The sequence below is a fragment of the Pseudomonas sp. H2_A10 genome (assembly GCF_054680085.1).
Genome location: NZ_CP162821.1, coordinates 4627793 through 4685291 on the forward strand (window position 1 = coordinate 4627793; position 57499 = coordinate 4685291).

The 57499-nt window shown below is 63.0% G+C and carries 51 protein-coding genes and 2 pseudogenes (1 of these 53 only partly in view); 36 read left to right on the top strand and 17 right to left on the bottom strand.

Annotation, left to right across the window (positions count from 1 at the left end; all coding sequences use genetic code 11):
* On the top strand, window positions 1-853 hold the 3' portion of the coding sequence (locus tag AB4O23_RS21435) for a homoserine dehydrogenase (protein ID WP_017528327.1). Its footprint begins 206 nt before the window's first position; the window shows 853 of its 1059 coding nt (coding positions 207-1059); the start codon falls outside the window, past its left edge; its stop codon occupies window positions 851-853.
* Window positions 850-2262 (top strand): aldehyde dehydrogenase family protein, encoded by a 1413-nt coding sequence (locus AB4O23_RS21440; protein ID WP_017528326.1) that lies wholly within the window; start codon window positions 850-852, stop codon window positions 2260-2262. Before AB4O23_RS21435 ends, AB4O23_RS21440 begins: the two co-directional genes overlap by 4 nt.
* A gap of 109 nt (window positions 2263-2371) precedes the next feature.
* On the opposite strand, the gene AB4O23_RS21445 is transcribed toward AB4O23_RS21440, so the two are convergent.
* Complete coding sequence (locus AB4O23_RS21445) at window positions 2372-3307, bottom strand: AraC-like ligand-binding domain-containing protein (RefSeq protein ID WP_065877830.1); 936 nt, start codon at window positions 3305-3307, stop codon at window positions 2372-2374.
* A gap of 505 nt (window positions 3308-3812) precedes the next feature.
* Here AB4O23_RS21445 and oxdA point away from each other — a divergent pair.
* From oxdA to AB4O23_RS21525, 16 genes and pseudogenes are all read left to right on the top strand, one after another.
* A pseudogene (oxdA, locus tag AB4O23_RS21450) lies at window positions 3813-4872 on the top strand (aliphatic aldoxime dehydratase).
* Between the two features lie 80 nt (window positions 4873-4952).
* On the top strand, window positions 4953-5819 hold the full coding sequence (locus AB4O23_RS21455) for a transporter (RefSeq protein WP_068932193.1): 867 nt from the start codon (window positions 4953-4955) through the stop codon (window positions 5817-5819).
* Window positions 5820-5970: 151 nt separating this feature from the next.
* Window positions 5971-7485, top strand: a complete 1515-nt coding sequence (locus tag AB4O23_RS21460) for an amidase (protein WP_460150246.1) — start codon at window positions 5971-5973, stop codon at window positions 7483-7485.
* A 77-nt stretch (window positions 7486-7562) separates the two neighbouring features.
* The gene (nthA, locus tag AB4O23_RS21465; protein WP_065877828.1) at window positions 7563-8153 is read left to right on the top strand and encodes a nitrile hydratase subunit alpha; all 591 of its coding nucleotides are present in this window, start codon (window positions 7563-7565) and stop codon (window positions 8151-8153) included.
* A gap of 40 nt (window positions 8154-8193) precedes the next feature.
* The gene (gene nthB, locus AB4O23_RS21470; protein WP_003173242.1) at window positions 8194-8850 is read left to right on the top strand and encodes a nitrile hydratase subunit beta; all 657 of its coding nucleotides are present in this window, start codon (window positions 8194-8196) and stop codon (window positions 8848-8850) included.
* The gene (locus tag AB4O23_RS21475; RefSeq protein WP_065877826.1) at window positions 8847-10103 is read left to right on the top strand and encodes a GTP-binding protein; all 1257 of its coding nucleotides are present in this window, start codon (window positions 8847-8849) and stop codon (window positions 10101-10103) included. Before nthB ends, AB4O23_RS21475 begins: the two co-directional genes overlap by 4 nt.
* Before the next feature lie 18 nt (window positions 10104-10121).
* Window positions 10122-11414, top strand: coding sequence for a methyl-accepting chemotaxis protein (locus tag AB4O23_RS21480; protein WP_460060475.1), 1293 nt, complete (start codon window positions 10122-10124; stop codon window positions 11412-11414).
* 67 nt (window positions 11415-11481) lie between these two features.
* Complete coding sequence (locus AB4O23_RS21485) at window positions 11482-13122, top strand: AMP-binding protein (RefSeq protein ID WP_217856345.1); 1641 nt, start codon at window positions 11482-11484, stop codon at window positions 13120-13122.
* Window positions 13119-13682: a TetR/AcrR family transcriptional regulator gene (locus AB4O23_RS21490; RefSeq protein WP_017528317.1), complete on the top strand. Its 564-nt coding sequence runs from the start codon at window positions 13119-13121 to the stop codon at window positions 13680-13682. Before AB4O23_RS21485 ends, AB4O23_RS21490 begins: the two co-directional genes overlap by 4 nt.
* Before the next feature lie 454 nt (window positions 13683-14136).
* Entirely contained in the window at window positions 14137-14988 is an 852-nt protein-coding gene (locus AB4O23_RS21495) for a MurR/RpiR family transcriptional regulator (protein WP_017528316.1), read from the top strand.
* 44 nt (window positions 14989-15032) lie between these two features.
* On the top strand, window positions 15033-15590 hold the full coding sequence (ddpX, locus tag AB4O23_RS21500) for a D-alanyl-D-alanine dipeptidase (protein ID WP_460060477.1): 558 nt from the start codon (window positions 15033-15035) through the stop codon (window positions 15588-15590).
* Between the two features lie 153 nt (window positions 15591-15743).
* A complete protein-coding gene (locus AB4O23_RS21505; protein ID WP_017528314.1) occupies window positions 15744-17300 on the top strand; it encodes an ABC transporter substrate-binding protein in 1557 nt (518 codons plus the stop codon).
* Between the two features lie 106 nt (window positions 17301-17406).
* Window positions 17407-18423, top strand: a complete 1017-nt coding sequence (locus AB4O23_RS21510) for an ABC transporter permease (RefSeq protein ID WP_137220197.1) — start codon at window positions 17407-17409, stop codon at window positions 18421-18423.
* 47 nt (window positions 18424-18470) lie between these two features.
* Window positions 18471-19325: a D,D-dipeptide ABC transporter permease gene (gene ddpC, locus AB4O23_RS21515; protein WP_460138700.1), complete on the top strand. Its 855-nt coding sequence runs from the start codon at window positions 18471-18473 to the stop codon at window positions 19323-19325.
* A gap of 2 nt (window positions 19326-19327) precedes the next feature.
* Window positions 19328-20362: an ABC transporter ATP-binding protein gene (locus tag AB4O23_RS21520; RefSeq protein ID WP_065877818.1), complete on the top strand. Its 1035-nt coding sequence runs from the start codon at window positions 19328-19330 to the stop codon at window positions 20360-20362.
* Window positions 20359-21366, top strand: coding sequence for an oligopeptide/dipeptide ABC transporter ATP-binding protein (locus tag AB4O23_RS21525; protein WP_460060481.1), 1008 nt, complete (start codon window positions 20359-20361; stop codon window positions 21364-21366). Before AB4O23_RS21520 ends, AB4O23_RS21525 begins: the two co-directional genes overlap by 4 nt.
* Here AB4O23_RS21525 and AB4O23_RS21530 read toward each other — a convergent pair.
* The 6 genes and pseudogenes from AB4O23_RS21530 to hpaA all read right to left on the bottom strand — a co-directional run bounded on the left by AB4O23_RS21530 (window position 21363) and on the right by hpaA (window position 27731).
* Window positions 21363-22815, bottom strand: a pseudogene (locus tag AB4O23_RS21530) (amidase). The gene AB4O23_RS21525 and the pseudogene AB4O23_RS21530 overlap by 4 nt on opposite strands.
* A gap of 16 nt (window positions 22816-22831) precedes the next feature.
* Window positions 22832-24064, bottom strand: a complete 1233-nt coding sequence (locus tag AB4O23_RS21535) for an MFS transporter (protein ID WP_065877812.1) — start codon at window positions 24062-24064, stop codon at window positions 22832-22834.
* Window positions 24065-24074: 10 nt separating this feature from the next.
* Window positions 24075-25007 carry a SphA family protein gene (locus AB4O23_RS21540; RefSeq protein ID WP_017528307.1) on the bottom strand — a complete coding sequence of 311 codons (933 nt, stop codon included), beginning with the start codon at window positions 25005-25007 and terminating at the stop codon, window positions 24075-24077.
* Window positions 25008-25074: 67 nt separating this feature from the next.
* Window positions 25075-26067 carry a helix-turn-helix domain-containing protein gene (locus AB4O23_RS21545; RefSeq protein WP_026067289.1) on the bottom strand — a complete coding sequence of 331 codons (993 nt, stop codon included), beginning with the start codon at window positions 26065-26067 and terminating at the stop codon, window positions 25075-25077.
* A gap of 164 nt (window positions 26068-26231) precedes the next feature.
* Window positions 26232-26654 (bottom strand): homoprotocatechuate degradation operon regulator HpaR, encoded by a 423-nt coding sequence (gene hpaR, locus AB4O23_RS21550; RefSeq protein WP_017528305.1) that lies wholly within the window; start codon window positions 26652-26654, stop codon window positions 26232-26234.
* A 171-nt stretch (window positions 26655-26825) separates the two neighbouring features.
* On the bottom strand, window positions 26826-27731 hold the full coding sequence (hpaA, locus tag AB4O23_RS21555; RefSeq protein WP_017528304.1) for a 4-hydroxyphenylacetate catabolism regulatory protein HpaA: 906 nt from the start codon (window positions 27729-27731) through the stop codon (window positions 26826-26828).
* Between the two features lie 169 nt (window positions 27732-27900).
* Here hpaA and AB4O23_RS21560 point away from each other — a divergent pair, with 169 nt between their 5' ends.
* Genes AB4O23_RS21560 through hpaI form a run of 8 tightly spaced genes read left to right on the top strand, consistent with a single transcriptional unit; the run spans window position 27901 to window position 35144 of the window.
* The gene (locus AB4O23_RS21560; RefSeq protein WP_065877810.1) at window positions 27901-28560 is read left to right on the top strand and encodes a fumarylacetoacetate hydrolase family protein; all 660 of its coding nucleotides are present in this window, start codon (window positions 27901-27903) and stop codon (window positions 28558-28560) included.
* 11 nt (window positions 28561-28571) lie between these two features.
* On the top strand, window positions 28572-29342 hold the full coding sequence (locus AB4O23_RS21565; RefSeq protein WP_460150249.1) for a fumarylacetoacetate hydrolase family protein: 771 nt from the start codon (window positions 28572-28574) through the stop codon (window positions 29340-29342).
* A 5-nt stretch (window positions 29343-29347) separates the two neighbouring features.
* Window positions 29348-30808 carry a 5-carboxymethyl-2-hydroxymuconate semialdehyde dehydrogenase gene (gene hpaE / locus AB4O23_RS21570; protein ID WP_065877806.1) on the top strand — a complete coding sequence of 487 codons (1461 nt, stop codon included), beginning with the start codon at window positions 29348-29350 and terminating at the stop codon, window positions 30806-30808.
* Between the two features lie 50 nt (window positions 30809-30858).
* Window positions 30859-31716, top strand: coding sequence for a 3,4-dihydroxyphenylacetate 2,3-dioxygenase (gene hpaD / locus AB4O23_RS21575; protein ID WP_017528300.1), 858 nt, complete (start codon window positions 30859-30861; stop codon window positions 31714-31716).
* Between the two features lie 44 nt (window positions 31717-31760).
* Complete coding sequence (locus tag AB4O23_RS21580; protein WP_017528299.1) at window positions 31761-32153, top strand: tautomerase family protein; 393 nt, start codon at window positions 31761-31763, stop codon at window positions 32151-32153.
* 51 nt (window positions 32154-32204) lie between these two features.
* Window positions 32205-33509 carry an MFS transporter gene (locus AB4O23_RS21585; protein WP_460060492.1) on the top strand — a complete coding sequence of 435 codons (1305 nt, stop codon included), beginning with the start codon at window positions 32205-32207 and terminating at the stop codon, window positions 33507-33509.
* 12 nt (window positions 33510-33521) lie between these two features.
* Entirely contained in the window at window positions 33522-34325 is an 804-nt protein-coding gene (gene hpaH, locus AB4O23_RS21590) for a 2-oxo-hept-4-ene-1,7-dioate hydratase (RefSeq protein ID WP_065877802.1), read from the top strand.
* 15 nt (window positions 34326-34340) lie between these two features.
* Window positions 34341-35144, top strand: coding sequence for a 4-hydroxy-2-oxoheptanedioate aldolase (hpaI, locus tag AB4O23_RS21595; RefSeq protein ID WP_017528296.1), 804 nt, complete (start codon window positions 34341-34343; stop codon window positions 35142-35144).
* 136 nt (window positions 35145-35280) lie between these two features.
* Here hpaI and hpaR (AB4O23_RS21600) read toward each other — a convergent pair whose 3' ends face one another.
* Window positions 35281-35703, bottom strand: coding sequence for a homoprotocatechuate degradation operon regulator HpaR (hpaR, locus tag AB4O23_RS21600; RefSeq protein WP_017528295.1), 423 nt, complete (start codon window positions 35701-35703; stop codon window positions 35281-35283).
* A gap of 231 nt (window positions 35704-35934) precedes the next feature.
* Here hpaR (AB4O23_RS21600) and AB4O23_RS21605 point away from each other — a divergent pair, with 231 nt between their 5' ends.
* The 6 genes from AB4O23_RS21605 (at window position 35935) to AB4O23_RS21630 (ending at window position 40810) form a co-directional block, all read left to right on the top strand.
* Entirely contained in the window at window positions 35935-37233 is a 1299-nt protein-coding gene (locus AB4O23_RS21605; protein WP_017528294.1) for an NAD(P)/FAD-dependent oxidoreductase, read from the top strand.
* Window positions 37234-37265: 32 nt separating this feature from the next.
* Window positions 37266-37631 carry a cupin domain-containing protein gene (locus AB4O23_RS21610; protein WP_017528293.1) on the top strand — a complete coding sequence of 122 codons (366 nt, stop codon included), beginning with the start codon at window positions 37266-37268 and terminating at the stop codon, window positions 37629-37631.
* A 56-nt stretch (window positions 37632-37687) separates the two neighbouring features.
* Window positions 37688-38347 carry a response regulator transcription factor gene (locus AB4O23_RS21615; RefSeq protein WP_223497212.1) on the top strand — a complete coding sequence of 220 codons (660 nt, stop codon included), beginning with the start codon at window positions 37688-37690 and terminating at the stop codon, window positions 38345-38347.
* Between the two features lie 85 nt (window positions 38348-38432).
* Window positions 38433-39254, top strand: coding sequence for a molybdenum cofactor biosynthesis F family protein (locus AB4O23_RS21620; protein ID WP_026067288.1), 822 nt, complete (start codon window positions 38433-38435; stop codon window positions 39252-39254).
* Window positions 39247-40047: an SDR family NAD(P)-dependent oxidoreductase gene (locus tag AB4O23_RS21625; protein ID WP_460069197.1), complete on the top strand. Its 801-nt coding sequence runs from the start codon at window positions 39247-39249 to the stop codon at window positions 40045-40047. Before AB4O23_RS21620 ends, AB4O23_RS21625 begins: the two co-directional genes overlap by 8 nt.
* The gene (locus tag AB4O23_RS21630) at window positions 40040-40810 is read left to right on the top strand and encodes an SDR family oxidoreductase (protein WP_135196987.1); all 771 of its coding nucleotides are present in this window, start codon (window positions 40040-40042) and stop codon (window positions 40808-40810) included. Before AB4O23_RS21625 ends, AB4O23_RS21630 begins: the two co-directional genes overlap by 8 nt.
* Window positions 40811-40906: 96 nt before the next feature.
* On the opposite strand, the gene feaR is transcribed toward AB4O23_RS21630, so the two are convergent.
* The 3 genes from feaR to AB4O23_RS21645 all read right to left on the bottom strand — a co-directional run bounded on the left by feaR (window position 40907) and on the right by AB4O23_RS21645 (window position 44045).
* Entirely contained in the window at window positions 40907-41869 is a 963-nt protein-coding gene (gene feaR, locus AB4O23_RS21635; protein ID WP_017528288.1) for a transcriptional regulator FeaR, read from the bottom strand.
* A 111-nt stretch (window positions 41870-41980) separates the two neighbouring features.
* A complete protein-coding gene (locus AB4O23_RS21640; protein ID WP_137220223.1) occupies window positions 41981-42565 on the bottom strand; it encodes a DUF3156 family protein in 585 nt (194 codons plus the stop codon).
* The gene (locus AB4O23_RS21645; RefSeq protein ID WP_065877794.1) at window positions 42546-44045 is read right to left on the bottom strand and encodes an APC family permease; all 1500 of its coding nucleotides are present in this window, start codon (window positions 44043-44045) and stop codon (window positions 42546-42548) included. The genes AB4O23_RS21640 and AB4O23_RS21645 overlap by 20 nt, the downstream gene beginning before the upstream one ends.
* 289 nt (window positions 44046-44334) lie before the next feature.
* Between AB4O23_RS21645 and AB4O23_RS21650 the strand changes: the two genes are divergently transcribed.
* Complete coding sequence (locus AB4O23_RS21650; RefSeq protein ID WP_017528285.1) at window positions 44335-45663, top strand: alginate export family protein; 1329 nt, start codon at window positions 44335-44337, stop codon at window positions 45661-45663.
* A 106-nt stretch (window positions 45664-45769) separates the two neighbouring features.
* Here the strand turns inward: AB4O23_RS21650 and AB4O23_RS21655 are convergent, their stop codons facing one another.
* Window positions 45770-46702 (bottom strand): p-hydroxyphenylacetate 3-hydroxylase reductase component, encoded by a 933-nt coding sequence (locus AB4O23_RS21655; protein WP_017528284.1) that lies wholly within the window; start codon window positions 46700-46702, stop codon window positions 45770-45772.
* A gap of 56 nt (window positions 46703-46758) precedes the next feature.
* Window positions 46759-47928 (bottom strand): p-hydroxyphenylacetate 3-hydroxylase oxygenase component, encoded by a 1170-nt coding sequence (locus tag AB4O23_RS21660; protein WP_017528283.1) that lies wholly within the window; start codon window positions 47926-47928, stop codon window positions 46759-46761.
* 236 nt (window positions 47929-48164) lie between these two features.
* On the opposite strand from AB4O23_RS21660, the gene AB4O23_RS21665 reads away from it, so the two are divergent.
* The 3 genes from AB4O23_RS21665 to AB4O23_RS21675 all read left to right on the top strand — a co-directional run bounded on the left by AB4O23_RS21665 (window position 48165) and on the right by AB4O23_RS21675 (window position 51898).
* On the top strand, window positions 48165-49652 hold the full coding sequence (locus AB4O23_RS21665; RefSeq protein WP_460069192.1) for an aldehyde dehydrogenase family protein: 1488 nt from the start codon (window positions 48165-48167) through the stop codon (window positions 49650-49652).
* Window positions 49653-49910: 258 nt separating this feature from the next.
* The gene (locus tag AB4O23_RS21670) at window positions 49911-50951 is read left to right on the top strand and encodes an aromatic ring-hydroxylating oxygenase subunit alpha (protein WP_137220203.1); all 1041 of its coding nucleotides are present in this window, start codon (window positions 49911-49913) and stop codon (window positions 50949-50951) included.
* Window positions 50948-51898, top strand: a complete 951-nt coding sequence (locus AB4O23_RS21675) for a PDR/VanB family oxidoreductase (protein ID WP_460084490.1) — start codon at window positions 50948-50950, stop codon at window positions 51896-51898. The genes AB4O23_RS21670 and AB4O23_RS21675 overlap by 4 nt, the downstream gene beginning before the upstream one ends.
* Before the next feature lie 6 nt (window positions 51899-51904).
* Here AB4O23_RS21675 and AB4O23_RS21680 read toward each other — a convergent pair whose 3' ends face one another.
* The 4 genes from AB4O23_RS21680 to AB4O23_RS21695 form a co-directional block, all read right to left on the bottom strand.
* Window positions 51905-52618, bottom strand: a complete 714-nt coding sequence (locus tag AB4O23_RS21680) for a GntR family transcriptional regulator (protein ID WP_017528279.1) — start codon at window positions 52616-52618, stop codon at window positions 51905-51907.
* Between the two features lie 247 nt (window positions 52619-52865).
* Complete coding sequence (locus AB4O23_RS21685) at window positions 52866-54107, bottom strand: thiolase family protein (RefSeq protein ID WP_068932199.1); 1242 nt, start codon at window positions 54105-54107, stop codon at window positions 52866-52868.
* On the bottom strand, window positions 54104-55987 hold the full coding sequence (locus tag AB4O23_RS21690; protein WP_065878557.1) for a feruloyl-CoA synthase: 1884 nt from the start codon (window positions 55985-55987) through the stop codon (window positions 54104-54106). The genes AB4O23_RS21685 and AB4O23_RS21690 overlap by 4 nt, the downstream gene beginning before the upstream one ends.
* Before the next feature lie 62 nt (window positions 55988-56049).
* A complete protein-coding gene (locus tag AB4O23_RS21695; protein ID WP_065878558.1) occupies window positions 56050-57498 on the bottom strand; it encodes an aldehyde dehydrogenase in 1449 nt (482 codons plus the stop codon).
* Window position 57499 lies beyond the last annotated feature (1 nt).

Genomic DNA, 57499 nt, shown 5'->3' on the forward strand with positions numbered 1-57499 from the left:
CGCGTTGGCGCAATTGCCGGGCGGCGACGCGACGGCAAGCAATGAAGCCGTGATCAAAGACTGCGGCGCCGACATGATTGCCGAAGCCACGTTCACCAACCCGGTGGATGGTGAGCCGGCAACTTCGTTCTGTCGTTGGGCGCTGGAAAACGGCAAACATGTGGTCACCACCAACAAAGGGCCGATTGCCCTGCACGGTGCCGCGTTGAAGGCTCTGGCCCAGCGCAACCAGGTGGGCTTTGAATACGAAGGGTCGGTGATGAGTGGCACGCCGGTCATCCGCCTGGCCAGGCAGTTGCTGGCCGGCAGCACCATCAGCGGTTTCGAGGGCATTCTCAACGGCACCTCCAACTTCGTGCTCACCCGCATGGAGAGCGGCCTGGGTTTCAGCGAGGCGGTCAAACAGGCGCAGACGTTGGGGTATGCCGAAGCCGACCCGACGGCGGATGTCGAAGGCCATGACGTACGCCTCAAGGTGGTGATCCTGGCCAACGAACTGCTCGATGCAAAAATCAATGTCAACGATGTGCGCTGCAACGGTATCAGCGCCCTCACCCTCGGCGACATCGAGCAGGCTCGCCAGAACAATGCCCGCTGGAAACTGATCGGCGCCGCCACACGCAATGCCGACGGCTCGGTCAGCGCCAGCGTCGAGCCGCGCCTGTTGAGCAACGATCATCCGTTGGCCAGCATCGGCGGCGCCACCAATGCGGTGTCGTTCACCACCGACCTGATCGGCACGGTGACGGTTTCGGGGCCTGGCGCCGGGCGCACGGAAACCGCGTTCGCGCTGCTGTCGGACATCATCAGCCTCCATCAATGCGCCACACAGCACCGGAAAACATGCCCATGAACGTCTCGAATCTGGCCCGCACTGTCGTGGCACCGCAGATCCAGGTCTTCAACCCTTTTGACGGTACGCCGGTCGGTGCCGTCGCGGACGTGTGTGCGTCGCAGGTTGCGCACCTGTTGGAACAGGCTCGCCACGGCGTTCGCGCTTGCGCTGCGTTGCCGCGTTACCGCAGGGCGCAGATCCTCGAACAGACCGCCTTGCACGTTGAACGCGACGCCCGGGCGTTCGCCCGGCTGATCGTCGACGAAGCCGGCAAGACCCTCAAGCAGGCCGAAAAGGAGGTCAAGCGGTGTATCAACACCCTCAAGTTGTCTGCCGAAGAAGCCAAGCGCAATGCCGGAGAAGTGATTCCATTCGATGCGTACGAAGGCTCGGAGTCGCGTCAGGGCTGGTTCACCCGTGAACCCCTGGGGTTGATTGTCGCGATCACGCCCTACAACGACCCATTGAACCTGGTGGCCCATAAACTCGGGCCGGCCATCGCCGGTGGCAACGCGGTGATTCTCAAACCGTCCGAACTGGCGCCGTTGTCGGCGATAAAACTGGTGGCGTACCTGGTCGAGGCCGGGCTGCCCGAATCGGTGGTCACGGTTGCCACCGGCGGTGCCGAGCTGGGCAAGGCCCTGGTGGCGGCGCGGGAAGTTCGCATGATTTCGTTTACCGGCGGCTTTGCCACCGGCGAGCAGATTTCCCGCACCGCGGGCTTGAAGAAACTGGCGATGGACCTGGGCGGCAACGCCCCGGTGATCGTCATGGCGGACTGCGACCTTGAGGCCACCGTGGCGAGTTGCGTATCGGGCGCGTTCTGGGCGGCGGGGCAAAACTGCATCGGCACCCAGCGGCTATTGGTGCATGCGTCGATCTATGCGGCGTTCCGGGCACGATTCGTCAGCCAGACCGAGGCATTGACGGTCGGGAACCCCCTGCTTGCCACCACCGATATCGGCCCGATGATCACCCAACAAGCGGCACAGAATGCCGAGCGCGTGGTGGCCGACGCACTGGCCCAGGGCGCCACGTTGCTTTGCGGGCATCGGCGCCAGGGCGCCTGCTACGCCGCCACGGTGCTGGAAAACGTCGATCACGCCAGCCGCCTCTGGCGCAACGAGGTCTTCGCGCCGGTGGTGGTGTTGCAGCCGTTTGAATCGTTCGAGGAAGCCATCGCACTGGCCAACGAACCCGACTACAGCCTGCACGCCGGGATCTTCACCCGCGATCTGGCCACGGCGATGACCGCTGCGCGCCGGATCGAAGCCGGCGGCGTGATGATCAATGATTCCTCCGACTATCGCTTCGATGCGATGCCGTTTGGCGGTTCCAAATACGGCAGCCTGGGCCGTGAGGGGGTGCGCTTCGCCTATGAGGAAATGACGCAACCCAAGGTGGTGTGTTTGAACACGCTGGGTTGAGCGATGCAAATCAGGTAGTTGTGCATTGGGCCGGTCCAGCCAACCGCCCAATGCGTTTTTCCGCTGATCAAGCCGCTTGCGCAGTCAAAGGCGAAAGCCGATCAGCACCTCAATCGCGGCGCAAAAGCGTATTCGGCGCCACCCCAAAGGCTTTGCGAAACGCATGGCTGAAATGAGAGAAGTCAGAAAACCCGAAGTCCAGCGCCGCCTGGGACACACTGCGCACCTGACCGCGTTCAATCGCTTCGCGGCTGGCGTTCAGGCGCTCTTTCCAGATTTCCGCCACAGGGGTTTTCTGGTACCGGGCAAAGGCGCGCGTGACGGTACGGGTGGACACATTGTGCGCCTGGGCGATGATTTCGATCGACAGGTCCGGCTCGGTCAGATGCCGTTGGATGTACTTCATGATGCGCCCATACAGGTCCAGTTCCTGGTGGGTGGTGTTCAGGTCCTGGAGTTCCAGGCTGAGCACCAGCAGGTCAAGCAAGGCCGTCGAATAACGCTTGGCGATGTGCTCATCCTGCAGCGACGCCGGCGTATTCGCAGCCTGACGCAGCATTTCACGCAAGGGAATGACGCCAGGGCGGCGGTCATCGAGGACCATTGCGGTGTACTCCGCAATGCGCGGCAGACGCTCGGTGAGCAAGGCTCGCGGAATCCGCACCAAGTGGTTTTCGGTACCACCGAAGCTGAATCGAAACGCCTGGGTTGCGTCATAAAGAAACAAATTGCCCGCGGCCAGGTTGGCTTTTCTTGAGCCTTGTTCAATTTGACCATGGCCATTTCGAGCGAAACCCAACCACAGATCCTCCGCCGGACCGCTGCGCAGGTGCCGCTCGGAGCGCTCCCAATAATGCAGTGGCGAGGACAGTGAACACAGGTCCAGATCGCCGACGGTATTGACCGCCAGCGCGCCATCGAAACTGCTCTGGGACAAGGGTTTGCTATCGGCCGCCAGGCAATGGCGACAGACCACTTCTTTCCAGTAATCAAAGCGACGTGGTGCAGGAACGGCAAGGGTCGAATACTGGGTGCTTGGGTTCATGGCACGGACCTCGGTACAGCGATGTCGTAACAGCGCGAGAAGGTGTAACTGACCTGTCACTGTTAGCAATTAATAGGCCAAGCACATTTTCATCGGCCCCAGGCGCCCAACCTGGTTATCCGCGCGCCGGGGCGGCAAAGGTTGCCTTCGCCCTGCTCACTTAAAGGTCGCCGTGCACCAACGCCGATCATCGGCGGGCCGGCAGTTCCAGCGTGTCTTTTCCAACCAAACGGTTGTCTTGACGAACCAAGCGGCCCCTCGCCGTCCCGCCTAATTTCCTCCTCACAGCAGCTCATACCCCCGCTGATGAGGCACGCCATGCATCGACCCTACGCACAACGCCTGTCTGATGCCTCCTGGCTTCTACAGGTGCGCGACCTGGTACCTGAAGAGTCGGCTTGTTGGTTGATCGAATGGGGGGCCATGAAGTTGCTGCATCGAGCGGCTACCGCCGCAGCGCTGACGCCCACCCGTAGGCCTGAACGAAAATAACGAGGAGCTCACCATGGAATCTGCAATCGACACCCATCTCAAATGCCCGCGCACCCTGTCCCGCCGGGTGCCCGACGAGTATCAACCGCCCTTCCCGATGTGGGTCGCCCGCGCTGACGAACAGCTGGAACAGGTGGTGATGGCTTACCTCGGCGTGCAATATCGCGGCGAGGCCCAGCGCGAGGCCGCACTGCAAGCCATGCGTCACATCGTCGGCAGTTTCAGCCTGGCCGATGGCCCGCAGACCCATGATCTGACCCACCACACCGACAGCAGCGGCTTCGACAATCTGATTGTCGTGGGCTACTGGAAAGACCCCGGCGCCCACTGTCGCTGGCTGCGCTCGGCGCCGGTGAACGACTGGTGGGCTTCGCAGGACCGCCTCAGCGACGGCCTGGGTTATTTCCGTGAAATCAGCGCGCCGCGTGCCGAGCAATTCGAGACGCTGTACGCCTTCCAGGACAACCTGCCCGGTGTCGGCGCGGTCATGGACACGACCAGTGGCGAAATCGAGGAACACGGTTACTGGGGCTCGATGCGCGACCGCTTCCCCATCTCCCAGACAGACTGGATGAAGCCTACGACCGAACTGCAAGTGATCGCGGGTGACCAGGCCAAGGGTGGGCGTGTCGTGGTCATGGGGCATGACAACCTAACGCTGATTCGTTCGAGGCCAGGACTGGGCGGATGCCGAGGCGGACGAACGCTCGCTGTACCTCGACGAAATCCTGCCGACCCTGCAGGACGGCATGGACTTCCTGCGTGACAACGGCCAACCCCTGGGCTGCTACAGCAACCGGTTCGTGCGCAATATCGACCTGGACGGCAACTTTCTCGATGTCAGCTACAACATCGGCCACTGGCGTTCGGTGGAGAAACTCGAACGCTGGGCCGAGTCGCACCCTACCCACTTGCGCATTTTCGTGACGTTCTTCCGTGTGGCCGCCGGTTTGAAAAAGCTACGGCTGTACCACGAAGTGTCGGTGTCGGACGCCAAGAGTCAGCTTTTCGAATACATCAACTGCCATCCGCACACCGGGATGCTGCGGGACGCACAAGCGGCAACCGCCTGAGCATTCGCACGCTGAACGCCCATTTTCGCTGGCTTGCCACCTTACCGGGTGGCACGGCATCCCTTTGCGAGGAACACACCATGAACAAGATCCGCTTGCTGACACTTACCACGGTATTGCCGATGCTCCAGGCTCAGGCCGTTGAGGTCGCCCCTGGCGACTATGAGCAATACCCCGTGGGCGCGACCATCGGTGCGATCTATTACCAGCACGCCACCACCGACTCGGCCTACGCCAACGGCCATAAGGCAAGCTCGGATTTCAGGCTGAATTCTGACGTCGGCATCCTGCGTCTGCTGCATGTGTATGCGTTGAGCGACACCGTCACTATCGACCCACAGTTCCTGCTGCCCTTTGGGCACGTCTCCAGCGACGGTGACGCCTCGGCCCTGGGCAGTACGCGCGGGATTGGCGACTTGATCCTGACGGCGCCGCTGAAGTGGCGGTTCAACGCTGCTCGCGACACCCTCAGTATCGCCCCCTATGTATATGTGCCCACGGGCACCTACGACAAAGATGACGCGCTCAACATCGGTGAGAACCGCTGGAAATTCGAACTGCAGAGCGCCTACGTCAAGCACTTCACGGAACACTGGGCGATGGACATGGTGGGCGGCGCGACCTGGTATGGCGATAACACCGACTACGGCGCCAATGCCGACCGGCTAAAGCAGGACGTGTCCTACGCAGCACAGGTGATGGGGCGCTATATGCCCGATGCCACCACCGCGTTCGGGATCGGCTTCGGACGGACCTGGGGCGGTGAGACCAACATCGAGCACGTCAACCAAGATAACGAACTGGGAACCACCAACGTGCGCCTGACGGCCACCAAGTTCGTCACGCCCCAGGACCAGATCCAGCTGCAATTGGGCAAGGACCTGTCGGTGGACAACGGGGCCAGGGAGGACTTCCGGATGAACCTGCGCTACGCGCGCGTGTTTTAAGGCGCTCCCGAAGACAGCGGCCGACCGCCCCTCGCGCTCAGCGCCGGGGGGTGTCCGGCCCAGCCAAGTCGCTGTCCGTTTCAACCAAGCCTCTGCCCGCAGGCGCGGATTATCTTGAGCGCCAGGCCACTTACGATAAGGACTGCCCTCCATGGCAATCGTTCGCCCCACCCTTGAGCAGCTACTGGACATGACGAGCCGCCTGCATATGCGGCTCAGCCCCGAGCAAGCCAGTGAATACCTGACCCTTATGCAGGCGAGTTTCGACGCCTATGACCTGATTGACGCACTGCCCGACTTCGTCCCGCCGACGCGGTATGAACGCACTGCGGGCTATCGCCCCTCGGCGGCGCACAACCCGCTCAACGCCTGGTATTACCGCACCGAAGTCAACGGTGCCCGCGAAGGCAAGCTGGCGGGCAAGACGGTTGCGCTCAAGGACAATATCTCGCTGACCGGCGTTCCGATGATGAACGGCGCCAAGCCGCTGGAGGGCTTTGTGCCCGCGTTCGATGCCACCGTTGTCACCCGCCTGCTGGATGCGGGCGCAACCATCCTCGGCAAAGCCACCTGCGAGCATTACTGCCTGTCCGGCGGCAGTCACACCTCCGACCCGGCGCCGGTGCATAACCCCTACCGTCACGGTTTTGCCTCGGGTGGCTCGTCCTCCGGCAGCGCGGCGCTGGTTGCCGCGGGCGAGGTCGACCTGGCGGTGGGCGGAGATCAAGGCGGCTCTATCCGGATTCCTTCCGCATTCTGCGGCACCTACGGGATGAAACCGACCCACGGCCTGGTGCCTTACACCGGCATCATGGCCATTGAAGCAACCATCGACCATGCCGGCCCCATCACTGCCACCGTGCGCGACAACGCGTTGATGCTGGAGGTCATGGCCGGCGCCGACGGCCTCGACCCGCGCCAGGCCGCGCCGCAGGTCGACACGTACAGCGCTTACCTGGACCGTGGTGTGAAAGGGCTCAGGATCGGCGTTTTGCGCGAAGGCTTTGAACTGGCCAACCAGGACCCGCGCGTCGCCGCCTCGGTGCGCAATGCCATTGCCCAGTTTGAGCGGTTGGGCGCGCAGGTGGAGGACGTGTCGGTTGCCGAACATGCGATTGCCGGCGCCCTGTGGCACCCGATCGGCTGTGAAGGTCTGACCATGCAGATGATGCACGGCAATGGCGCCGGTTTTAACTGGAAAGGGCTGTACGACCTTGCGTTACTGGACAAACAAGCCGGATGGCGCGAACAGGCGGATGACCTGTCCGCGTCCCTGAAGCTGTGCATGTTCGTCGGCCAATACGGGGTCGAGCGCTACAACGGGCGTTACTACGCCAAGGCGCAAAACCTCAGGCGGCTGGCACGGGCCGGTTATGACGCGGCCTTGGCACGCTATGACCTGCTGGTGATGCCGACCGTGCCGATCATTGCCCAGCCCCACCCGGAGCCGGGTTGCTCGATCACCGATTACGTGGCGCGCGCTCTGGAAATGATCGGCAACGCCTCTGCCCAGGACATCACCGGCCATCCGGCCATGTCGATTCCCTGTGGCCTGGTGGAGGGGTTACCGGTCGGGCTCATGCTGGTGGGCAAGCACTATGCCGAAGGCACGATTTACCAGGCTGCCGCCGCGTTCGAAGCGGCTGTCGACTGGAAAAACGCCTGACCGGTTCGTCCCATGCAGCGCAAAAAAAATAAAGCCGCCAGGCGCTGCTTCGAAGTTCAACGATGAGGAATCCACTGATGACCAGCCAACACACCCCCTCTACGCCCGGCGAACGCGCACAGGCGCTATTGCAGGTGCTCAAGCAAAAGGACCTGATCCCCGAGGGCTACATCGAACACATGACGCAACTGATGGCGCACGAATGGAGCCCGCAAAATGGCGCCCGCGTGGTCGCCAAGGCCTGGGTCGACCCGCAGTTTCGTGCACTGTTGCTCAAGGACGGCACCGCCGCGTGCGCCCAGTTCGGCTACACCGGCCCGCAGGGCGAGTACATCGTCGCGCTGGAGGACACGCCCGGGGTCAAGAACGTGATTGTCTGCAGCCTGTGCTCGTGCACCAACTGGCCTGTCCTGGGCCTGCCGCCTGAGTGGTACAAGGGCTTTGAGTTCCGTGCGCGCCTGGTCCGGGAAGGCCGCACCGTGCTGCGCGAACTGGGGACGCAGCTGCCGGGTGACGTGGTGGTCAAGGTCTGGGACACCAGCGCCGAAACCCGTTACCTGGTGCTGCCGGTCAGGCCTGAAGGCTCCGAGCACATGACGCAAGAGCAGCTGCAGAACCTGGTGACCAAAGACGTGCTGATTGGTGTCGCCCTGCCCCGCGTTGGCTGAACAAACCACGCATCACCGTTCAATTCCCGGAGTTTTCATTATGGATGGCTTTCACGATCTCGGCGGTTTCCAAGGCTTTGGCAAAGTCCCCCACACCATCAACAGCCTGAGCTACCAACCGGTATTCAAGCAGGACTGGGAACACCTGGCCTACAGCTTGATGTTCATCGGTGCCGATCACTTGAAGAAGTTCAGCGTGGACGAAGTGCGTCATGCCGTCGAACGCCTGGACGTTCGCCAGCATGTCGGCACCCAGTACTACGAACGCTATGTCATCGCCACCGCCACCTTGCTGGTTGAAACCGGCGTGATCACCCAGGCCGAGCTTGATCAGGCCTTGGGCTCGCACTTCAAGCTGGCAAACCCCGCACACGCCAACGGGCGCCCGGCGATCACCGGCCGCGCGCCCTTCGAGGTGGGCGACCGGGTGGTGGTGCGAGACGAGTACGTGGCCGGGCATGTGCGCATGCCGGCCTACGTGCGCGGCAAGCACGGTGTGGTACTGCACCGCACCTCACAGACGTGGCCGTTCCCGGACGCGATTGGCCATGGCGATACGAGCGCGGCGCATCAGCCGACCTACCATGTCGAGTTTCGCGTGAAAGACCTGTGGGGCGATGCGGCCGATGAGGGGTTCGTGGTGGTCGACCTGTTCGAAAGCTATCTGGACCACGCCGACCGCCCGGTGAGCGCATGATGGACGGCGCCCTGACAGGCCGACTGCCGGTGACGGTGCTTTCCGGCTTCCTCGGCGCCGGCAAGACCACCCTGCTCAACCATATCCTGCGCAACCGTGAAGGCCTGCGCGTGGCGGTCATCGTCAATGACATGAGCGACGTCAACATCGACGCCGCCGAGGTGCAGCGCGACGTGTCGCTGCACCGTGGTCGCGACGAGTTGATCGAGATGAGCAACGGTTGTATCTGCTGCACACTGCGCGCCGATCTGCTGGAGCAGATCAGTGCCCTGTCACGCCAGCAGCGTTTCGATTACCTGCTCATTGAGTCCACCGGTATCTCTGAACCGATGCCGGTCGCGGAAACGTTCGCCTTCCTCGACGCGGAAGGCTTCAGCCTCAGCGAACTGGCGCGGCTCGATACCTTGGTGACGGTGGTCGATGGCAGCCGCTTTCAGGCGTTGCTCGAATCACCACACACGGTTGCCCGCGACGACGCACAGGCGCATACGCCGATGCGCCCTCTGGCGGATCTGCTGATCGAACAGGTGGAATACGCCAACGTCATTCTGGTCAACAAGCTCGACCTGCTCGACGAAGCAGGTTACCAGGCCGTGCATGCGATCCTCGCCGGCCTTAACCCCAGCGCGCGGATCGTGCCCATGGCGCACGGCAATACCGAGTTATCCGGCATCCTCGGTACCCACCTGTTTGATTTACCCAGCCTTGCGGCGGCACCGGGCTGGATGAGGCAGATGGAAGCGAGCGACGCAGCAGCCTCCGAGACGCACACCTATGGCGTGACCTCCTGGGTCTACCGCGAACGCGCGCCTTTTCACCCTCAGCGCTTGCTCGACTTTCTCAATCGCCCCTGGAACAACGGACGGCTGTTGCGCAGCAAAGGTTATTTCTGGCTCGCCAGCCGGCACCTGGAAACCGGCCTGCTGGCGCAAAGCGGCAGGCAGTTCCAATGGGACTATGTCGGGCGCTGGTGGAATTTCATCGAGCCGTCGCAATGGCCGCGTGATGCGTATCGGTTGCAGAGTCTGATGGACAAATGGGACAGCGTTGTCGGCGACTGTCGGCAAGAGTTGGTCTTCATCGGCCAGGACCTGGATACCCACGCATTGCAACGCGAACTCGACGCCTGCCTGCTGAGCGCCGAGGAAATCGCCGCCGGCCCGTCGGCCTGGCAAGCCCTGCCGGGGGCGGCGGCCTTTGACAGCCGGGCCTTGTCGGCGCCGACGCCGTCCTTGCCGGCAGATCCCACTTGACCGAGGTAGAGGTGCTCCATGCTTTTTTTCAGCCGAACCACCCGCTGGGTACTGGCACCGCTCGCCGACAGGCTGGACCAGCCTGATCAGGCGAACACGCCGCTGTCGTCGAACCACCCGCTGTTGCGCCGCATCCTGGCCGGCGTCGAGCGGTTGCTGCAAGAGCGGCGCAGCCTCAACGAGCAGACCCGCGCGTTGACGCTGGAGGTGACGCAACTGGACGAACGCCTGACCCGTAGCGACAGCCAGTTGCGGCAGTTGCAAGCGCGCTGGGCATTGATCACCCGCGGGGCGGATGAACTGTTCTGGGAGCTGGGCCTGGATGACAGCGCTGCACCTGCGCCGGAGTGTGCGCTGGAGTGGACAGGGTCTACGTCGATCCAGACCCAGGGTATCGATCAGTTGGCGTGCTGGAGCGAACAGCTGCACCCGGCTGACCGGCAAGCGCACCTGGAGACGCTCGGCCGGCACCTGGCCGACCGCAGTGGGCGCACGCCCTTTGCGTTGAGGGCGCGGATGAGGTCCGCAAGCGGCGGTGACTATCGCTGGTGCAGCATCAGCGGTGTTTCGCGGCGCGATGCGCAAGGCTTGCCTGTGGCCATCGGTGGGACCCTGCGTGATGTCCACGAGCAACACCTGCACAACGAGACGCTCGAACTGGCGGCCACTCGTTTCGACATCGCCCGGGAAATGCTCCACGACGGGCTCTGGGACATTGAAGTCGTGGCCGGCGACCCGGCGAACCCGAAAAATACGATTTGGTGGTCTTCGCAAATGCGCCGGCTGCTGGGCTGCAACACGGTCGAGGAGTTCCCCAACACCCTGGAAAGCTGGACCTCGCGCCTGCATCCCGACGATAGCGCACGGGCGATTGCAGCGTTTGTCGCGCACGTCGACGACCGCAGCGGCAAGACGCCGTTCGACGTGGACTATCGCCTTAAACACAAAAATGGCAGTTACCGCTGGTTCCGCGGCCGTGGGCAAACGCGCCGCGCCGCGGACGGTTCGCCGCAGAGGGTGGTAGGCGCCATTACCGATATCCATGCCCACCATGAAGAAAGCGCGATGCGCGAGGCGCAGGCACAGCAACATCGGGTGATGCAGGAAACCCTCAGCAAGTTGACGCAAATCGTCGCCACCATCCAGGGCATTGCCAGCCAGACCAACCTGTTGGCGTTGAACGCCGCCATCGAGGCGGCGCGGGCAGGCGACGCCGGGCGCGGGTTTGCGGTGGTCGCCGATGAGGTTCGCAAGCTTGCCACCCGAACCAGCCAGGCGACCCGGCAAGCGGCCGAGATGATGGACAACTAGCCGGATCGACACGCCTTCGCTCGACGCGGGCACACAACACATTCCAACAATAACAATCAGGTACGTTATGCGCGATTACGACTCAGCAGTGACCTCCTTCGACTATCTGCAACTGGCTGCCCAGGACTTGCACGGCAAACTGAATGCCTTGAACGCCTGCATCGAATGCTGCGACCGGCACGCCCACGGCAATGCCGTGGCGTTGTACTGCGAAACGCGCGATGGCCGCGCCACGCGCTACACCTTCAGCGAGTTGCAGGCGTACGCGGCGCGCTTCGGCAATTTCTTGCGCGAGCAAGGGGTCAAGCCGGGCGACCGTGTGGCGGGCCTGATGCCCCGCACGGTTGAACTGTTGATCGCCATTTTGGGCACCTGGCGCATCGGCGCGGTGTACCAGCCCCTGTTTACCGCCTTCGGGCCCAAGGCGATCGAGCAGCGCCTGGGCTGCTCCGGGACACGCTGGATCGTGACCGATGCGCACAACCGTCCCAAGCTGGACGACATTCCCGACTGCCCCCGCATCCTCGTCACCGGCGGCCACGCAAGGCTCTCAAGCGATTACGATTTCTGGAGCATGCTGGAGCGCCAGCCGGCTGAGTGCCCCCCCGAGATGCTGGACGCCGACGCGCCCTTTTTGCTGATGTGCACGTCGGGCACCACGGGGCCGGCCAAGCCGCTGGAAGTACCGCTGAGGGCCATTCTGGCCTTCAAGGGTTATATGCGTGATGCGATTGACCTGCGTGAGGACGATCGCTTCTGGAACCTGGCCGACCCCGGTTGGGCCTATGGTCTTTATTACGCGGTGACCGGCCCTTTGGCGTGCGGCCATGCCACGCTGTTCTATGACGGCCCGTTCACGGTGGACAGCACCTGCCAGATCATCGCCAAGTACGCGATCAGCAACCTGGCGGGTTCGCCCACCGCCTACCGCTTGTTGATCGCGGCAGGGGCCGAGTTCGCCAGCGCCGTGCGTGGCCACTTGCGCGCGGTCAGCAGCGCCGGCGAGCCGCTCAACCCGCAAGTCATCCGTTGGTTCGCCGAACAGCTCGGCGTGGTTATCCACGACCATTATGGCCAGACTGAAATCGGCATGGTGCTGTGCAATCATCACGGCCTGCGCCACCCGATACGTGAGGGCTCGGCCGGTTATGCGGTACCCGGGTACCGGATTGTCGTGCTGGACGAGGCCGCCCGTGAATTGCCGAAGGGCCGGCCAGGCGTGCTGGCGGTGGATCGCGAGCACTCGCCATTGTGCTGGTTCAACGGCTACTTCGAGATGCCCACCAAGGCCTTCGTCGGCCGTTATTACTTGAGCGGCGACATCGTGGAGTTCAATGACGACGGCAGTATCAGCTTCGTCGGCCGTAACGACGACGTGATCACCACGTCCGGCTACCGCGTCGGGCCTTTCGATGTCGAAAGCGCGCTGATCGAACACCCGGCGGTGGTCGAAGCGGCCGTGATCGGCAAGCCCGACCCGCAACGCACCGAGCTGATCAAAGCGTTTGTCGTACTCAATACCCAGTACCCGCCAGGCGCCGAGTTGGCGGAAACCCTGCGCCTGCACGTGCGGGAGCGCCTGGCCGCCCATGCTTATCCGCGCGAAATCGAGTTCGTCGAACAGTTGCCCAAGACGCCTAGTGGCAAGCTGCAGCGGTTCATTCTGCGCAACCAGGAAATCGCCAAACAACAGGCGCTCGACGCATGACACAGGAGGAATTCCAGCACCGAGCGCTGGAGTTGTTCCAGGCCCGCAGCTTCAGCCAGGTCAGCATGCGCGAACTGGCGGCTCACGTGGGCATCAGCCCGGGCGCGATTTATCACCATGTCGAGAGCAAGGAAGCGCTGCTGTTCCAGTGGTTGATGGAGCTGTACCAGGCGTTGCTGTCGCACGTTGAGCAGATCAGGAAACGCCGACTGACGCCCGCGCAACGCCTGACAAAACTGATCGAGTGCCATCTTCAATTGCACGAACACATGCACGCGCACTTCAAGCTGGCCGTCATGGACGCCGGCTGCCTGAGCGCGTCGATGCAAGACAGTGTCCGGCGAGCGAGAGAGGCCTATGAGGCAGAAATACTGAGTTTGGTCGAACAGCTCGGCCAAGGACCTGGCGGCCCTTTGCGCGAGGGTGCGCTCACGGTCATCCTGCCCATGCTCAACAGCCTGCCCGCCTGGTTGAACCCGTTGATGGAGCGCACTCAGCGCCGCGTCATTACCAGGACCCTCGTCAACGCGCTCGTGCAGGCCATCAAGTCGCTGCCTTGAGCCGGGTATTGCGCGCAACGCCACGCCGGCAAGCGGGTCCATTCGGGCCTGGGTGTCTACACGACGTTGGGGTGGGCCTGAACCTGGAATGAGGGAGCTTGCTCCCCCCGTGACGGCTCGGGGACAAACGACGACCTAACTGACACCCCACATTTAGGTCGCGGCGCATCAAGTAGATGTCTACCCGCTGTCCGGCCGTCACGTGAGCAACCTCACGACAACGAAACGCCATCGCGCCCCCGTGCTTCGTTCGATATCCAGTTTCTTTTGCACCTCGCAGGCCCATCCGCCATGCCCACGCACTGCCATGAGGCACGTTGAAACCGCCCGATAAAATCGTTGAAAAAACCTGGGGACAGCGAAATTTCGCCGTGTTATGTTGATAACACAAACGCCACAAATGATCCTTCGATAACATTTTGGCCAGACTTTTTGATACCGCTGCGGGCTTCTCATGGACAAAACAGGTTTCCTGGACATGCTGGACAGCCGGTTCGCCGACCTCACGCCGACCGGTAAACGGATTGCCGGCTACCTGCTGGCCAACCCGCAGAAACTGCCGTTCGAGACCGCGGACAGCATTGCGCAGCAGACGGATACCACCGGCATATCGGTCGGCCGATTCTTGCGCTCGCTGGGTTATCGCAACATTGACGATGTGAAAAAAAGCCTGCGTGACGATGACGACAGCGCCTGGGTCATCACTGACAGGCTGGGGGCGTTTCGTGAGGAAAAGGTCCATGGCGATACGCTTGAGCGGTCAATGAAGCGTGAAGTCGAAGCCATCCAGCGCGTGTATGCGCTGGCGCGTGGGCCCACGTTCGCGCGGATCGTCGACCGGCTGTGCACCGCCGATGCGGTGTTTATCGTCGGCATCCAGTCGACGCGTGGCATTCTGAATGCCTTCTTCAGCCACCTGGAGTACATCAGGCCCAAGGTCTATTACGTGGATGGCCTGTCGGGCACCTATGCGGAGTCGTTGAATTCTCAATTCGAAAACCCCTACGCAGTGATTGCGGATTTTCGTATGTATTCAGCCGTGGCGCGGACCTTCTGCGATGTCGCCCACCAACAGCACCTGCCGCTGGCCTTCATTACCGATTTTCAGTGCCCCTGGGCACGGGATTATCCGCATGACCTGCTTCAACTGGATTCGGACGTGGGGCAATTCTGGGACTCGCTGGCGCCGCTTTCCTGCCTGCTCAACCTGATCGTTTCCGCAGTGGCCGAGCAACTGGGCGACAGCCTGGATGAACGCCTGGCAAGGAACCGCGAGTTGCAACAACTGTTCGGTCAATTTGATTGATCACGTGGCGATGCCCCATTCAACGTCTGTGCTGGAGCCTTGAAGTGAATAACACCCCCCTCATCGAAGTGGATGCCCAGGCGTTGAAAATCGAGGTCGACCTGGTGTACGCCAGGGCCGATAACCTGGCCGGCAAACAGATCTATCAGGACCCGCGCTGCCTGTTACAGCCCGACGCTCACGCCTGCCTGCGCAAGGCCTGCCAACTGGCCCACCAGGCGGGTTTGAGCCTGCGCATTCTCGACGCCTACCGGCCGCCGTACGCTCAATACCTGTTGTGGGCCGCGCTGCCCAATGCCGAATACGTTCGCGACCCCGCCCTGGGCTCGCATCACAGTCGCGGCGTGGCCGTCGATCTCACGCTGATCGATGCCAATGGCAAGGCATTGGATATGGGCACCGGGTTTGACGACATGCGCGAAAAGTCGCACCAGTTCTATGTTGATCTTCCTCCCCAGGTGCAACAGAACCGCTTGATCCTGCTAGGGATCATGCTCGCGTCCGGATTCACCTACATAGACAGCGAGTGGTGGCATTACGAATTACCTGATGCACAGCAGTACCCACTGATTGACGACCCGTCAGTCGCGCCCGCCCCTTGATCCAATGACCGTGACACCCGACCGGGGCCTCTATAAATCCCGGCGTAGAACAACAGCAACACTGGGATGCCCTGACGCAGCCCGTTTACTGCCCGGTAAAGCACCAATAAAAAACCTGAAAAATTCCATACATCGAACGATAAAGGAACCGGCATGAAATCAATCGTTGAACCTCGTCATCTGGCGATGGCTGTTTTCTTCAGCGCAATGGGCCTCGGCTCATTTCAGGCGGCCAGTGCGGCCGTACCCCAGGACACCTTGATGATCGGTAAACCGTCCGATCCTCAAACGCTCGACCCGGCGGTGACCATCGATAACAACGACTGGGCCATTACCTACCCGGCTTATCAGCGCCTGGTGACGTACAAGGTCGAAAACGGCAAAGGCAGCACCGAAGTGCAAGGCGAACTTGCCGCCAGTTGGTCGACCTCACCGGACAACCTCACCTGGGAATTCAAGCTCAAGCCCGGCAACAAGTTCGATGACGGCTCCGAGGTGAATGCCGAGGCGGTCAAGTTTTCCTTTGATCGCGTGATGAAACTCAAACAAGGGCCTTCGGGAGCGTTCCCTGAAGATATGGACGTCAGCACGGTCGACCCAATGACGGTGCGCTTTACCCTCAAAGCGCCCTATGCACCGTTTCTGTCGACGCTGGCGCACAACGGCGCCGCTATCGTGAACCCCGCCGTGGCCAAGAAGCCTGAAGGTGCCGAGACCTATCTGTCGACGCATACCGCCGGCTCCGGGGCGTTCAAACTGATCAACTGGCAGAAAGGCCAGGCCCTGACCATGGAACAGAACAGCTACTACGCCGGCCCCAAGCCGACCCTGAACAAGGTCGTCGTCAAGATCATCGGCGAGGCCTCGGTACGCCGCCTGCAACTGGAACATGGCGACCTGGACATCATCGAAGACATGCCGGAGGACCAGCTCCAGGCCCTGGCGAAAAAACCCGGGATTGTGATCGGTGATTACCCCTCGCTGCGGGTGACGATGCTCTACCTGAACACGCAGAAAGCGCCGCTGAACAACCCGGATGCCCGCCGCGCAATCATTGAGTCGGTCGACTACAACGGGATTATCCAAGGCATCCTGGGCGGCAAGGCAAAACCATTGAACGGCCCGATTCCACAGGGCATGTGGGCGTATGACGAAAAGCTGCCGGCGCTCAAGCAGGACCTGAGCAAAGCCAAGGCGGACCTGGCCAGGGTCTCGCCAAAAGTCAGTAACCTGACCTTCATGTATTCCGACAAAGACCCGAACTGGGAACCCATCGGCTTGACCTTGCAAGCCGGCCTGCAATCGATCGGCGTCAACCTGAAGATGGAAAAACTGGCCAACGCCAGCATGCGTGAACGCTTGGGCACGGGGGATTTCGACGTCGCCATCGGCTCATGGAGCCCGGATTTTGCCGACCCCTACATGTTCATGAATTTCTTTTTCGACTCCAAGCTCAAGGGGCTGGCGGGCAACCGTTCCCTGTACGACAACCCGGCGGTCGACAAACTGATTCGTGAATCGGCCACCACCAACGACATGGCCAAGCGTGTCGAGCTGTATCAGCAGGCGCAGAAGATCGTGCTCAATGACAGCGTCTACGCCTATCTCTACCAAAAGGCCTACACCTTGCCGATGAGCGACAAGGTCAAGGGGTATGTGTTCAACCCGATGCTTGAGCAAGTCTTCAACATCGGCACGATCACCAAGTAAGCCACGGCGGGCGGCAGCGGCCTCGCGGCTCACGCGAGCCCGCTGCCACGCCATGCCCGCGAGCAGCCTGGCCCTGCCCCCCTTTATAGAGTGACCGAGGTGCCCTATGGCCTTCCTGAATACAGTGCGAAAACGTCTCGGCGGCCTCCTTCTGGTGGTGTTCGGGGTTTCGCTGATCACCTTTTCGATTTCCCATCTTATCCCCGGCGATCCGGCGCGCCTGATCGCGGGTGACCGCGCCACGGATGCGATTGTCGAGCATATTCGGCATCAATTGGGCCTGGACCTGCCGCTGTACCAGCAATACGGGCGTTACATGCTTGACCTGTTTCATGGCGACCTGGGCACCTCGATCCGAACCAGCCGCCCGGTGCTTGAAGACTTGCAGGCGTTTTTCCCGGCCACCCTGGAGCTGGCCTTCGCCGCGCTGACATTGTCGATCCTGGTGGGCGTGCCGCTCGGTGTGTTGTCGGCGGTCTACCACAATCGCCTTATCGACCAGATCGCCAGGACCCTGGCGGTAACCGGCATCTCCACCCCCGCCTTCTGGCTGGGCCTGGGGCTGATCGTCGTCTTCTACGGTCATCTGAACTGGCTGCCCGGCAGCGGGCGACTCGATGAAGGCTTGACCCCACCGCCGACGTTTACCGGCTTCTACCTGATCGATTCACTGATTGCCGGCGACATGGCGCTGTTTTGCAACGCACTCAAACACCTGATCCTGCCCGCCGTCACCCTGGGGTTCGTCAACCTGGGGGTTATCGCGCGGCAGATCCGCTCGGCGATGCTGGATCAGCTCGGCGAAGACTACATACGCACGGCACGCGCCTACGGGTTGTCGAAGTGGACCGTGATCCTTCGCCATGCGCTGCCCAATGCACTGATTCCTTCCATCACGGTGCTGGGCTTGACCCTCGGCGACCTGCTGTATGGCGCGGTGCTGACCGAAACGGTGTTCGCCTGGCCGGGCATGGGCGCCTACGTCGTCAAGTCAATCCAATCGCTGGATTTCCCGGCCGTCATGGGCTTCGCCATCCTGGTGTCGTTCATCTACGTACTGCTCAACATGACCATCGATCTGTTGTATCGCGTGATCGACCCGCGCATTGGCGAGGTTAACTGACAATGTCTGATTCCCTGGTTGCACCTGCCGTCAAACCGCTGCCGAAAATGAACCGCTGGCAGGACAAGCTCGCGTACTTGGCCCACCAGCTAAGGCGCAGCCCGCTGACCATGGCCGGGCTGCTGATCACCCTCGCGGTGCTGCTGGTGATGCTGTTCGCACCGTGGCTCGCGCCCCATGACCCCAACGCATTGAACCTGGCGCAGCGGCTGGCGGCGCCTTCGGCGCAGCATTGGTTCGGCACCGATGAAGTCGGGCGTGACCTGTTCAGCCGGGTGCTGTACGGCAGCCGGCAATCGGTGGGCGTCGGCCTGTTCGTGGCCTTCACGTCGTGCCTGACCGGTGGCTTGCTCGGTTGCATGTCCGGGATCATTGGCGGGCGCTTCGACCGCCTGGTGATGCGTGTGATGGACATCATGCTGTCGGTGCCGTCGCTGGTGCTGATCATGGCGCTGGCCGCCGCGTTGGGCCCCAGCCTGTTCAATGCGATGCTGGCGATTACCCTGGTGCGGGTTCCGTTCTATGTGCGCCTGGCGCGTGGCCAGGCCCTGAGCATTCGGCAGATGGGCTACGTGAAAGCCGCCGAAACCTTCGGCGCGGGGCGCTGGCACATGGTGAGCTGGCATGTCGCCCGCAACGCCATGCCGCCCCTGCTGGTGCAACTGAGCCTGGATATCGGCAGCGCGATCCTGATGGCCTCCGCCTTGGGCTTCATCGGCCTGGGTGCGCAGCAACCGACCGCCGAATGGGGCGCCATGGTCGCCACCGGACGCAACTATATTCTTGACCAGTGGTGGTACTCCACCTTTCCAGGGGTCGCAATCTTGATCACCGCGACCGGGTTCAACTTATTGGGCGACGGCGTACGCGACCTGCTCGACCCACGCCAGCAGGGGAAATGAGCATGCCTATCCAGCCACAGGTCACTGCCCATTCACGCGAACCCGTGCTGTCCATCGACAACCTGCGGATTGAATTCCCGGCATACCGCAGCACCGTAAAAGCGCTCAACGGTGTCTCCCTGGAGGTCAAGGCCGGCGAAATTGTCGGCGTGATCGGTGAGTCGGGCTCGGGAAAATCTGTGACCGCCATGCTGAGCATGCGCTTGCTGCCGGAACGCGCCTACGCGGTCAAAAGCGGGGCGCTGCGCATTCTGGGACGAGACATGCTGGGCGCCTTGGAAAAAGATCTGCTCAAGGTGCGTGGCAAAGACGTCGCGATGATTTTTCAAGAGCCGATGACCGCACTCAACCCGACCCGGCGTATCGGCCGGCAGATGCTCGATGTGATCATTCATCACCAAAAGCTGAGCACGTGCGCAGCCCGCGCCAAAGCCATCGCCTTGCTGCGCGACATGCACATCGCCGACCCCGAGCAGGTCATGCACAGTTACCCGTTCGAACTGTCCGGCGGCATGCGCCAGCGGGTCATGATCGCCTTGGCGTTCTCCTGCGATCCGCAATTGTTGATCGCCGACGAGCCGACCACCGCGCTCGACGTCACCGTGCAGCGCCAGGTCTTGTTGCTGCTGCGCGAAAAGGCTCGCCAACGGGGCACGGCGATCCTGCTGATTACCCATGACATGGCTCTGGTCTCGCAGTTTTGCGACCGGGTGTACGTGATGTACACCGGCGCGGTGGTCGAGCAAGGCATGACCGCCCAGGTAATGGCTGATCCCCGTCATCCCTACACGAAGGGGTTGCTCTGCGGCTTGCCGGAACAGGTCGAGCCAGGTCAGGACCTGATGACCATCCCAGGCCAGGTGCCCAACCTGGCCGCCTTGCCCGAAGGCTGCACGTTTCGCGACCGCTGCCCCCATGCCATGGCGCGCTGTGCCGAGCGCCCGCCGATGCAGACCGTCGATGCCGCAACCGGCCACCAAAGCGCGTGTTGGTTGGTCGAGGCGCCCTCCCCCTCATCCCTGGAGTTGCACTCATGAATGACATCGCCACGCTCGCCACCCGCCCGCCCATCCTGGGCTTGCAGGACGTCAGGGTGCACTACCCGATGGGCACTGACTGGTTGGGAAGACCCAAAGCCGTGGCACACGCGCTCAATGGCATTGACCTGCAGGTGCAGGCCGGTGAAACCCTGGGCATCGTCGGCGAATCAGGCTGCGGCAAGAGCACCCTGGCGCAACTGTTGATGGGCTTGATCAAACCCACGTCAGGCCGGCTCGATTGGGTGTACAACACCGACAGCGAGCGCAGCAGCCATGTGCAGATCGTCTTCCAGGACCCGCAGTCCTCGCTGGACCCACGCCTGCCGATCTGGAAAATCATCACTGAACCGCTCTACGTACAACGTAGCGCTCCCCGCCAGAATATGCGCGACATTGCCGCCAAAGTCGCCGCGCAGGTCGGCATCCGGGCTGAGTATCTCGACCGCTACCCTCACCAGTTTTCCGGCGGGCAGCGCCAACGCATCGCGATCGCGCGGGCGCTGTCGTCGGACCCGGACATTATCGTCCTGGACGAGCCCACCTCCGCGCTGGACATTTCGGTACAGGCGCAAATCCTCAATCTGTTGAGTGAGCTGCAGCGCGCTCGGCAACTGACCTATATCCTCATTTCCCACAACGTATCGGTGGTGCGCCATATGGCGGACCGGGTGGCCGTCATGTACCTGGGACAGGTGGTGGAGCTGGGTTCTGCGGCGCAGGTGCTGGAGCATCCGCGCCATCCCTATACGCGCTTGTTGCTCGAAGCCGTTCCCCGCCTGGGGGCCCGCGTGGACGATGCGCATGTCTCGGCACCGACCGAGTTGCCCGGCAATCGCAACTTGCCCAAAGGCTGCTTTTTCCGTGATCGCTGCCCGCAGGCGACGGTTGGCTGTGAACGACCTCAAGCGTTACTGCCGGCCAGCCGCTCCAGTGGCACTGAGCAAGTCAGATGCCACCTGGCGTCAGCCGGGCAAGGGCTGCCAACCCAACCGGCCGGTTAGCGCGCGGCACAGGCATTGATCGGCGGTACCCGCCCCCGCCACGGCTGCGCCCGCTCCAACTGTGCAGCAAGCGCGAACAAGGTACTTTCTTCGCCAAAACGCGCAGCAAAATGCGCCCCCATCGGCAGGCCGGCCGCGCTCCAGTGCAACGGTACCGACATCGCCGGCTGCCCGGTGGCGTTGAACAGCGCGGTGAACGGCGAGTAGCTGTGGAAGCGTTCGATCAACTCTTCCAGGCTCAAGCGGTCGTCCTGCAGGTCCAGCTCACCGATCGGTACCGGCGCACGGGCCAGGGTCGGCGTGAGGATCAAGTCGTAGTTCTGCATGAACACCGCCAGTTGCCGGCCCAACGCATGGATCCACTCCACCGCGCCGGCGTACTGCGCACCACTGACCTCGCCCTTGCTGCGCAAGATGATCCGCGTACGCGCCTCCAGCTCCTCGGGCTGCACCGCAAAGCCGCGCATCTGGCCCAATACGTCGAGGTAATGACGGGTGCTGGCGCCAATGATGGTAAACACCTGATCGAGAAACTCCGGCAGCGCCACCGGCAGAACTCACCGACTCGACACGGTGGCCCAGGGATTCGCACAGCCTGGCCGCCGCGCGCACGGATTCGACCGCTTCGCTGGATGTCGCCCACGGCCCGAGTTGCTCCACCAGTGCAATCCGCAGCGGCCGTGGATCACGTTGCAGCGCCGAGACATAGGGCTGCGCCTGCAAGGGCGCGGCGTATGGCGCCCCAAGGTCGATACCCGCCGTCGCATCCAGCAACGCGGCACTGTCGCGTACCGACAAGGTGATGGCGTGGGGCGTGCCCATCCCCGCCCACCCTTCGCCAATCATCGGCCCCGAAGGTAACAACCCGCGACTCGGCTTGAGGCCAAACACCCCGCAGCAGGAGGCCGGCACGCGCAGCGAACCACCGCCATCGTTGCCATGGGCAAACGGCACCACGCGCGCCGCCACCAGGGCCGCCGCGCCGCCGCTGGAACCGCCCGCGCTGTGGCTGATGTTCCAAGGGTTGCGCGTGGCACCAAAGCGGTTGGACTCGGTGGAGTACGAGGTGCCGAATTCGGGCGAGGTGCTGGTACCGGCAATCACGCAACCGGCTCGGCGCAGACGGGTCACGAGCTCAGCGTCGAAGTCGGCGCGAAACCCTCCCAGCGCCTGGGAACCATTGGTCATGGCCACGCCGTTGACCGGCGAGAACAGGTCCTTGATCAACGTCGGCACGCCGGCAAACACCCCGGCACCGGGCTGCAGGGTGCGAGCGGCTTCACGGGCCGAATCGTACAGGCGCTCGGCCACGGCATTGAGCTGCGGCTCGACCAGCTCGATGCGGTCGATGACCGCCTCCAGCAGCTCGCCGGGTTGCAGCTCGCCGCGCCGCAGCCACTCGGCCAAGCCGGTGGCGTCTTCGGTGTCCAGCAGGTTGTGGATGTCCATGTGCATGTCCTCTTGATTACGAATGACTTGAGCCGAACGTTCGGGTCGCCGCCTTGCGTCGCGCTTGCAGGCCGGCCAGCGCCCAGACCAGGGCGGAGACCACACTGGCGAACGCCAGCCACTGAATGGAAAGGCGCAGGTCGCCAGAGCGGGCACTGAGCAGTGCCACCACCAACGGGCTGACGAACTGGCCGAAATACAGGCAAGAGGTGAACCCGCCCAGGCCGCGCCCACGGGTTCTGGCGCTGAGGGCATTCATCACCGGCGCCATCGCGTTGGGCACCAGCAGCCCGGCGCCCAGGCCGTGAATCAGCACCGCCAGCAGTACTGCGTTGTAGCTTTGCCCGCGCATCAGCAGCCACAGCCCCAACCCCAGCAACGTCAGCAGCAACGCGTTGCAGCCGGCGATACCGATGCGGCGGCGCAGCAACGGCCAGGCCAGCGAACCGCCGAGGGTCGCCAGCAGGCTCAACCCCGCTGACAGCCCGATCATCGTGCTCGACGTTACGCCCAGGCCGACCAGCAGAATCGGCGCCTGGATCGGCACCACAAAACTCAGGATCATGCCGCACAGAATCAGCAGGTAACCGATCACCACGGGCAGGATCGCCACCCGCCCCTCTTCAGGCCTATCGACGGGCTGTCGGCTGGCCGCGGGCTCCCACAGCACTTTCATCATCACCGGCACCAGCAACAATGGCAGCAGGTACAGCAGGAACGGTTGGCGCCAGGAATGCTCGCCCATCGCCCCGCCCACTACGAAGAACAGCGCGCCCACCAGGCCGATGGTCACCACTTGCCGGTTGATGTAGCGCATGCGTTCCTCGCCGTGCCAATAGTCGGCGATCAGCGTGGCGCAACAGGTCATGACCGCCGCTTCGGCGGCACCGAACAACAGGCGTATCCCCACAATGGTCGGCAAATTGTCCAGTACCGCCGGCAACGCGCCGAGCACGGCGTAGAGCAAGGTAGCGAGGATCAGCAAGTTTTTGCGCCCGACCCGGTCGGCCAACCAGCCGGCCAGGGGCGCGCACACTGCAATCGCCAATGCCGGCCCGGTAACCACCAGCGGCACCAGCATGTCGGCATGCGATTGCAGCGGGCCGAACTCGGCGCCGAGCTTGGGCAGCACCGGCGCCACCATGACCGCGCCCATGATGGTCAGGCTACTGCCCAGCATCAGCACCAGCCCTTCGCGGCGCCCGGTGGCTTGACGGGGTGATGCGCTATCAGAACGTAATGGGTTCATGGCCAGCCCCTTAAAAGCTTTGAGAAATACGCAGCGCCACGGTGTAGCCTTCGGCCCGGTTGCGGGCGTCGGTTTCCTTGTAGGCATGCAGCCAGATGGGTGGCAGGCCGGGCTTGAAGTAGCTCACCGCCGGCCCCACCGCCAACACTCGTGCGCGATTGCCCGATTGCAGCCCCGGCGCGTCGTCATCGCTGAACTGGCGGTAGTAGTAACCGCCCAGGCCCAGGGTCCAGGGACCCACATGCTGGCCCACGGCAAATTCGTGGCGGTACTCGACACCGTTTTTGTAGTCGGTCGCGGGGTTGCGCGTGTTGACGTCGACTTCAAAGCTTGAAGACACCTCAAAGCCACTGTCGGTGATGTAGGTGGCGTTGACGATCGGCGAGAACGTCCAGTGGTTGAGCCCCGGGGAAATCAAGCGATTCTTGTCGTAGTCGCCGGTGGGTGCCTGGATCTGCAACTGGGTGTTGATGAACAGGTTCGGCGACAGGTTCCACTGCAGGATCAGCGGCAGAAATTGCATGTCGGCCATTCGGAACGGATCGGCTTCCAGATGCAAGGGCCCGACCGGCGTCGGCACCTTGACGGAAGCGTCCATCTTGAAGAACGGCACCACCACCCCGTAGCCGTAGTTGGCGCCCAGCACGGTGTGATCCGTCATGCGCATGTAGGCGACGCCGATGGACAACACATCCAGTGAGAAGTGGTTGTCGACGGAGCGCCCGTGGCGATCCTTCTGCACGTTGGCCGAATAGAACGCCGTTCGCAGCCCCAGCGTGCCGAACGGCGTGGCCGGCGGCATCATCCCCGCGCCGAAGTCATACACCCCGACCGCCGTGGTCGGCGCACCGTTCTCGGTAGCCTGGGCCGCGGCGCAGCAGCCGAGCAACCCCAGGGTGAACAGCGTCATGCGTGCGGCGCTTGCGTTATTGTTGTTGCTCATCGAATGCCCTCCCATCAAGTGGTGTGGGCCATCGTATTGAGCAGCGCTGGGGGCGGGTTATCCGTTTTCAGCAGAGTTGAGCGCGTCGCAGGGTCTGCGAAGGGCTTTCGCCAAACATGGTGCGGTAATCGCCCGAGAACCGGCTCAGGTGCCAGAAACCCCAGCGCGCCGCCACGGCCTGGACCCCTTGCGGCGGCATGCTCATACGCAGTTCGCGACGCACCGCGTTGAGGCGCAATGCACGCAAATAGGCCACCGGGTTGATCCCCAGGGTTTCCTGGAAGCAGTACTGGAGTTTGCGCCGGCTGGCGCCGATGTGGTTGCACAGGTCGAGGATCGACAGCGGCTCATCGAGATGACTGAGCGCGTACTCGCGGGCGCGGTCGACCATTCGTTTACGCGCCGTGGGGTTCAGGGGTGGCGCCTGGTCCGGCGCAATCAGCTCCAGTACGTGCAGCATCACCGTATCGCGGATGCCGCGACGGATCGCGTCATGCCCGAACAGCGCGTCACGCTTTTGCTCGCACCCTGCCAGTGCGTCGAACAAGGACGAGAGTGCCTGTTGCACCGGTGAGTCGCCCAAACGGTAACACTTGGGAAGATCGGTAATTCGAAAGGGGCTGCCCTGTCGTTCCAGAATGTGTTGCAGCACGTGCTCGTCAATCGCCACGCTGAGCAGGTCAAGGTGCTGGGGCGTATGCAGCTCGGGCAGGTTGCGCCCGTGGGCAACCAGCAGGCTGGGGTCGTGAATCGGGTGCCCGGCACAGTACACCGGCCCATGCGCACTCAGCGGCAAGCTGAAGGTGATCGCACCGTCCCAGGCTTCTCCGCTCTTGATCATGGCTTGATTAGAGCGGTCGCGGGCCAGTTGCATCCAGCCCGAGCGGAACTCAATCAGCTCGCCTTCAAAGGCACCCGGCGATAACTGATCGTAGCGAACTTGCCAGCCCTGCATATTGCGGGCGTGCTCATCGATGTCACTCGTCAGGAAGCGCTGGAGGGGCGGCATAGACCGCACCGTCTTCGAAACCGCGGGCATCCGCTCATTATTGTTGTTCATGGACCCGACCTTTTTCAGTTGCAAGGCTTACGGGTCACCTACAAGGCAAGTTCCATTCCGAACTCAGGACAGGTCGCGCATTTGTGCCGAAAAGGGATAGTGCGCGGGACCAACACAGGTCGCCCGCGGGCCAATACGTTCATCTGTTAACGATTTTTTGCGCATCACGGCTTTATATTTTTCAGCTCGTTGAGCAGGCCCAGCAACTGCTCCATTTTTTCCGCGCCAAACTGTTCTTCGATCTTGCGGTAGTTGCTTTCCATGCCTTCGCTCATCGACACAAAACACTGCTGGCCGCGTTCGGTGAGGCCGACGAATACGCGCCGCTGGTCCTGGCTGGACTTTTGCCGACGCACCAGGCCATCGCGCTCCAGGCGGGTCAATACGCCGGTCATGCTGGGTTTCAGGATGCAGGCCTGCTGGGCAAGTTGATGGCTTTCCAATTCGCCCTGCTGGCGCAGGATGCGAATCACCCGCCACTGCTGTTCGGTCAGTTCATGCTTGTTCAGCGCCGGCCGGAAAAACGCCATGGCGGCTTCACGGGCTTGCAGCAGGGTCAGGGTCAGCGAAGGTCTGGGGTTGGCCATATCGGCACCACGTGGATGATCGAGTCGGCAGCTTAGTGTCGCCGCCCGGCGCACGCAAGCCTGTGAAAAGTGCAATCGGTTCCGTGTAAAAGCCATTCTGTGCGAGCGCCGCGCTGGTCATGCTGACCCGACGAAATCAACAAGACCAAGGCGCAACGGCCCATGCCTGGCTCAACGCAAACCCAATTGCCGCTGGCGATACTCCCCCGGCGTGAGCTGTGCGTAGCGCTGGAAAAAACGACTGAAATAGGCCGGGTCCTTGAACCCGAGCTGGTAGCAGATTTCGTTGGCGGAGCTGCCGGTGAACAACAGCAGGCGCTTGGCCTCCTGCATCAGGCGCTCCAGGATCAGGCGCTTGGACGGCAGGTCGGCGATGCGTCGGCACACATCGTTGAGGCGCGCCTCTGTCACGCCGATGCCTTGCGCATACCGCGACAACGGCCAGTGTTGCAGGTAGTGCGCTTCGATCAGTTCGTTGAAACGGTGGAAGATCTTCAAGTCTTCGTGCCGCGCGGGCGTGGCTTTCAACGAATGGGAGCACAGCCGCAACAGGCTGACCATGATCAAGCGCGTCAAGCTGTCCAGGGCCGCGCCATGCCCTGGGCGACGGGCGTCCACCTCTTCGCTCAACTCATCGAACAAAAAATCCAGCCGGCGTATTTCACTCGCGTAGTGCGGGCCCAGGTGTGCCAGCGCGACGCACGCCGCCGGCAATTGCGCACCGGCCGGCGCCAGGCTGGGGTCGGTCTCGATCAGTTGCCAGACCAACTGCTGGCGCACCGTCAGCACGTGCCCATCGCTGTCGGCCTCGGTGACGAAGGAGTGCGGCACGGTAGGCGGCGTGAGGAAAAACATCGGCCCGGACTCGACGTACTGCTGGTCGTCCAGGTACACGCGCACGGTGCCGCTCTTGACGTAGTGCACCTGGAAGAACCGGTCATGCCGGTGCACCGGCATGTTGCGTCCGAAGAAACCCGCCAGGTTGGCCAGCCGGTCGTAATGCACCTGCGCGTCGCGGTAGCGCTGGTCGTACACCTGGCCAATGTTGATGTTGGGGATGGGTTGGCGGTCAGTCATCGCACGCTACTCGTTTTTATTGTGATTGCCGTGGCGCCCATCCTGCACCGAATCGCGCAGCGCAACCACCGTGAAGAACGTTTGCCACGCTTGACGATAGTTAACATCTTAATTATAACTGTTAACACATTAACAAACGGAGCCACCCATGGCTCTGCCAGGAGAAAGCATGAGCCGTGCCTTGCATGACGTCGCGACCGGCACCCTGTTCGGTGTCGCGCTGAACTACCAGGGGCTGCTCAAACAGCGCCTTGGCGAATTCGAACAGCCGCCGTATCAAACGCCGCCGATCAAACCGGTGCTGTTTATCAAGACGCCCAACACGCGCAATCGGCACGGCGCCGCGGTGGTACATCCAGGCCAGGGCCAACGCTTGCAACCTGGCCCGGCGCTGGGCGTGGTGATGGGCAAAAGCGCCAGCCGTGTAAGCGCCGCCGAAGCCCTCGACTACGTCGCCGGCTACACCATCGTCAATGAGTTCAGCTTGCCCGAAGACAGCTACTACCGCCCTGCCGTCAAAGCCAAATGCCGTGATGGTTTTTGTGCCGTGGGGCCCGAGTTGATCCCCACCGCGCAAGTCACCGACCCCCATAGCCTGGCGATCACGCTGTACGTCAACGGTGAGGTTCGCCAGCAAGACACCACCGCCAACTTCGTGCGCAACATTCCTTTGCTGATCGCCGAAATCAGCGAGTTCATGACCCTGCACGCCGGCGACGTGTTGATCACCGGCACCCCGCAAGGTCGTGTCGATGTGCAGCCGGGCGACACCATCGAAGTTGAAATCAGCGGTTTGGGCCGCCTCGCCAACCACGTCGTGGCCGAGTAACAGGAGCTTGCATGAAACACGCCCGTATCCAATTTGAAGGCGAAGTCCACCTCGCCCATGTCGAAGACAACAACGCCGTGCGCCTGGCCGATGGTCGGCTGCTGGCCGAGGACCAGGTCCAGTGGCTGCCACCGGCCACCGGCAGCATGTTCGCCCTGGGCCTGAACTACGCCGACCACGCCGCCGAACTGGCGTTCAAGCCGCCCACCGAGCCGCTGACCTTCATCAAGTCCCCCGGCACCTACACCGGCCACAACCAGGTGACCTGGCGCCCGGATAACGTCGCCTACATGCACTACGAGTGCGAACTGGTGGCCGTCATCGGTAAACCTGCGCGCAACGTCAAGCGCGAACACGCCCTGGACTACGTGGCCGGCTACACGGTGTGCAACGACTACGCCATTCGTGACTACCTGGAAAACTACTACCGCCCCAACCTGCGCGTGAAAAACCGCGACGCCACCACGCCTGTCGGCCCGTGGCTCATCGACGTGGCCGATGTGCCCGACCCGAGCAACCTGAGGCTGCGCACCTGGATCAACGGTGAGCTGCGCCAGGAAGGCAGCACAAAGGACATGATTTTCGACATCCCCTACCTGATCGAATACCTGTCCAGCTTCATGACCTTGCAGCCCGGCGACATGATCGCCACGGGTACGCCAGAAGGCCTGGCCGACGTCGTGCCCGGCGATGAAGTGGTGGTGGAAGTCGAAGGCGTAGGCCGCCTGGTCAATCGAATTGTCAGCGAAGCGGCGTTCTTCAACGCCCGTAAAGAGGCTTGAACAGCATGATCAACCATTGGATCAACGGCCGTGAGGTCGAAAGCAAAGACGTGTTCGTCAACTACAACCCGGCCACCGGTGACGCCATCGGTGAAGTCGCCAGCGGCGGCGCCGAGGAAGTGGCGCAGGCGGTGGCGGCGGCCAAGGAAGCCTTTCCGAAATGGGCCGGCACCCCCGCCAAAGAACGCGCGCGCCTGATGCGCAGGCTCGGCGAGCTGATCGAACAGAACGTACCGCGCCTGGCCGAGCTGGAAACCCTCGACACCGGCCTGCCGATTCACCAGACCAAGAACGTGTTGATCCCACGCGCCTCGCACAACTTCGACTTCTTCGCCGAAGTCTGCACGCGCATGGACGGGCACAGCTACCCGGTTGATGACCAGATGCTCAACTACACCCTCTACCAGCCGGTGGGTGTGTGTGCACTGGTTTCGCCGTGGAACGTGCCGTTCATGACGGCCACCTGGAAGACCGCGCCGTGCCTGGCGCTGGGCAATACCGCCGTGCTGAAGATGTCCGAGCTGTCGCCACTGACCGCCAACGAACTGGGGCGCCTGGCCGTCGAAGCCGGCATCCCCAATGGCGTGCTGAACGTGATCCAGGGTTACGGCGCCACCGCCGGCGATGCATTGGTGCGCCACCCGGACGTGCGCGCGATTTCGTTCACCGGCGGCACCGCCACCGGCAAGAAGATCATGCAGACCGCCGGGCTGAAAAAGTACTCCATGGAACTGGGCGGCAAATCGCCGGTGCTGATCTTCGAAGACGCCGACCTTGAGCGTGCCCTCGACGCGGCGCTGTTTACGATTTTTTCGCTCAACGGCGAACGCTGCACCGCCGGCAGCCGGATCTTTATCCAGGAAAGCGTTTACCCGCAGTTCGTCGCCGAGTTTGCCGCGCGCGCCAAACGCCTGATTGTCGGCGACCCGCAAGACCCGAAGACCCAGGTCGGCTCGATGATCACCCAGGCCCACTACGACAAGGTCACCGGCTACATCAAGATCGGCCTCGAAGAAGGCGCCACCCTGCTCGCCGGCGGCCTGGAGCGCCCGGCCAACCTGGCGGCGCACTTGAGCAAAGGCCAGTTCATCCAGCCGACGGTGTTTGCCGATGTGAACAACAACATGCGCATTGCCCAGGAAGAAATCTTCGGCCCGGTGGTCTGCCTGATTCCGTTCAAGGACGAAGCCAGCGCCCTGCAACTGGCCAACGATACCGAATACGGCCTGGCGTCTTACATCTGGACCCAGGACATCGGCAAGGCGCATCGTCTGGCCCATGGCATCGAAGCCGGCATGGTATTCATCAACAGCCAGAACGTGCGCGACCTGCGCCAGCCGTTCGGCGGGGTGAAAGGTTCCGGCACCGGCCGTGAAGGCGGCCAGTACAGCTTCGAGGTGTTCGCCGAAATCAAGAACGTGTGCATCTCGATGGGCAGTCATCACATTCCACGCTGGGGCGTCTGAGCAACACCAAAATCCCCTAAGACAACAACAACAATTTCAGGAGAATCATCATGGGCGAAGTCGTCCTGGCCGCGAAAATCTGCCACGTCCCCTCGATGTATTTGTCGGAGCTGCCCGGCAAACACCATGGCTGCCGTGAGGCGGCGATTGCCGGCCACAAGGAAATCGGCCGGCGTGCCCGCGAACTGGGCGCCGATACCGCCGTGGTGTTCGATGTGCACTGGCTGGTCAACAGCGCCTATCACGTCAACAGCGGCGAGCACTTCAAGGGTATCTACACCAGCAACGAACTGCCGCACTTCATCAAGAACATGGAGTACGAGTACCCGGGCTGCCCGGAGCTGGGCGAGCTGATCGCGCTGGAGGCCAACGCCGCCGACGTGCGTACCCTGGCCCACAACATTCCGAGCCTGGAGCTGGAATACGGCACGCTGGTGCCGATGCGCTACATGCACATGGGCGTGCCGGACGATCAGAAACTCAACGTGGTCTCGATTGCCGCCTGGTGCGCCTGGCACCGCCTGCAAGACAGCTTCACCTTCGGCGCCGCCGTACGCCGGGCCATCGAAAAGAGCGATCGCAAAGTCGTGGTGCTGGCCTCGGGGTCGCTGTCGCACCGCTTCAGCGACGACCGCAACGCCGAAGCCAATATCCATAACTGGACGCGCGAGTTCGACAAGCAGGTCGACCTGCATGTGGTGGAGCTGTGGCGCCAGGGTCGCTGGAAAGAATTCTGCGCCATGCTCCCCGACTACGCCGAGCACTGTTTTGGCGAAGGCAAGATGCACGACACCGCGATGCTTCTGGGGTTGCTTGGCGGGCCGGATTACACCCAGCCCGCCGAGATCATCACCGAACCCTTCGGCAGCTCGGGCACCGGGCAGATCAACGCCATTTTCCCTGTTTGACCGCATGGCCGCCCGGCATCCCCGCGCGGCCAGAAGGAGCCACCATGCCCCACTTCATCGCTGAGTACACCGACAACCTCGAACAGCAGGCGGACCTGCCCGGCCTGTTCGAAAAAGTCCACGCCACCCTGGGTGACAGCGGCGTGTTCCCGCTGGGCGGCATCCGCAGCCGTGGCGTGCGCCTGGACACCTGGCGCATGGCTGACGGCAAGCACGACTACGCCTTCGTGCACATGACCCTGAAAGTCGGCCATGGCCGCGACCTGGCAACCCGGCAGAAGGTCGCCGAAAAACTCTTCGAGGTGATCACCGCGCACTTCGCCGCGCTGCAAGCCCAACGCCTGCTGGCCTTGTCGTTTGAAATGGTCGAACTGCACGAACAGCTCAATTTCAAGCAGAACAATGTGCACGCTTTCCTCAAGGCACAGGTGGGCTAACCCGCCCTGCCCGTTCGTTCCATCGGCCTCTCAGACAAAAAGTATAAAACCATGAGCACAGCCAATACCGCCGACACACCGGCCACCATCGCCCGCGACCGCACACACGGCCTCATCACCTGGCGGCTGATGCCGCTGTTGTTGATCTGTTATCTGTTCGCACACCTCGACCGCATCAACATCGGCTTCGCCAAGATGCAGATGAGTACCGACCTGAACTTCAGCGACACCGTCTATGGCTTCGGTGCCGGTCTGTTCTTCATCGCCTATGCGCTGTTCGGCGTGCCGAGCAACATGGCCCTGGACCGTGTCGGCCCGCGCCGCTGGATTGCCACGCTGATGGTGGTGTGGGGCGCGCTGTCGACCTGCATGTTCCTGGTCGACAGCGCGATGGGCTTTTATGTGCTGCGCTTTTTACTCGGGGTGGCCGAGGCGGGTTTCTTTCCGGGCATCCTGGTGTTCCTGAACCGTTGGTACCCGGCAGGCCGGCGTGCGCAAATCACCGCCTTGTTCGCGATTGCGGTGCCGATGGCCGGGGTGATCGGCGGGCCGCTCTCGGGCGGCATCCTCGAACATTTTCATGACCTGGGCGGCCTGCGCGGCTGGCAGTGGATGTTCGTGATCGAGGGCGCGCCGGTCATCCTGCTCGGGCTGGTGGTGCTCAAATGCCTGCCGGACAGTTTCGAGACCGTTACCTGGCTGACGCCTGCGCAAAAACAACAACTGCGCGAGCAACTGCACAGCGAAGAACAACGCAAATCCATCACCTCGTTCGCGGCCATCCTGCACAACCGCCAGGTGTGGTTGCTGGTGGCGGTGTATTTCGCGGTGATGCTGGCGGTCAACACCTTGGCGTTCTGGATGCCGACGCTGATCCACGGCGCCGGGGTCGGCAGCGACGGCAAGGTCGGGTTGCTCAGTGCGGTGCCGTACCTGGCCGGTTGTTTTTTCATGATCGGCTGCGGGCGCTCGTCCGACCGGCACCGTGAACGCCGCTGGCACCTGTGCGTGCCGTTGCTGATGGCGGCGGGCGGCATCGCCATCGCCGGGCTCGCCCCGGCCAACCCGGCCCTGGTGCTGGGCGGCCTGATCATCGCCGGCATGGGCGCCAGCGCGGCGTTGCCGATGTTCTGGCAGCTACCGCCAGCGTTCCTGTCCAACCACACCCAGGCCGCCGGCATTGCCTTGATCAGCTCCTTGGGCAGCATCGCTTCGTTCTTCGCGCCCTACCTGATCGGCTGGATGCGCGACACCACCCACAGCGCCAGCCTGGCCCTGTACGCCCTGGCATTGCTGATTGCACTCGGTGGCGTGCTGGTGCTGCGCACCCAGGCGGCCATCGTCAACCCTCACTAAGAGACCCTTGTCATGCTCGATCAACCGCTTATCCAGCAAGCCGCCGCCCGCCTCGACCAGGCGGAACGCTCCCGCGAGCAGGTGCGCCAGTTTTCCCTGGAGCACCCGGCAATCACCCTTGACGACGCCTACGCCATTCAGCGTGCGTGGGTCGCGCAAAAAATCCGCGACGGGCGCAAGCTGGTCGGCCACAAGATCGGCCTGACCTCACGCGCCATGCAGGTGTCTTCCAACATCAGCGAGCCGGATTACGGTGCGCTGCTCGACGACATGTTCTTCGACGAAGGCAGCGATATTCCCTTCGAGCGCTTTATCGTGCCGCGCGTCGAGGTCGAATTGGCGTTCATCCTGGGCAAGCCGCTCAAAGGCCCGAATGTGACCGTATTCGACGTGCTGGACGCCACCGAATGGGTGATCCCGGCGCTGGAGATCATCGACGCGCGCATCCAGCAGGTCGACCCGCACACCCAGGCGACCCGCAAGGTGTTCGACACCATTTCCGATAACGCGGCCAACGCCGGCGTGGTGATGGGCGGACGCGCCGTGCGCCCCACCGAGATCGACCTGCGCAAGGTGCCCGCCGTGTTGTACCGCAACGGCGTGATCGAAGAGTCCGGCGTATCGGCCGCCGTACTCAACCACCCGGCCAAGGGCGTAGCCTGGCTCGCCAACAAACTGGCCGCCTACGACGTCACCCTGCAACCTGGGCAAATCATCCTGGGCGGCTCCTTCACCCGCCCGGTGGCGGCCAACCCCGGCGATACCTTCCATGTCGACTACGACATGCTCGGCTCGATTGCCTGCCGTTTTGTGTAAGTGGAGGATTGCTCGATGGATATGCCTGTGAACACCTTCAAACAACGCCTGCGCAGCGGCGAAACGCAGATCGGCCTGTGGCTGGGACTGGCCGATGCCTACTGCGCGGAACTGGCCGCCAACGCCGGCTTCGATTGGCTGCTGATCGACGGCGAACACGCGCCCAACGACCTGCGCGGCATGCTCGGCCAGCTCCAGGCCGTAGCGCCTTACCCCAGCCACCCGGTGATCCGGCCGGTGATCGGCGATACCGCCTTGATCAAGCAAGTACTGGACATCGGTGCGCAGACCTTGCTGGTGCCGATGGTCGAAAGTGCAGCGCAGGCGCAAGCACTGGTGAACGCCATCCATTACCCGCCCAACGGGGTGCGCGGCGTCGGCAGTGCGCTGGCACGGGCATCGCGCTGGAACAGCATCGCCGGTTACCTCGACCAGGCCGATGCGCAAATGTGCCTGCTGGTGCAGATCGAAAGCCGCGAAGGCCTGGCCAACCTGGACGCCATCGCGGCCGTGGAAGGCGTCGACGGCGTGTTCATCGGGCCGGCCGACCTGAGCGCCTCAATGGGCCATCGCGGCAACCCCGGGCACCCCGAGGTGCAGGCGGCGATTGAAGACGCCATCGCCCGCATCCGCCAGGCCGGCAAGGCAGCCGGCATTCTCAGTGCCGACCCGGCATTGGCCAGGCGCTACATCGAACTGGGCGCGGCGTTCGTCGCGGTGGGCGTGGACACCACGGTGCTGATGCGTGGGCTGCAAAGCCTGGCGGCAGCGTTCAAGGGTTCAGCGGCGCCCGCCAACGCGGCGGGAGCTATTTACTAGAGCGTGCGATAGCGAGGGGTTGAGGTGTTCGGCCTAAAGCCCCGGCAAGATCTCAAGATAAATGGAGATCCCCTGTGGGAGGGGGCTTGCTCCCGATAGCGGTGTATCAGACTGTCCTAACAGTTGCAGTCTCGGCTCAGCGCTTCAGGGTTTTGAGCTCATTGAGCAAACCCAGAAGCGTCTGCAACTTCTCCTCGCCAAACCCCGCTTGCAAGCGCTGATAATTGGCCTCCATGCACTGGCTCATCGAAGCAAAACAAGCGTGCCCCTTCTCGGCCAGCCGCACCAGCACGCGCCGTTGATCCTGGTGCGCCTTGCGCCGCTCGACCATGCCCGCCGCCTCCATGCGTACCAGCACCCCCGTCATGCTTGGCTTGAGGATGCAGGCCAACTCGGCCAGGCGATTGATCTCCAGCTCTGGATGCTGGCTCAAGATCCGGATGACCCGCCATTGCTGCTCGGTCAACCCGTGCTGGTTCAATGAAGGACGAAAAAACCCCATGGCGGCTTCCCGCGCATGGAGCAAACTGAGGGTCAGGGATTGGCGCAATTGAGGCATATAAAGGTCGACGTCATATTTAGTTAACAGATTAACAAGATTCTAGCATCGGCACCGGTCCCCCGTGTGCAGCTTTACCCTTACGCAGGCTTCAGTGGCAGCCACGGTCAAGCGCGGCGGCACACAGAATCAAGACACCTAACGCGCGGAAGGCACCTAATAGCAGCCAACAAGCATAGAGCTCAAACCCGGCTCTGCAGTGAGTTCCCCTTCACTTTTCCAGGCTGCGCAATGATTAATATCGAAACGCCCACCTACTATTCGGCCACCAAAAAATACAACCTCAGCTTCCCGACCCTCGAACAGGACGTAGACGCCGACGTGGTGGTGATTGGTGGTGGTTTCTCCGGCATCAACACCGCGCTGGAACTCGCCGAAAAAGGCATCACCAACATCGTGGTGCTTGAGGCGCGCTACCTGGGCTTCGGTGGCACGGGCCGCAATGGCGGGCAAATCATGGCGGGGATCGGCCATGACCTGGAAAAGATCAAGCAGCAAGTCGGTGACGAAGGCCTGCGCCAGATCTTTGAAATCAGCGAGCTGGGCGCCGGCATCATCAAGGACCGCATCGCCAAATATTCCATCGACGCCGACTTCTGCCACGGCTACGGCTACATGGGCTTCAATGCCCGCCAGGAAAAAACCCTGCGCGCCTGGGAGAAGGACTTCAAATCCATCAACACCAAGGACGAAATCCGCTTCATGGCGGGGTCCGAGGTCAAGCAGATCATTGGTTCCGACGCCTACAGCAGCGCGTTGCTGCACATGGGCGGCGGGCATGTGCACTCGCTCAACCTGTTGCTGGGCGAAGCCAAGGCGTTGGCCGGGCATGGCGTGCGCATCTTCGAGCACAGCCCGGCCCTGGAAATCAGCTATGGCGAGCGCATCACCGTGCGCACCGGCCGTGGTTCGGTCAGGGCCGCCAAGTTGCTGTGGGCCTGCGACAGTTTCCTCAACAAGCTTGAACCCGAGTTGCACCAGACCACCGTCAACACCTACGCCTTCCAACTGATGACCGAACCGCTGTCGGACGAGATGATCAACCGCATCAGCCCTATACGCGGGGCCTACAGCGACATTCGCCCGGTGATCGACTACTACCGCGTCACCCGCGAAAACCGCCTGCTGTTCGGCGCCGCCACGCCTTTTGTCGAGCACATCCCGCTGGACCTCAAGGCCTGGAACCGCAACCTGATGTTGAAGATTTTCCCGTACCTCAAGGACGTGAAGATCGACCTGGCCTGGGGCGGGCCGATGGCGACCGGGGCCAACCTGTTCCCGCAGATCGGCACGCTCAGCGGTCGCCCCAACGCGTTTTACGTGCAGGGCTACGCCGGCTTCGGGGTCACGCCCAGCCACATTATCTGCAAGGTATTGGCCGAGGGCATGAGCGAAGGCTCTTCGCGCTATGACCTGATCAGCTCGGTCAAACACGCACAGATCCTCGGCAAAGACCATATCCGCCCGCTGCTGCTCACCGCCGGCAAAAGCCTTCACCAACTGTCGGGCTACTTCAACGGTCGCCGTTGAGCCCCCGCTGTTTCATTCACAGGAGAACCGCCATGCCCGTTACCCCCCTGAAGAAAGACATTCAATTATCGGAGCTCGACCCCTGGGGCACGGTTGCCGACCTCGGCTCCGAGATCCTCGAAGGCGAGGTCAAGGCCTTCGGCAAGATGACCTTCGGCGCCCCGACCGACCCGGTCAGCAGTGCCTATTTCGGCACCACCCAAGGCAAGTTCCGCATGGTCTACCCGTTCGCCGAACAGGCCACCGTGGTCACCGGCGAAGTGGTACTGACCGACGAAAGCACCGGCCAGAGCACCCGCTACAAGGCCGGCGACAGCTGGTTCGTGACCAAAGGCACACCGGTGCTGTGGGACGTGGTCAGCGAGAGCTTCGTGAAGCACTATTTTGCGGTAGGCTGATCGCTCCCGCTGCCGGCGTGTGCCGGCAGCGTTTTTTCCGGCGCAGGTAACCGACCATGCACGCCATCCCCGCCCAGGAAGTCGCCGGCCACTGCCTGCAGGCTTTCACCCAACTCGTACCCGCCAGCCAGGCGGCGTTCTATTGCGTCGACCGCCACCTGCAAGCCCGTGATTTCAGGCTGCTGGGCATGAGCGGTGAGATGCACCGCGATTACCTGGACAACTACCGCCAATTCGATCCGTTGCAGCCGCGCAACTGCCTGTCCACCGGGCTCGCCGTGGTGCCGCTGGGGCTGGCCATGGCCCGGCAGCCGCTGCGTGACAGCCGCCGCTACCGCGACTTTCTGGCGCGCTACGGGGTGGTCGATGTGGTGGAGATCGTCGCCCATCGCGCCGACCAGCCCCAGGCCGCCATCTCGCTGCTGCGCACGGCTGAACAAGGGGTGTTCACCCTCGACCAGTTGGCCCAGTTGAATGCCTTGCAGGTGATGCTGCAAATGGCCGTGGCTAACATGCAGCCCACAGACGACGGGTTGGCCGGGCTTACCCCCAAGGAGCGCCAGATCGCCTGGTTGCTTCGCCAAGGCGCGAGCAACAAACAATTGGCCCAGGCGCTGGACGTCGGCCTGCCCACCGTCAAGACCCACCTGATTCACCTGTTTCGCAAAACAGGCGTCAGCAGCCGCACCGAGCTGGTGGCGGCGCTGTTTCTTTAAGCGGGGTCAACCATTCGGTTGATAGGCGCGCGCCCTTCCCCACCGCATGCTCCGGGTTGTCAACTCAACCCCGTGGAGCCATGCAATGACCACCCCATCCGACTGGATCACCGTAGGCGCCCTTGCCGACGGTTTCGCCCCTGAAGCCTTTATCCTGCCCAACCTGGCCGACCTCAACGGCAAGACGTTCACGCTGTACTTCGCCAACGGCTGGCAGATCGAGCACCGCTTTGAAACCGACACGCTGCACTGGAACGCCGCCGATGGTCACTCCAGCGGTGCGGCCGCCTACCGCGCCACCTCGGTGCGTCCGGGCCTGTACCTGGTCGATTTCATCAAGCACGAAGCCGGGCAAGCCTGGTCGATCAGCCTGGTGCTGGATACCGCCACGTCGTCGTTCACCGCCGTGATCGGCAGCATGCCGAGCCGCGAGCAAACCGAACAAGGTCTGTACAGCCGCGCGCTGGCCGGCAAGGCCCTGACCTCGGTGCACGTGGAATTTCTACAGGGCAGCCTGAATCAACCCTGGCAGGCTGGCCAGTGCCCGCACGCACCGACCCAGGAACTGACCGGCTTGCGCAACCTGTACCGCTACAGCCCCAGCGAGGTCTACGAGCACATTTACCTGAACGATCAGTTCTACTCCTGGCAGTGCATCAAGGGTGTCGAACAGGGCCTGTGCGATACCGATCGCTGCCACTACTACAAGATTGCCGACCAGTTGTACCTGTTCGTCTGGCGCGAAAAGATCATCCCGACCCTCGGCCTGGTGTTGATCGATCTGCAACAGCACCGCAGCGACGGCAAGATTTTCGGCTACGCCGGTGCGTCCTTCGATGAGCTGTCGAACTTTCCGGTCAGTTCCTACTGCCAGGTCCTCAACCATACGGAGTATCCCGATGCCTGACGCCCGAACCGTGGTCATCACCGGTGCCGGCACGGGCATCGGTGCCGCCTGCGCGCGGCTGTATGCCGCCGAAGGCGCCAACCTGGTGCTGATCGGCCGGCGTCGCGAGCCATTGGAACAGGTCGCCGCACAAACCGGTGGCCTGGTGCTGGTCGGCGACGCGGCCTGCCCGGATACGTGGGACAGGTTCGTCGCACAGATTCGCGCACACCATGGCCGACTCGATGTGCTGCTGACCTGTGCCGGTGGGCATGGCGTGGGCAGCGCCAGCCAAACCAGCCCGGCCACCTGGGAAGCGGCGCTGCGCAGCAACCTGGACAGCGCGTTCTACAGCGCCCGCGCCTGCCTGCCGCTGCTGATCGAGAGCGCCGGCTGCATCGTGCTGCTGGGCTCCATCGCGTCGTTGGCCGCCGGGCCCGAGGTGTGCGGCTACACCACCGCCAAACATGCACTGCTCGGGCTTAACCGCTCACTGGCGCGGGACTACGGGCCGCGTGGCGTGCGAGTGAACGCCGTGTGCCCTGGCTGGGTCACCACGCCGATGGCCGACGAGGAGATGCAGCCCTTGATGAACTTCCACGGCGATACGCTGCAGCAGGCCTACGCCCGTGTGTGCGCCGACGTACCGTTGCGGCGTCCCGCCAGCGCCGAAGAAATTGCCAGGGTATGCCGCTTCCTGGCCGGCCCCGACGCCTCGATCATCACCGGTGCCAGCGTGGTCGCCGACGGTGGTTCGAGCATCGTCGATGTACCGACCCTGGCCTACGCCCATATGGAGCAGCCCTATGTCTGAAGACCTCGATTTCAGCGGCAAAAGCGTGCTGGTCACCGGCGGCGCGCAAGGCATCGGCCGGGCCGTTGTCGAAGCGTTTGCGCTGCGTGGCGCGCGCGTGATGATCGTTGACCTGCGTCGGGCGCAAGCCCAGGCGTTGGCCGACGAATTGGCTGCGCGGGGGTGCAGGGTCCAAGCCATCGAACTCGATCTGGCCGAGGCGACGGCGGTGTTCGACGGGATCAAAGGCATCGAGCGCGACTGGGGCCGCCTGGACATCCTGGTGCACAACGCTGGCTATTTTCCGTTGACCGCGTTCGAGCAGATCACCCCGGCCGTGCTGGAGCGCACGCTGGCGGTCAACCTCTCGGCGCTGTTCTGGCTGACCCAGGCCGCCTTGCCGATGTTTCAGCGTCAAGGCGGCGGTTGCGTGCTGGTCACCTCATCGGTCACCGGGCCACGGGTCGCCTATCCGGGGCTGAGCCACTACGCCGCGTCAAAGGCCGGGGTCAACGGGTTTATCCGCAGTGCCGCACTGGAACTGGCCGGCAACCGGGTAAGGGTCAACGGCGTGGAACCGGGGATGATCGCCACGCCGGCCATGGACAACCTGGGCGATGCTCAGGTCAACGCCGACATCGCCAGCCGCGTGCCACTCGGCCGCCTCGGCGCGCCGCAGGACATTGCCGGGGCCATGCTGTTTCTGGCCTCGGACCTGGCGAGCTACATCACCGGGCAGACCATCATTGTGGATGGCGGGTCGACGTTGCCCGAAGTGAAGTAAGGCCTGTCAGGCATAACCCACAGTTGGATCGCGGGCATCAGTTGGGTAGTTGCCTGCTCCCGAGCCGTGATGTTGCCTGAGGTGAAACAAGGCCACCTAAACCGCGCCCACCGCCTGTTGCAGATGGGTCGAACGAAAATCCTTGGGCGACAGCTCGAATTGCTTCTTGAACGAGCGACTGAAGTGCGCCGAGTCGGTGAAGCCCCACTTGTAGGCAATCGAGGTGATCGACTCGCTCTTGAGGAACGGGTTGGTCAAGTCATCCGCGCTGCGCTTGAGCCGCGCACGCTGGATGTAGCGGCAGACACTGTCGTCCTGTTCTTCGAACAAACGGTACAAATGCCGCACCGAGATATTCAAGCGACTGGCCAGGCCCACGGGGCTCAGGCCGGGCTGGGTCAGCGACTCGTCGATGACTTTCTGCACATAGCTGCGCAGGTTGTTGCCCTGCAGGCAGGCCATGCCCTCACCGGGCGCGTCATGCGCTTCGAAGGCGGAACCGAGCAAGGATACAAACGCCGCTTGCAGGGCCTGCGCCTCCTCGTTCGGGTCCTGGTCGCCCAACCCTTCCCGGCACAGTTGGTCCATCAGCACATGGAGCATGCGGCCACAGGCCTTGCTCGACGAGATCTTGCCGAAGGTTTTCGCGGCGCCACCCAGTTGCTTGCACACTTCATTGCGCGAGAGTGACAGCGAGGCGTGTTCGATCAGGCCAAACGGGCTGATCTCGATCGAGCCCGTGGAGTCCATCAGCAGCATGTCGCCGGGGGCCAGTTGCACCACCTGGCCGTTCTGGGTGATCTGGCAATAGCCACTGCGTTGGCTGACGAGAAAACAATGCTGGTCCCTATCGTGATCGGCGTTGGGTCGTTCGCGCTTGATCAGCCCGGCATTGGTGCGCAGGTTGGCCAGTGACAGGCCACCGCGCTCGCGCTTGGACACCTCACCGATAAACAGTGAGCGGTTAAACGCCAGTTCCGTGTCGAAATGGCCGCAGGCCGCGCGCAAATCCCGAGTCCAGGTTTCCAATCCATGGTGCGCAGATTGATAGGTGCTCATGGCAACTCCACAGTGGCTTATTGTTTTTGTCGGCCAATAGTTAACATGTTATCTATATAGGCGCAACAAGCACAGCATCCCAACTGTAAAAGCACTAATGATGCCAACTCATCACAACCCGCTCAGCACTCGCTGCAAGCCCGCCAGCACCGTGAACAGACTGGCGCGCTGGGCTGGGCTCAGGGCGATGTAACGACGAAACGCCGGCATGCGGTTGACCACTTCGCTGCCGCCCATGTGCTCCAGCCGGACGCGCCATTGCTGTGCCTGCAACTCGATGCGCAGGTGCTTGAAATCCAGCGCCATCAGGGCTTCGTGCAACGACGCATCACCCGCCAACGCAGCCTCCAGCCGGGCCAGCAAAGTCGCTTCGCCCGCCCGTTGCCGACACGCCAGCCCCGTGCGCCGAATCGACCCGCGGTGGTGCAGGTCCCAGCGTGCGCTGCCCTGCTGTGAAGCGGGCAACTGAATCCTGAACTCGGTCATCACCAGGTGCATCAGCAGTTGCGCTTCGGTGCGCTCGACAATCGTCACCTCAAGGCCACTGGCGTCCAGGCTGAACACCGCACTGGCCTGCCCGGTGGAGGTAAAACTTGCCAGGCCAAGGTTGCGCCGCAGGTATTCAAGCGTGACCCCGGGCCGATAGCCGGCCGGGGCGCGTTGCGCACTGAACAGCTCAGACAGCTTTTGCAGCATGCTCGAAAGGCTCGTTGTAAAGGTTGCCAGGCTCATGGGAAAACTCCTTGGCCAGCACGTCTTCGACCGACGCCGGCTTGAATGGATTGACCTTTTGCACCACCAATGTCCAGAACAGCGCGTAGGCAGCGGTAATCGCCAGCATCACGCCGAACGGCACGTAGATGTCGGCGGGGTTCATGCCCGGCGGGGTGATGAACCACATCCCGAGCAAGATGCCGATGCTGGACAGGATTTGTGGCAACGGGAAGAACGGCGAGCGATAGGCCCGTGGCAGATCAGGACGGCGAATGCGCAGGATCACCACCGACAGCGTCACCAGCAGGTACGAGAAACTCCAGGCACACACCGCCGCCAGCACCAGATGCATGATGTTGTCAGCGTTGCCGCCCAACCACAGGGCGTGCAGGCACGGAATCAGCATCGCCACCAGGATGCACAGCAACGGCGTCTTGAAGCGTGGGTGCAGGTAGGTGAACACCTTGGGCAGCGCGCCGTCCACGGCCATGCCATAGAGGATGCGCGGCACGCCCGCCATCAGCGTGTTGATGGTGGCGGCACCGGCAAACAAAAAACCGATGCCCAGCCACAGCGGGCCGACCTGCCCCATGACCTGCTCGGCAAAGCGCGGAATCGCCATCGGCGTGTCCAGCAGGTGCACGCCGGTGGCGGCATCCAGCAACACGTTTTCGACCTGGCGCTTCATCGCCGCGCCGTAGATAAACATACAGGTGGCCACGCTGAGCAAGCCCAACAGCATGGCCTTGGGCATCACCCTGGCCGAATTGCGCAAGTCCGGAGCCAACGGCGTGACGAACTCGCAACCGACAAACATGAACATCGCCATGCCTACCAATGACAGGACGGTGACCACGTCGGTGCCCACCAGTGACACACCGAACCAGCCCTCCAGTTGCACCGCCGGCGCCGCGATCAGGCCCAGCACGCCGAACACCATCAACGTGGTCCACATGCCGAAGGTCAGGATGATCTCGGCCCTGCCGAAGGCGCTGACGCCAAAGGCATTCAAGATGCCGAACACCACCACGAAGCCGACCCCGAGCAACCACGAGCCCCCGGCGGATTCCGCCAGGGTGTTGAGGTGCTCGAAGTTCACCAGCGCCATGACCCCGGACAGAATGGTTTCAGCGGTACCGGCAAACACATGCACGATCAGGTACGCCGACAAGGTGCCGGTGATCGCAAAAAAACGGCCCATGCCGCAATTGATGTAGTCGTAGACCGAGCCGGTGGTCGGCAGGATCGCGGCGGCTTCGGCGAAGGTGGTCGCCTGCGCCAGCATCATCACCACCGCAATCAGCATGGCCACCGCAAAGGCGCTGCCGCCGATCCCGAAACCCATGGTCGCGGTGAGAATCACCGGGCTGGCCATGATCAGGCCAATGGTGCTGGCCAGCGCGGTCGGAAAGCCGACGCTGCCTCGTTTCAAATGCTGCGTGAGCCGGTCATTGATCGACATGGTGCGGATCCTCGAAAGCGGATTTCTGATTGGATGCATCGAGCCGTACAAGGAGCCGGCGTTGAAGCCCTCCCCAGCCAGTCCCTGATCGAAACGGCCTCGAGCGAAAATCACTGTGCGCCTCCAACGCGCCGAGCGTCTTGCCCATGTGTGCCGTCACTTTTGTTGCTGTCTGCCACGGCACACCGCTTGGCGGGCAGGATCAATTACCTGGCACGCAGATGAAAGACTTCCCCCGCTCCCAGCCACTTAATGCGCCCTCCACCTAACCATGCTGGGGATTATAAAAATGGAGCACACACTCAAAACCCGCACGTTGTCCAAGGCTGTCGGCCTGGGCATCGCGCTCTTGATCACCCATTCGTCGGCCCAGGCCTACGCGCTGTACGCCGACGAAGACACCCACCTCAACGCCGACTTCCTGGCGGTCTACGGGATGTTCAACAGCCGCCACAACTACAATGGCATGCCGGGCGGCTCGACCTGGCGCGAAGGGTTCATCAAGTACGGGGTCAGCGGCGATCAGGGCCTGGCCGGGTACGGTACCGGTTATGGCGCCCTCAATTGGGTCAGCTCCGGCACCTGGGGCGACGGCGATGCGGGGGGCAATACCGTGGGTTCGGAACGCACCACAAAAATCGAAGACGCGTACCTCGGGTGGCGCTCGGCCGAGCTGTTCCCGGCACTGGGCAAGGACGGGGTGGATTTTTCCATCGGCCGCCAGGTGGTCAAGGTTGGCCGTGGTTTTTTGATCAACGACGACGGCCCCAACCTGGGCAAGGGCCCGGCTGACGGTACGTTGAACCGCGGGGGCGGTTTCTACCTCGGCGCCCGCCACGCCTTCGACCGCACGGCGGTCCTGCGCCTGGGCGGGCAGGATGGCCTGCATGGTTCGGTGCTGTGGCTCAAATCCGACAACCGCGCCCAGGCCGAAACCGAGCTGGCGGCGGGCACCCTCGACTACACGGCGGCGGCCGGTACGCTGGGGTTGACCTGGGTTCACGGCATGGGCGTCACCGACCCATGGGCCAGCGACTTCCAGAAACAGCGCGACGGCATGAACACCTACAGCCTGCGCGGCGAAGGCAGCGCGGGCATCGACAACGCCAGTTTCGCCTTCGAATACGCTTGGCAGGACAAGGACGCCGGGCCGGAAAAAGCCTGGTACGGCGAAGCCGGCTACACCTTCGCCGACGTCAGTTGGGCACCGAAACTGACCTATCGCTACACCCGTTATTCGCAAAAATGGGACCCGCTGTTCACCGGACTCAGCACCGGCTACGGCACCTGGATCCAAGGTGAAGTGGCCGGCAATTACGCCGGCCCGTTCAACAGCAACACCGGGGTCCACCATGTCGGCCTCAAAGCCACGCCATTGGAAAACCTGACGATTGCGGCGCTGTACTTCGATTTCAATACCCTGCGCAAGCACGATGCGCTGAACCTGGACGCTCGCGAGCTGGACCTCTACGCCGAATGGGCCGTCAACAGCCACCTGATCATCAGCCCGCTGGTGGGCCTCTACCAACCGAAAAAGGGCGCAGACACCGGCGGCAACCAAGTCGGTGGCAACGGCACCAACCTCTACAGCCAACTGACCGTGGCCGTACCCTTCTGAGCCCTTTCAGGCGCTGCCCCGCGCAGCGCCTGCGGCACGCCGGGGTGTGTGCTGATGCAGCATGCTCCCTTGCCACATGCAGCAATCAGCAATCAGCAATCAGCAATCAGCAATGGCGGATCAGTTGCTTCAATACCGTCTTGAACGTTTCGATCTGCGCCTCAGTGAACTCAGCGAATACCTTGTCCTGCTGTTCGCGCGCAATCGCCCACAGGTCTTCGGTTTGCTCCACGCCCGCAGCGGTCAGGCGCACGCCGCTGTCGTCGTCGCTCACCAGCCCCTTGCGCTTGAGGTTGGCCACGGCTTCGTCGATTTCGCGCACCGGCATGGCCACCTCGCGTAGCAGGTCGCCGGCGCTCAGCCGGGCGTCGTTCTCCAGCACCATCAGCATGCGCGCCTCGTTGGTGCGCAGGCCGGTGGACAGTTGCCGGGGTTGGTAGGCCGATTGGTAGGCGCGCACCGCCTGGGTCATCAGGTAATACAGGTTGTGGCTCAGGCGCCCCTGGAAATGGCTGCTCGGCGGCTGGCTGTCGTCACGCTTGGTCATGCGCGTGTGGGGTAGGACCATCGAGTAGGCGCCCTGGTGATAGAGCAGCGGCGCACGCCCGAAGTCATCGAACGCCACCACCTTGCCGATCATGATCCAGTGATCGCCGCCGTCCACCTGCTGGTAGTTCTCACAGTGAAACCGCGCCGAACAATCGGCGAACACCGGCGCGCCACCCTCGCCTGGCTGGTACTCGATCTCGGCGAAGCGATCGTCCTTGGGCCGGGCAAAATTGTTCGACAGGTCGATCTGGTCCGCCGCCAGCACGTTGACCGCGAAATGACTGGCCTGCTCGAACACTTCATGGCTGTTGGAGCGTTTGTCGATACTCCATAACACCAACGGTGGGTCGAGCGACACGGAGTTGAAGCTGTTGGCGGTGACGCCCACCTTGCGCCCGCTGGCGTCGGCGGCGGTGACCACGGTCACGCCGGTGGCAAAGTTGCCCAAGGCGCGGCGAAAGGCGCGTGGGTCGAAGGTCGATTCAGACATGCAAGACTCCCGGGCTGCGTCAGGCGCAGCCCTGATTGTTGTTATCAAAGACGGGTTCAGATCATGCTCGGGTCGGGCTCCAGGCCCATCAGCTCGCGGCCGAGGATCTGCGCGCACACGTCGTAGTCGGTGTAGGCATGGGCGCCGGTCATGTGCGAGTCACGGAACAGGCGTTGCATCTCGTTGTGTTCGAACCAGGCATTGCCGCCGGCGGCTTCAAACAGGCGATCCACCGCCTGGATGCACATCTTGGTGGCGTACGCCTGGTTGGTGCGCCAGAACGCCAGGGTTTCGCGGCTGGGGTAGCGCTGCTGCTCACTGTGCTCGGCATGATCGGCCCAGGTCTTTTCAAGAAACGCACGCGCGGCGCCCACTTGATGCGTCGACTCGGCCAGCCGCATCAACGCCGGCGTGGCCGCGCCGACCGCCGCCCCGGTGTAGGCGCGCACGCGGGTCTTGGTCTTTTCGCGGAACACAGCGAGCATGCGCTCGGCGACGCCCAGGCTCACGGTGGAAAAGCCGCTGGCAAAATACGGACGGTACGGCGAGTAGAACACCTTGCTGTCGGGGTACAAGCCAAAGCCCGCGGACTTGCCCTCCATCATGTCCTTGGCCTTCTGGATACGGTGCTCCGGCACCCAGGCCTTGTCGATGAGCAGGGTCTTGGTGCCGCTACCTTTCATGCCGGCGGCAAACCAGTCGTCGCGGATCTGATAGTCACTGCGCGGCAGCACGGCGAAGCAATAGTCCTGCGTGCCTTCGGCATTGGGCCGGCGGAAACCGACAATCGCCCACTCGGCATGGTCGCAGCCGCTGCTCCAGCCCATCTCACCGCTGAACAGCACGCCGCCCTCGACCTCTTCGGTACGCCCAAAGGGCGCGATGCTGCTGCTCGCCGTGGCGTTCGGGTCGGTGCCCCAGACTTCCTGTTGCAGGGTGGCCGAGAACAGCGCCAGCTGATGGCTGTGGGTGCACAACAGGCTCATGGCCCAGGCGGTACTGGCACATGCCCCGGCGAGCGCGGCGATGCAGTCGGCAAACTGTGGCAGCGACAACTCCATGCCGCCGAACGCCTTGGGCTGGAACGCACGATGCAGGCCGATGCCCTTGAGCAACGCCATATTCTCGGCGGGCACCTGGCGGTGCTGTTCAGCCTGCGCAGCATTGGCCGCGATGGTCGGCAGGATGGACTTGAGGTCTTCAAGGAGCGGGTTTGGCTTTTTCATGGATGGCCCTGCTTATTATTGGATGTCCGGACAACCACAGGAATCGAGGCGGGGCGCCGGATGCAGGGCCAGTATGGCGGGCGCCCCTGGGGCATAAAATGCACGTTCCACAGCCAAGATTGCACTTTTCATAGGCCTGGCAGCCACAGACATAGCACGCGGCAGGCACAGTCAAGCCTGGCATGAAGCGGTGGCTTAACCTCGGGGTTTTCTTTGTTCACGACCAGGAAAACCCCATGAGCGATATTCCACTGCTGCCTCAGGTCGAAGCGTTTTTGCGTCGACAACACGCGCTGTTTATCGACGGTGGCTACGTACAGAGCCACTGCGGCCAGACGTTGGAGGTGATCAACCCGGCCACCGGCCAAGTCATCGCCCAGGTCGCCGACGCCGACGCGGCCGACATCGACGCAGCCGTGGCCTCCGCGCGCCGTGGTTTCAAACAATGGTCCCAGGTCGCCCCGGCGACACGCGGCACGGTGTTGTTCAAACTGGCCGACCTGCTGGAGCAGCACCGCGAAGAACTGGCGCAGATCGAAACCTGCCAATCGGGCAAGATCATCCAGATTTCCCGCGCCTTCGAAGTCGACCAGGCCGCGCATTTTTTGCGCTACTACGCCGGCTGGGCCAGCAAGATCACCGGGCAGACCATCACCCCCTCACTGCCCTCGTTCGCCGGTGAACGCTACACCGCCTTCACCCTGCGCGAGCCGGTCGGGGTGGTGGTGGGGATCGTGCCGTGGAATTTCTCCACCATGATCGCGCTGTGGAAACTCGCTTCGGCGCTGGTGACCGGTTGCAGCATCATTATCAAGCCCAGTGAGTTCACGCCGCTGACCATCCTGCGCATCGCCGAACTGGCGATGGAGGCCGGGCTGCCGCCGGGTGCGCTCAACGTATTGACCGGCGCCGACCTGGTGGGCAAAGGGCTGGTCGAACACCCCGGCACCAACAAGGTGTCGTTTACCGGCTCGGTGCCCACCGGCATTGCCGTGGGCCAGAGCGCCATGGGCGCCGGGCTGACCCGCGCCACCCTGGAACTGGGCGGGAAAAACTCGGCGGGGTTCCTGCCCGATGTGGACCTGGAAACGGCGGTCAACGGCATCATCGAGGCGGGCTTTTTGCACTCCGGGCAAATCTGCGCCGCGGCCGAACGCTTCTTTGTGCATCGCTCGCAGATCGACGCGGTCATGGACAAACTGGCGCAGCGCTTGAGCGCGCTGAACATCGGTTCGCCGCTGGATGAGCGCACCGAGTTCGGCCCGGTCGCCAACCGTCAGCATCAACTCAAACTGGGCGCGTTCTTTGACAAGGCACGAGCGCAAAACAACCGCATCGTGCACGGCGGCAGGCTGCTTGACCGGCCGGGTTGCTACGTCGAACCGACGATCATCCTGGCCAATGGGGTCAACGACACCTTGCTCAACGAAGAGACCTTTGGCCCGATCGCTACGTTTTTGCCGTATGACACTGAGGAGGAACTGCTGGCGTTGATGAACAACACGCCCTATGGCTTGAGCGCCAGCCTGTGGACTAATGATTTGGGCAAGGCGCTGCGGATGGTGCCGGCCATTGAAGCGGGTACGGTGTGGGTGAATATGCATACGTTGCTGGACCCGGCGGTGCCGTTTGGGGGCAGCAAGTGCTCGGGGGTGGGCCGGGAGTTTGGCGGCGCGTTTATCGAGGAGTACACCGAGTTGAAGTCGGTGATGATTCGTTACTGACGATAATCCGGCTATACCGGGAATCAAATGAAGGAGGGGGCTTGCTCCCGATAGCGGTGTGTCAGTCAATGGATCTGTCACTGACCCACTGCTATCGGGAGCAAGCCCCCTCCCACATGGACCTCACTAATGGATCCACTAATTAATAGGCTGTTCGATAATCGCCCATTAAACCCCCTTTAACAGCTTGACTACCCCCTACCCCTCCAATCTAATGGATCCAACAAATAAAAATAATCCATTGCCTGGAGAGTCACCATGTACCCCAAGAACACGTGGTATGTCGCCTGCACCCCCGATGAAATCGCGCACAAGCCGCTGGGCAGGCAGATCTGCGGTGAAAAAATGGTGTTTTATCGTGGCCTGGAAGGCGCGGTGGTGGCGGTCGAGGACTTCTGCCCCCATCGTGGCGCGCCGTTGTCGTTGGGCTATGTCGAGAACGGCAACCTGGTGTGCGGCTATCACGGCCTGGTGATGGGCTGCGATGGCAAGACGGTTGAGATGCCTGGCCAGCGGGTACGCGGTTTTCCCTGCAACAAGACCTTCGCGGCGGTTGAGCGCTACGGCTTTATCTGGGTATGGCCGGGTGATCAGGCCCAGGCCGACCCTGCGCTGATTCATCACTTGGAATGGGCCGTGAGTGACGAGTGGGCGTATGGCGGCGGGCTGTTCGATATCCAGTGCGATTACCGCCTGATGATCGACAACCTGATGGACCTGACCCACGAAACCTACGTGCATGCCTCCAGCATCGGCCAGAAGGAAATCGACGAGGCGCCGCCCGTGACCACGGTGGAAGGCGACGAAGTGGTCACCGCCCGGCATATGGAAAACATCATGGCGCCGCCGTTCTGGCGCATGGCCCTGCGCGGCAATAACCTGGCCGATGACGTGCCGGTGGATCGCTGGCAGATCTGTCGCTTTACCCCGCCCAGCCATGTGCTGATCGAAGTCGGCGTGGCCCATGCCGGCAAGGGCGGTTACCACGCCGCGCCCGAACACAAGGCGGCGAGCATTGTGGTGGATTTCATCACCCCGCAGACCGACACGTCGATCTGGTACTTCTGGGGCATGGCGCGCAATTTCAACCCTCGTGATGAAGCACTCACCGCCAGCATTCGCGAAGGCCAGGGCAAGATTTTCAGCGAAGACCTGGAGATGCTCGAACGCCAGCAACAGAACCTGCTCGCTCACCCGACGCGCAACCTGCTCAAGCTGAATATCGACGCTGGTGGCGTGCAGTCGCGCAAGGTCCTGGAGCGCCTGATCGGGCGCGAACGCGCCGGAGATCCATCATGATCGAGGTGGTGGTGACGTCGCGGCGCGTCGAGGCGCTGGACATTTGCAGCTATGAACTGGCCCGTGTCGATGGCGCACCCTTGCCGCCGTTCAGTGCCGGGGCGCATATCGATGTGCACCTGCCCGATGGGCTGACCCGTCAGTATTCCCTGTGCAATCACCCTGAGGAACGCCATCGCTACCTGATCGGCGTGCTCAATGACCCTGCCTCGCGGGGCGGCTCGCGCAGCCTGCACGAACAGGTGCATGAAGGCGCCCGCCTGACCATCAGCGAACCGCGCAACCTGTTCCCGTTGGTCCATGAAGCCCGGCGCAGCCTGTTGTTCGCCGGTGGCATCGGCATCACGCCGATATTGTGCATGGCCGAACGCCTGACCCAGGGCGGGGCCGACTTCCAATTGCATTACTGCGCCCGCGCCAGTGAACGCGCGGCGTTTGTGCAGCGCCTCAAGGATTCGTCGTTTGCCGAGCGGGTATTCCTGCATTTCGATGAGCAACCCGACACGGCGCTCAATACCGCCCAGGTACTGGCGGCACCGGCGGACGAAGTGCACCTGTATGTCTGCGGCCCCGGCGGCTTCATGCAGCATGTGCTCGACAGCGCCCGCGCCCAGGGCTGGCAGGAGGACTGCCTGCACCGCGAATACTTCTCGGCGGCGCCGGTGGACAACAGCCTGGACGGCAGCTTTTCGGTACGGATCGCCAGCAGCGGCCAAGTCTATGAGGTACCGGCCGACAAGAGCGTGGTCCAGGTGTTGGAACACCACGGCATCGAGATTGCCGTGTCCTGCGAACAAGGCATCTGCGGCACCTGCCTGACCCGCGTGCTGGAAGGCATACCGGAACACCGCGACCTGTTTCTCACCGAGCAGGAACAAGCCCTGAATGACCAGTTCACGCCGTGCTGCTCACGCGCAAAAACCGCGCTGCTGGTGCTCGATATCTGAACCGCGTCACGACGCGGGCAAGATCACCTTCATGCGTGCATCGGCGGTGGCGCTGCTGAAGATCTCGGCGTAGCGCAAGGTTGCATTGGCGTGTTCGCGCATGATGGCTTCGGCCCGGGCGCCCTGGCGATTGACCAGGGCGTCGAACACCGAATGGTGTTGCATGTGGGCATAGTTGAAGCGCCGGTATTCGCGGGCCATGTCCTCACGGTCCACCGCCAGCGCCGTCACCGAGGCGAACGGCAGGTGATCGTTGCGCGCCAGCGCATCGGCAATCGCCGGGTTGTGGCTGCCTTCGACGATGACCTGGTGAAAACGCATGTTCAGGTCGTGGTAGACCTCCAGGTCGTCCTCGGTGACGTAGCCCTTGTCGAACAGTTGATCGCCTTCGACCAGGCAACGCTCAAGCACCCTGCGCGCCTCGTCGGACAAGCCCCGCTCAGCGGTCTGGCGCGCCGCCAGGCCTTCAAGCACACCGCGCACTTCGACCGCCCCGGCAATATCGTCGGGGCTGACCGAACGCACCTGATACCCGCGCCCGCCAAACGGCACCAGCAACCCTTCCTGCTCCAGGGTACGGAACGCCATGCGTACCGGCATGCGCGACACACCAAAGCGTTGCGCCGTGGGGATCTCCATCAAGCGCTCGCCTGCCGCCAACTCGCCGCTGGCAATCATCTTGCGCAGCGCAACCAGCACCAATTGACCGGGCTTACTCATCCAGGCAACTTCCAGAAAACGTGGGCCGCCATAGTACCGCAAGCCTGCGGTGCCGTCAGACGAACGCCAGAGCCAGAACAGACTGAGGTCTACCTGATGTATGGAGATCAAAATGTGGCAGGGGCTTGCCCCCGATGGCAGTCTGTCAGCCGACCACTGAGTGATTGATGCACCGCTATCGGGAGCAAGCCCCCTCTCACATTTAGATCGCGCGATGTCAGTCAGATAGTTGCCGGCTCCCGAGCCGTCACGGGTGCCAGGCCGGGTTTTCGATCAACAACGCCATCCCCTGCCCGCCCCCCACGCACGCAGCCGCAATCCCATAACGCAAATGGTGCCGACGCAGTTGCCGAGCCAGGCTCATGACCAGCCGCAGCCCGGTGGCGGCCAACGGATGCCCGAGCGCAAGGGAGCCGCCCTCGACGTTAAGCCGTGTGCTGTCCAGTTCCAGCGCCTGGGCCACCGCCAGCACCTGCGCGGCCTGGGCCTCGTTGATCTCGAAGCGGCCGATATCGCCCTGGCTCAGCCCGCTGCGTTGCAACAGCAGGCGAATCGCCGGGGCCGGGCCGATGCCCATGAACTCCGGGGCCACCCCCACCACCGCACTGGCCACCAGCCGGGCCAGCGCCGGGCGCGTACTGTCGCAGGCCCGCCCTACCAGCGCCGCCGCCGCGCCGTCGACCACCGCACAACTGTTGCCGGCGGTTTGCACACCGTCGGCATGAATCGCGCGCAAACGCGCCAGGGCGCCCAGGTCGGTAGGCCGTGGGTGGCTGTCCACGCTGACCGTACCGGCCTGGCGCGCCAGGCTGATCCCCCTCGGCTGGTACCCCTCAAGTTCGAATACCTGGCTCTCCACCGCCACGATCTCTTCCACCCAGGCCCCATCACGTTGCGCCTGCAATGCGCGCTGATGACTGTCGCAGGCATACCGATCCACCGCCTCGCGGTTCAAGCCGTAACGGCGCGCCAGGTTGTCGGCAGTGGCGATCATGTCCACCGCCGGGGCCGGGTCGTACAGCGCCTCCCAGAGGAAATCCTTGAATTGCACCTCGCCCCCCAGGCGAAACCCGCCCCGGTGGGTGTAGGCGGCAATCGGGTTGCGCGACATCGACTCAGCCGCCACGCACAACGCCAGTTGCGTCCCATCGCGCAGTTGCCCGGCGGCCTGGCGCAACAGCTCGAAACCGGTGGCGCAGATGCGCTGCACCCCCAGCGCCGGGACCGCTTGCGCCACACCGCTGTACAACCCGATATGCCGTGGCAGCAAGTAGGCATCGAAACTGGCCTGGGCCATGGAGCCGGCCAGTACGCTGTCCACCGCCTGCGCTTCGATGCCGGCGCGGGCCAGCACCTCGCGGCCGACCTTGATGCCCAGGTCGATCGGCGACACTTGCGACAGCGCCCCGCCAAGGTCGACCCAGGGCGTGCGCACCGCGTCGAAAATCGCTACATCGGCAAACGCCGCGTACTGCCCGGCGCCGCTCACGCCTTGGGCTCGGCGCGCAGGATCGTCGGGTCTTCACCGCGATACAACGCCTCGACCTTGGCCGCGCGCCATTGCAGCACTGCGCGCTGGTTGATAGAGCCTTTGTCGGTGATTTCGCCACGGTCGATGGACGCCGGTTCGTCGAGCACGGCAATCCACTCCAGGCGGCTGGCATTGCCGGTGGCTTCGCGGTTGAGGCGCTGCAACCAGTCGCCGAACCACTGGCGCACCGGCGCGCTGGCCAGTACCTCGGCGTCACTGGCATCAACGCTCAAGCCCGCCAGGCGACGGCATTCGTAGGGCCTGGGAAAAACCAGGGCCCCCAGGCATTCACGGTCCGGCGCGGCGATCACCAGGTCCTGCACGTACGGCGAGCCTTCGAGCACCGCGCGATTGCGCAACGGGCCGACGCTGACAAACACCCCGGAAGACAGCTTGAAGTCCTCGGCCATGCGCCCGTCGAACATCAGCCCCAGTTGCGGCCGCTCAGGGTCGGCGAGCTTGATCGCATCGCCCGAACAGTAAAAACCCTGCTCATCGAATACTTCGGCGGTTTGCTCGGGCGCCCGCCAGTAGCCCGGCATGATGTGCGGCCCGCGAAAGCGCCCTTCGAACTTACCGTCCAGCGGCACCAGGCGCACCTCGCACCCCGGTGCCGGCAAACCGATGTAACCGGCCATCGACAATGGCCCGGTGGTGAAGGTGCAGGACGGCGCGGCTTCGGTCATGCCCAGCCCGGCCATCATGCGGATGCGCTCGCCACAGTGCTGCTCGGCCACTCGGTCGAGGCGGTCCCAGACCCGTTGCGAGAGACCGGCGGCCGCAAAAAAGAACAGCTTCATTCGCGCAAAAAAGCGCTCGCGCAACTCGGCGTCCTGTTCCAGGGCCGTGACCAGCTCTTCCCAGCCCTTGGGCACGGTCAGGTAGGCGGTGGGCGAAATCTCCTTGAGATTGCGCAGGGTCTCGGCAATGCCCTGGGCGGTGGGTTTGCCATTGTCCAGGTAAAACGTGCCGCCGTTGTAGAGCACGATGCCGACGTTGTGGCTGCCGCCAAAGGTGTGATTCCACGGCAGCCAGTCCACCAGCACCGGCGGTTCCTCGCCAAACACCGGAAACGTCTGCAACAGCATCTGCTGGTTGGCGCAGAGCATGCGTTGGGTGGTGACCACCGCCTTGGGCAACTTGGTCGAGCCGGAGGTGAAGAGAAATTTGGCGATGCTGTCCGGCCCGGTGGCGTCAAACGCCGCCTCGGCCTCGGCGCCACCCGGCGTTTGCAGCAGGCTCGCAAAGCTTGCCTGGCTGCGCCCCGACACTTGGCCGCGCACGCAGATCAGCGGGGTGTCGGCCGGCAACACGGCGTCGATCGCGCGCTGGTATGCCAGCGCATCACTGACGAACACCAGCCCCGGCTGCAGCAGGTCGCACACATGCCGCAGCTTGGCGAAATCCTGGGACAACAATGAGTACGCGGGCGACACCGGGCAATAGGGAATACCGGCATACATGGCGCCGAGCGCGAGCTGCAGATGCTCGATATCGTTGCCCGACAGCAGCGCCAACGGCTTGTGCGCCGACAGCCCATAACCGAGTAAACCCTGGGCAATGGCGCGCACGCTGTCGAGCATTTCCCGGTAGCTGACGCGGCGCCACGCGCCGTCGGCCTGGCGTGCGGCGATAAAGGTTTGCTCGGGCCGCACCTGCGCCCAATGCACCAGCCGGTCGAGTAAGCGCGGCGGCAACTCGGCCAGGGGTTCCAGCGAACGCATATGCAGCACGCCCTGTTCTTCAGTGACCTCGACCGGCGCATGGCCGATGGACACCGCGCGGTATCGCGGCGGGTGCTGCTCGGGCTGGGGTTGCGCTCTGAATTCGGAACTCACAAGGATGTCCTCCGTCAAGGCGGGCCAACGCCGCCTTGTTATTGTTAGGTCGCGATGCCTGCTCAGATCGGATAGTGCCGTGGCCCGTTCTGCAAGGTCACCCAGCGCAGTTGCGTAAAGTGTTCAATCGCAGCCTTGCCGCCGAAACTGCCGTAGCCGCTGGACTTGACCCCGCCGAAGGGCATCTGCGCTTCGTCATGCACGGTCGGGCCGTTGATGTGGCAAATGCCCGACTCCACCCGTTGCGCCAGCGCCAGGGCACGCCCGGTGTCGCGGCTGAAGATCGCCGCCGACAGGCCAAATTCGGAGTCATTGGCCAGGCGCAGCAGCGCTTCATCACCCTCACCACGCAGCAGCACCGCCACCGGGCCGAAGGACTCTTCGCGGTACAGGCGCATGTGTTCGGTGACGCCATCGATCAGCGTCGGTTGCAGAATGCTGCCGTCCAGTTGCCCACCCGTCACCAAGCGTGCGCCTTTGCTCAGCGCGTCGTCGATCAGCGCCTTGATGCGCGTTCCGGCGCTGGCATCCACCAGGGAACCCAGCACAGAATCCGGCGCAGCGGGATCGCCCGCGTGCAGGGTCGCGACCTTGGCCGCCAGCTTGGCGACAAACGCATCAGCGACCTTGGCGTCGACAATCAGGCGTTCGGTGGACATGCAGATCTGCCCCTGATTGAAATAGGCGCCAAAGGCCGCCGCCGCTACCGCCGCATCCAGGTCAGCGTCGTCGAGCACCAGCAACGGCGCTTTACCGCCCAGTTCCAGCAACGCCGGTTTGAGGTGACGTGCCGCTAGCTCGCCGACAATCCGTCCGACATGGGTGGAGCCGGTGAAGTTGACCCGCCGCACCGCCGGGTTGGCGATCAGCCGTTCGACGATGGCGGCGGCATCCGCCGGGGCATTGCTGATCACATTGACCACGCCATCGCCAAGGCCGGCGTCTTGCAACACCTGGCCGATCAGACGGTGCACCGCCGGGCTCAACTCCGACGCCTTGAGCACCACGGTGTTGCCGCAGGCCAGCGGCATGGCGATGGCGCGGGTGGCGAGGATGACCGGGGCATTCCACGGCGCGATGCCCAGCACCACGCCGCACGGCTGACGCAAGGCCATGGCGAAACTGCCGGGCACATCGGAGGGGATCACGTCGCCCGTGATCTGGGTGGTCATCGACGCGGCTTCGCGCAGGATGTTGGCCGCCAGGCGCACGTTAAAGCCATACCAGTTGGCCATGGCGCCGGTCTCGCCGGCAGCGGCGATAAATTCGGCGCTGCGCGCCTGCAAGTGTTCGGCGGCAATGAGCAAACGCGTGCGGCGCTCGTTGGGCGCCAGCGCCGCCCATGTGGGGAACGCGGCCTGGGCAGCGGCCACGGCGGCGTCGGCGTCGTCCAGAGTGGCGGCGGCCACCCGCGAGACCACGTCACCGGTCACCGGGTTGCGACGCTCAAAGGTTCGACCGTCGCGGGCAGGGCACGACTGGCCGCCAATCAGTAGGGGCACGTCCAGCATG

Bases quoted from the DNA above. Each gene is read 5' to 3' on its own strand.
- AB4O23_RS21440 (WP_017528326.1), top strand. From the start codon at position 850: ATGAACGTCTCGAATCTGGCCCGCACTGTCGTGGCACCGCAGATCCAG.
- AB4O23_RS21445 (WP_065877830.1), bottom strand. From the start codon at position 3,307: ATGAACCCAAGCACCCAGTATTCGACCCTTGCCGTTCCTGCACCACGT.
- AB4O23_RS21455 (WP_068932193.1), top strand. From the start codon at position 4,953: ATGAACAAGATCCGCTTGCTGACACTTACCACGGTATTGCCGATGCTC.
- AB4O23_RS21460 (WP_460150246.1), top strand. From the start codon at position 5,971: ATGGCAATCGTTCGCCCCACCCTTGAGCAGCTACTGGACATGACGAGC.
- nthA (WP_065877828.1), top strand. From the start codon at position 7,563: ATGACCAGCCAACACACCCCCTCTACGCCCGGCGAACGCGCACAGGCG.
- nthB (WP_003173242.1), top strand. From the start codon at position 8,194: ATGGATGGCTTTCACGATCTCGGCGGTTTCCAAGGCTTTGGCAAAGTC.
- AB4O23_RS21475 (WP_065877826.1), top strand. From the start codon at position 8,847: ATGATGGACGGCGCCCTGACAGGCCGACTGCCGGTGACGGTGCTTTCC.
- AB4O23_RS21480 (WP_460060475.1), top strand. From the start codon at position 10,122: ATGCTTTTTTTCAGCCGAACCACCCGCTGGGTACTGGCACCGCTCGCC.
- AB4O23_RS21485 (WP_217856345.1), top strand. From the start codon at position 11,482: ATGCGCGATTACGACTCAGCAGTGACCTCCTTCGACTATCTGCAACTG.
- AB4O23_RS21490 (WP_017528317.1), top strand. From the start codon at position 13,119: ATGACACAGGAGGAATTCCAGCACCGAGCGCTGGAGTTGTTCCAGGCC.
- AB4O23_RS21495 (WP_017528316.1), top strand. From the start codon at position 14,137: ATGGACAAAACAGGTTTCCTGGACATGCTGGACAGCCGGTTCGCCGAC.
- AB4O23_RS21505 (WP_017528314.1), top strand. From the start codon at position 15,744: ATGAAATCAATCGTTGAACCTCGTCATCTGGCGATGGCTGTTTTCTTC.
- AB4O23_RS21510 (WP_137220197.1), top strand. From the start codon at position 17,407: ATGGCCTTCCTGAATACAGTGCGAAAACGTCTCGGCGGCCTCCTTCTG.
- ddpC (WP_460138700.1), top strand. From the start codon at position 18,471: ATGAACCGCTGGCAGGACAAGCTCGCGTACTTGGCCCACCAGCTAAGG.
- AB4O23_RS21520 (WP_065877818.1), top strand. From the start codon at position 19,328: ATGCCTATCCAGCCACAGGTCACTGCCCATTCACGCGAACCCGTGCTG.
- AB4O23_RS21525 (WP_460060481.1), top strand. From the start codon at position 20,359: ATGAATGACATCGCCACGCTCGCCACCCGCCCGCCCATCCTGGGCTTG.
- AB4O23_RS21535 (WP_065877812.1), bottom strand. From the start codon at position 24,064: ATGAACCCATTACGTTCTGATAGCGCATCACCCCGTCAAGCCACCGGG.
- AB4O23_RS21540 (WP_017528307.1), bottom strand. From the start codon at position 25,007: ATGAGCAACAACAATAACGCAAGCGCCGCACGCATGACGCTGTTCACC.
- AB4O23_RS21545 (WP_026067289.1), bottom strand. From the start codon at position 26,067: ATGAACAACAATAATGAGCGGATGCCCGCGGTTTCGAAGACGGTGCGG.
- hpaR (WP_017528305.1), bottom strand. From the start codon at position 26,654: ATGGCCAACCCCAGACCTTCGCTGACCCTGACCCTGCTGCAAGCCCGT.
- hpaA (WP_017528304.1), bottom strand. From the start codon at position 27,731: ATGACTGACCGCCAACCCATCCCCAACATCAACATTGGCCAGGTGTAC.
- AB4O23_RS21560 (WP_065877810.1), top strand. From the start codon at position 27,901: ATGAGCCGTGCCTTGCATGACGTCGCGACCGGCACCCTGTTCGGTGTC.
- AB4O23_RS21565 (WP_460150249.1), top strand. From the start codon at position 28,572: ATGAAACACGCCCGTATCCAATTTGAAGGCGAAGTCCACCTCGCCCAT.
- hpaE (WP_065877806.1), top strand. From the start codon at position 29,348: ATGATCAACCATTGGATCAACGGCCGTGAGGTCGAAAGCAAAGACGTG.
- hpaD (WP_017528300.1), top strand. From the start codon at position 30,859: ATGGGCGAAGTCGTCCTGGCCGCGAAAATCTGCCACGTCCCCTCGATG.
- AB4O23_RS21580 (WP_017528299.1), top strand. From the start codon at position 31,761: ATGCCCCACTTCATCGCTGAGTACACCGACAACCTCGAACAGCAGGCG.
- AB4O23_RS21585 (WP_460060492.1), top strand. From the start codon at position 32,205: ATGAGCACAGCCAATACCGCCGACACACCGGCCACCATCGCCCGCGAC.
- hpaH (WP_065877802.1), top strand. From the start codon at position 33,522: ATGCTCGATCAACCGCTTATCCAGCAAGCCGCCGCCCGCCTCGACCAG.
- hpaI (WP_017528296.1), top strand. From the start codon at position 34,341: ATGGATATGCCTGTGAACACCTTCAAACAACGCCTGCGCAGCGGCGAA.
- hpaR (WP_017528295.1), bottom strand. From the start codon at position 35,703: ATGCCTCAATTGCGCCAATCCCTGACCCTCAGTTTGCTCCATGCGCGG.
- AB4O23_RS21605 (WP_017528294.1), top strand. From the start codon at position 35,935: ATGATTAATATCGAAACGCCCACCTACTATTCGGCCACCAAAAAATAC.
- AB4O23_RS21610 (WP_017528293.1), top strand. From the start codon at position 37,266: ATGCCCGTTACCCCCCTGAAGAAAGACATTCAATTATCGGAGCTCGAC.
- AB4O23_RS21615 (WP_223497212.1), top strand. From the start codon at position 37,688: ATGCACGCCATCCCCGCCCAGGAAGTCGCCGGCCACTGCCTGCAGGCT.
- AB4O23_RS21620 (WP_026067288.1), top strand. From the start codon at position 38,433: ATGACCACCCCATCCGACTGGATCACCGTAGGCGCCCTTGCCGACGGT.
- AB4O23_RS21625 (WP_460069197.1), top strand. From the start codon at position 39,247: ATGCCTGACGCCCGAACCGTGGTCATCACCGGTGCCGGCACGGGCATC.
- AB4O23_RS21630 (WP_135196987.1), top strand. From the start codon at position 40,040: ATGTCTGAAGACCTCGATTTCAGCGGCAAAAGCGTGCTGGTCACCGGC.
- feaR (WP_017528288.1), bottom strand. From the start codon at position 41,869: ATGAGCACCTATCAATCTGCGCACCATGGATTGGAAACCTGGACTCGG.
- AB4O23_RS21640 (WP_137220223.1), bottom strand. From the start codon at position 42,565: ATGCTGCAAAAGCTGTCTGAGCTGTTCAGTGCGCAACGCGCCCCGGCC.
- AB4O23_RS21645 (WP_065877794.1), bottom strand. From the start codon at position 44,045: ATGTCGATCAATGACCGGCTCACGCAGCATTTGAAACGAGGCAGCGTC.
- AB4O23_RS21650 (WP_017528285.1), top strand. From the start codon at position 44,335: ATGGAGCACACACTCAAAACCCGCACGTTGTCCAAGGCTGTCGGCCTG.
- AB4O23_RS21655 (WP_017528284.1), bottom strand. From the start codon at position 46,702: ATGTCTGAATCGACCTTCGACCCACGCGCCTTTCGCCGCGCCTTGGGC.
- AB4O23_RS21660 (WP_017528283.1), bottom strand. From the start codon at position 47,928: ATGAAAAAGCCAAACCCGCTCCTTGAAGACCTCAAGTCCATCCTGCCG.
- AB4O23_RS21665 (WP_460069192.1), top strand. From the start codon at position 48,165: ATGAGCGATATTCCACTGCTGCCTCAGGTCGAAGCGTTTTTGCGTCGA.
- AB4O23_RS21670 (WP_137220203.1), top strand. From the start codon at position 49,911: ATGTACCCCAAGAACACGTGGTATGTCGCCTGCACCCCCGATGAAATC.
- AB4O23_RS21675 (WP_460084490.1), top strand. From the start codon at position 50,948: ATGATCGAGGTGGTGGTGACGTCGCGGCGCGTCGAGGCGCTGGACATT.
- AB4O23_RS21680 (WP_017528279.1), bottom strand. From the start codon at position 52,618: ATGAGTAAGCCCGGTCAATTGGTGCTGGTTGCGCTGCGCAAGATGATT.
- AB4O23_RS21695 (WP_065878558.1), bottom strand. From the start codon at position 57,498: ATGCTGGACGTGCCCCTACTGATTGGCGGCCAGTCGTGCCCTGCCCGC.